This window comes from Mycobacterium barrassiae, from assembly GCF_025822765.1.
GTDB classification, from domain to species: domain Bacteria; phylum Actinomycetota; class Actinomycetes; order Mycobacteriales; family Mycobacteriaceae; genus Mycobacterium; species Mycobacterium barrassiae.
In genome coordinates this window covers 267,396-323,097 of sequence record NZ_JACKUK010000023.1, presented here as the reverse complement: position 1 = coordinate 323,097, position 55,702 = coordinate 267,396, and the positions used below count along the sequence as shown (strand labels likewise).

Sequence of the window (55,702 nt, the reverse complement as noted above, 5' to 3'; positions counted from 1 at the left end):
CGCGAATTGCGGTGGCCGCCTTGACTCCTCCGTTGGGACCGCTCAACAGCTTCTCCAGGCGGGCACGCATGATCGGCAGGATTCGCCCCAGCTGCCCGATCACGACCTCGGGTTCGATGTCGACGAGCCGCACGCCCGAGTACGAGTGCTGGTACTCGACGATGAACCGCAGCGCGGCATCGAGTTTCTCCGTGCCCCGCAGCCCGGCCGTGGCCTTGCTGATGCCGTTGTCGAACATCTCGCGCTCGTACACCCCGAACGCATCGAGCAGTTCCTGCTTGGAGGCGAACCAGCGGTACAGCGTGGGCCGCGAGACCCCGGCCTGCAGCGCGACCTCCGAGAGGCTGAGCTTGGTCTGTCCGCTGCGGGCGAGCACCTCGGCGGTCGCGACGAGGATCCGGTGTCGAGTCGAGGTGTCCTCGACGGCTCCGGTTGCATCGCGCAGCGGTTCGTTCACGTCAGTGGCCTCAATCGCTTGGGTTCCATGATGGTAGTGCGTCAGTCACAGGGCTTTCCTGAGGACGGCGACCGTGTCGAGGTCCTCCAGCGCCGCGACGGCGCGCCGCAAACCTTCTAACGCGATCCCTTCGTCCTGCATGCCCCCCATTCCGGCGGTGATCAGGGCGGCGACGTAGGCGTACAGCGCGCCCTGCCGGTAGCGCGTCCACAGGTCGTCGCGATCCAGGTCCGGCCCGCCCGCGGCCGCCAGCGCGCGGCGATACCCGTCGAGGATGTCGCGCTCATTGGCCTGTCGGTCCTCGGTCGTCATGCTCGTGACCAGGGTGTATGCCAGTTCGCGGCTCGGGTGGCCGCGCCGCACGGCCTGCCAGTCCAACAGGCCCGCCGCGCCGTCGCGGAAGTAGACGTTGCCCGGGTGGGCGTCGCCGTGCATGACCGTGTGCGGTGGCGTGTCGATCAGCCGCGCGACCGCGCGATAGTTCTTCTCGATGAACCGCCCCCGTTCGACGGGGATGTCGGTGCGTTCGGCGATGCGGCGCGACGAGGTCTTGAGCAGCGGACCCGTCAACAGCGAGGCACTGTCCGCGGAGGCGGAGTACAGCCAGTCGGGGATCCGGCCCCAGAACTTCCCGTGCAGCCGGGCCAGGAGTTCCACGATCAGGCCGGCCCGCTCGGTACTGAGCGGATGAAGCGTGTCGGGGAATTCGCAGTCGTATGCGGCGAGATCCTCCAGCACCAGGACGAAGCGCCCGGTCACTGGGTCGAATACAGATCCGTAGGAGGCGGGGAGCCCATCGAGTTGCGGGGACAACTCGCGGTAGAACCGGGTCTCGGTTGCGGCGAGCCGGCCCATCTCGCCCATCAGGCGGGTGGCGACGGTTTCGGCGGACATCTTGACGAACACCGATTCCGGGACGCCGTCGCCGGTGAGCGCGAGCCTGGCGCGCGACGACGTGCCCGCGTCGCCGCTGATGACCGACATCGACGTGACCGTTCGGCCCATCACCTGGGACAGGTATGTTGCGTCGAGTTCGTCGATGGTGCGGGGGAGGGATCGAACCCGGCCGATGGCGGCGTCGGTGACGATACGTTGTACCCCGCGTCCGATATGCGCGGCGAGGCCGACGGCGGGCGCGACTCGATTCACCTCGCCAGTTTACAAATTTGCTATGATTTGTAAAGCCACTCGAAAGGGTTCCCCGATGGCCGGACCGTTGGAAGGCATCAGAGTCGTCGAACTCGGTGTGTGGGTCGCGGGTCCGGCGGCCGGTGGAATTCTGGCGGACTGGGGCGCCGATGTCGTCAAGATCGAACCGCCGACGGGCGATCCGGCGCGGATGTTCGGCCGGATGCTGGGCGTTGAGGACGGCTCCAGCCCGCCCTTCGACATGGACAATCGCGGCAAGCGCAGCATCGTGCTCGACGTGACGACCGACGAGGGGAGGGCGACGGCGCGTGAATTGCTAAGCGACGCCGACGTTTTCCTCACGAACGTGCGACCTGGTGCGCTCGCGCGGTTGGGTCTGGACTTCGAGTCGGTCGCGACGGACAATCCGGCCCTGGTCTACGGCCTCATCACCGGGTACGGCGAAACGGGCCCCGACGCCGACCGCGCGGCATTCGACGTCGCCGCCTACTGGGCCAGATCGGGTCTGGCGCATCTGTTGACGCGGCCCGGCGACACCCCGCCGTTTCAGCGCGGCGGAATGGGTGACCACACCGCGGGCATGACCCTGGCCGGTGCGGTCTGCGCGGCACTGGTGTCACGCGGGCGCACCGGCCGGGGGCAGATGGTGAGCACGTCGCTGTACCGGCAGGGCGTCTACACCGTGAGCTTCGATCTCAACACATTCCTGATGACGGGCAACCCCATCGCGATCGGCCAACGCGAGACGATGGGCAATCCGTGTATGAACAACTACGCCGCCGGGGACGGCCGCCGGTTCTGGATCGTGGGACTGCAGGCCGGCCGGCACTGGCCACCACTGTGTCGCGCCGTCGGGCGGAACGGCTGGCTGACCGACCCCCGCTTCGACACACCGCTCAACCGGGCGATCAACGCGCGGGAGTTGATCGCCGAGCTCGACGAGATCTTCGCGACCAAGACGCTCGCCGAGTGGGCCGAAATCTTCGCGGGCGAACCGGAATTGTTCTGGTCACCCATCAACTCGCTCGAAGACGTGCTCGGCGACGAACAGTTCCACGCCGCGGGCGGCATCGTCAATGTGCCCGACGGCGAGGGAGGCATCCCGATGGTCGCCTCGCCCGCCGACTTCCACGGCACGCCGTGGCAACCGCGTTCGCCCGCACCGGAACTGGGGCAACACACCGCCGAGGTGCTCGCCGAACTGGCGGACCGTCAGCGCACGAAACGTTCGACGTAGGGCGCGAAGCGGCGACGCAGCTCGTCCCTGGCCCGCCAGATGTGAGATCAGTCCCCCGAGTCGCTACTTTACAGATTCCGCCAATAATGTCACGCTCTGTGAATCGCCGCCAACGGGGGCGCGTCGATCACGAGAGGGCAGGCATGGGCTATTCCGCCGCAGACGAGTCGTTCACTCACCAACTGCCTCGGCCATTCGACGAGGTGCATCACCCAGACTCGACCTGGTCGGACCGGTGCTACTTCTTCGCCGCCTCGCCCGATGGGGATCTGCTCCTGGCATCTGGATACGGCAACAATCCCAACACCAAGTCCGGCCTCGGCTACGTCAAGGTGACATTCGCGGACGGGCGCCACTACGACCTGCTGGCCGGCCGACCGGTCGACGGTGGCGGACGCGCCGAGGTCGGCGCAGGCCCGATGCGGTGGACATGCGTCGAACCGCTGAAGAAATGGAAGCTCGAGGTCGAGCCCAACAACTCGGGGATCGCCTGGGAGTTGCACTACGAACCGACCGCCCCGATGTGGGAGCTCCTGCCGCTCAAGGTAACTGGCAAGAACGGCCGTCTCATCGCGGATATGTACCACATGAAGGAGCCGGGGAAGTGGACCGGTTGGGTCGAGGTCGAGGGTGAACGGATCTCCGTCGACGGATTTCACGGCGGTCGGGACCGAACCTTCGGTGTGCGCGTGGCTGACGAGATCGACTTCTGGCTGTGGCTCGACGCGGGATTCGAGGATCGTGCCATCGAAGCCTGGATCTTCGAGACCGCCGACGGCACAGTGACCTATGTCGACGGCGGCATCACCCACAACGACGGCACCCTGTCGAAGCGTTTCGTGAAGATCGAGCACGACGTCGAATTCGATGGTGACCGTAAGCGGCCTGCCCGGGCAGTGCTGGTATTCACGGACGAGGACGGGGCGCAGTATCGCGTCACCGCTGAGTCGCCGCACCAACACGTCAACGCCTACTACGGGCTACCGATGTCGAAGTGCACCTATGAAGACCTCGGTGGGGGTGCGTACTTCATCCATTTCCGCTGGGACAGCAATGATCGCGACGAGCTGGTCGAGAACGAAGACAAGGCGATGGCCGTCGATCAGTTGATGCGGTTCGACTTCGACGGCCGCATGGGGTGGGGCATCTTCGAAATCCTGATGGGGGGAGATGCATACCCTCGCTACCCGAATTGGTCTCCGATGGACATGTCGAAGTTCAAACAGGGCAGGAAAACGGTCGACCGTGGGGCAGTACGGAGAGCAGACAAGCGATGAGCTACGCCGACGACGTGCGTGATCAGCTTGCCGGATGGCTGCGTACCCAGCTTGAAGATGTCGACGACCTACGGCTCGAGGGACTCGATCGTGTGGAGTTCGGTCATTCGGCCGAGATGATGGTGTTGACGATCGTCGCGGGCGGAGAGAGCCGCGACGTCGTGCTTCGGCTACGGCCGCCATCACCGGCACTCCTCGAACCCTATGACCTCGCAAAGCAATTCACCGTGCTGCGCGCGTTGGAAGGCTCGAATGTGCGGGTGCCGCGTGCGCTGTGGCTCGAGGATTCCGGTGATGTCTTGGGCCGGCCGTTCTTCGTCATGGAACGGTTGCCGGGCACCGTCTACGAGATGGACGCACCACAAGGACCGGAGGTCGGTGCCGCCGGAGTCGCGCGGATGTGCGAAAGCATGGCCGAGCAGCTCGCCGCGATCCACACCGTCGACATCGTCGCCGTGAACCTGGAATCCCTCGACGACGGCCCCAGCCACTTGGACCGCGAAATCGAGCACTGGACTTCGGAGATGCAACGGGTCAAGCGCGGTACGCTGCCGGCTCTCGAGCGACTGCAGCAAGAACTCAAGGCCACTCAACCCGCGTCATCGGCGGCTGTCACTCTGGTCCACGGCGATGCCAAACCGGGCAACTTCGCCTTCGTCCGCGATGAGGTGAGCGCGGTGTTCGACTGGGAGTTGACCACCGTCGGCGATCCACTGACCGACATCGGATACCTGGAGTTGTTGTGGCGCATGCCGGTCGGGATTCCCAGCCATGAGGCGGCGATGACGATTGACGGTCTCCTCGCGCACTACGCCGCAGCCGGTGGAGTCACCGTCGTCAATCGCGAGTGGTACCGGGCGCTGGCGGCCTTCAAGCTCGCGGTGATCAATCTGATCGGCTCACGGCTGTTCGACGACGGAGTCACCGACGACCAGCGTTTCATGCTGAATGCCTACGGCATTTCGATGTTCACGAAGATGGGCCTTGATGATCTCGGGGTCACCGAGCAACTCGACGACGGCCCGGTGCTGCCCAGCGAGGAACGGATGAAGGCCGTGCAGTCGGCGCACTAGGCGTTCAATCAGCTGAGCCGCTCCTCGAGCAGGCCGACAGAGTCGAGATCCTCGATGGCCTGTGTGGTGCTTGCCATGGCCGCAAGGGATACGTCGATCGGTTGCCACTGCGATCCCATCGCCGCGGTGGACGCGGCGGCAATCCATGAGTACACCGCGAACAGCCGGTACTGCTCATGCGCTGTGGCTGCGTCGAGTCCGACGCCGTTGCGCGCCAGCGCAGACCGATACCGCGTCAGTAGTGCCTCCTCCTCGGCGCGCCGCGTTTCGATCGGCAGCGAGTTGCACAGGAAATAGCCGACATCGCGCACTCCTGGACCCCGACCGGCGACCGCCCAGTCGTAGAAACCGGTACGACTTCCGTCGACGAACAGATTGCCGCTGTGGGTGTCGCCATGGATCAGGGTGCGCTCGCCCTCGGCGAACAGTGCCACGATATCGAGTGACCGCGAGGCGTAGAGGTCACCGAGGCGACGGAACACCGCCGGCATGTCATCTGCGAACTGCTCGAGCGCGGAGACGATGAACTGCGCACGGCGGGAAGCGGTTTCCGAATCTGCCGGTTTGCGTTTCATCCCCTTGGCCGTGCGCAGCCACGCCAGGTCGCGGCCCTGAAACGCGGCGTGCAGCAGCGCCATCTCATCCATCGCCGATGCCGCGACGTCGACGATGTCGTCATCGCTCGGGGTGGGGAAGCGACAACCCGCGGCGGTGAGATCCTCGAGCACCATCACGAACGACCCGTCGAATTCGTCGTAGTCGGAATGAAACACCGTCGGCGCCCGCACAGGAAGGTCCCTACCCACTTCGGCGTAGAGCCTCGCTTCGGCCACGCCAAGACCGATCTGACGCAGGAAAGTGCGCTGCTCTTCGGCGAACGGTTGCAGCTTGACGAACACGGTCTCCGGAACGTCCGGCGACGACCCGGTCAACCCGATCCGGGCACGACCCGTGGTGCCGGAATGTGCGTCCAGGATCTCCACCGCGTCCACGCCGACGTTCAACGCGTCGGTGAACCATTCGGGGGTGAGCTCGTCGACGGTAGACGGGATTGTCACTGCGTACCCCCGGGAGGGTGGTGCTTGACACGGGCGGCATGCCGAAGCTGATCGAGGAAGTCGCCGTCGTCGTCGCTGCGCACCACGTAGTGCGAAATCGCCACGCGTACAGCCGTCGACACCGCCAGGGCGGCATCGGGACCCTGTGCGAGGCGCTCGAGTCGCTGCCGCATGAGCGGAATGACCCGTGACAGCCGCCGCAGGACCTGCGCAGGCTCGATGTCGATCATGCGCAGCCCCGGATAGGACTGCTGATAGTCCACGATCACCCGAAGCGCGGCATCGAGCTTCTCTTCCGCCGGAAGATCGGCGGTCGCATCCGACACCGCGCGTTCGTAGAACTGCCGCTCCCACACCACGAACGCTTCGAGCAGATCCTTTTTCGAATCGAACCACCGATAGAGCGTGGGCCGAGATACGCCGGCCTGCGAGGCGACCTCCGACAGGCTGAGTTTCGTCATCCCGTTGCGGCCGAGAACTTCCGCGGTGGCGGCGAGAATTCGCTGTCGCGTCGAGCTGTCGGTCTCGACCCACGGTTCGTCCATCGCCATAGCTTTACAAATTTTTGAGGAAGTGTCACGCTGATTCTGTGACAGCCCCACCCGTGCAGGTACGCGAATACAGCCAGTTCGACATCACCTCGCACGACTTCTGGAGTCGGCCGTTCGACGAACGTGACGAGGTTTTCGCCCGGCTGCGGGCGGGTGACGGTCTTACCTGGCACCGCCCGTTCGACTCGCTGTTCCCGATGGAAGAACCCGGCTTCTGGGCGTTGACGCGCCGCGCCGACATCGCGTTCGTCAGCCAGCATCCCGATCTGTTCACCTCGGCACAAGGCATCGCGCTGAACCCGATGCCCGCTGAGATCCAGCGGTTCGCGTCGTTCTTCCTCAGCATGGATCCGCCCCAGCACACCGTGTACCGGAGGCTCATCAGTTCGGCGTTCACGCCGCGCAACGTCCGCCAGATCGAGGAGCAGATCCAGCGCAACGCCGTCGCGATCGTCAACGATCTCGTCGGCGCGGGCGACGTCGATTTCGTGGCCGCCTGCTCGGCGCGACTGCCGATGCTGACCATCATGGACATGCTCGGCGTGCCGACCGCAGACCAGCCGGCGGTGGCCTACGCCGCCGAGAAGCTGTTCGGCATGAGCGACGACGAGTACGCCACGCCCGAGGAGCGGGCCGAGGACCCGATCGCGCAGATCACGCTGCTCTCCAACACGGGGATCGAGTTGGCGCAGTTCCGGCGCAAGAACCCCGGCGACGACCTGATGACGGCCATCGTCAACGCCGAGGTCGACGGGCACCGGCTGACCGACGAGGAGATCGGTGCCTTCCTGATCTTGTTGGCGTCGGCCGGCAACGACACGACCAAACAGGCCACCACGCACGCGATGATGGCTCTGGTTGCCAATCCCGCCCAGCGCGACTGGCTGATGGACGATTTCGAGAACCGCATCGGGACCGCCGTCGAGGAATTCGTGCGGTGGTCCTCGCCGGTGCTGCAGTTCGCCCGCTTCGCGACCCAGCACACCGAGATCAACGGTCAGCCCGTGCAGGCAGGCGAGAAAGTGGGCCTGTTCTACTGCTCGGCCAACCGTGATGAGGCCGCCTTCGCCGATCCGGGTGTCTTCGACCTGTCGCGTTCACCCAATCCACATCTCGGCTTCGGCGGCGGGGGTCCACACTTCTGCCTGGGTAACCAACTGGCCAAGACAGAGCTGCGAAACTTGTTCCGCGAGTTGCTGACTCGCTTGACCACCATCGAGTTCGGCGAGCCTGACCTGCTGTACAGCAACTTCGTCCACGGTGTCAAACGCCTACCTGCCTGCGTTCGATAGGAGTGCTCATGAGGGTGGAAGTGGACCTCGACAGGTGCACCGGCCACGGCATCTGCGAATCGATCGCCGAAGACGTGTTCGAGGTGTCCGACGACGGCATCGTCGTGATCCACGACAGCGAACGGCCCGAAGCGGATCGCGATCGCATGCAGCAGGCCGTGACGCAGTGTCCCGTCTCGGCGTTGCGCCTCGCCGACTGAGCAACGCGCCGCCGGCGGGCCATTAGGTCTATCGTTTTGTCGGTGAGGTGGATTCAACTCGGATTCGCACTACTCGCGGTCACCCTGGGGCTGGGCGCCCTGGCCGGCCGCGGCACCTACCCGGAATCGGTTTACCGCGCGACCGAGTTGACCGAGCCGATCAGCCAGGTGGTCAGCGTGGAACCACCCGATGCCACGCTGGCCCGCGATGCTGTCGTCGACACTGCAGCGCACAGCGTGGTCAAGGTTGAAAGCACCTCATATGCGTGCCTGACGCTCATGTCGGGCAGCGGCTTCGTCGTCGCGCCGCAGCGTGTGATGACCAACGCGCACGTGGTGGCGGGTGCCGACGGCGTCACCGTCTCGGTCGACGGCCATAAATTCGAGGCGACAGTGGTGGCCTACGACCCGGCCGCCGACATCTCCGTGCTGGACGTCCCCGGCCTGCAGGCGCCGCCACTGAACTTCGCCGACGACATCGCATGGCGCGGCACCGACGCCGTCGTGCTCGGGTATCCCGGCGGCGGGCCGTTCGTCGCCTACCCGGCACGGGTGCGTGAAGTCGTCCAACTCAACGGACCGGACATCTACCGCACCACGACCGTCTTCCGCGAGGTCTACACCATCCGAGGCAAAGTGGGGCGCGGCGACTCCGGCGGACCGCTGATAGACCGCGACGGCCGGGTGCTCGGCATGAGTTTCGCCACGGCGATGCACGATCCGGAAATCGGCTTCGTCCTCACTTCGAAGCAGGTCTACCCCCACGTCATCGACTCGGTTCCGGCGGAGCCGGTCGCGACGGGCGCGTGCGTACGCTGACGGCTCAGCGGCCCGGCATCGGACGGACCAGCACCGACTCCTGAATCGCGCCGACCGGACCCGACTCGTCGAACAGGGTGCCGATCGTCGTACCGATCCCGTCGGGCCCGTAGTTCGTCTCGGCGCGTATTCCGATCCACTCGCCCTCCGGAAGACGGTGCACGTGCACGACGAGGTCGGTGTTCATGAACGTCCACCGCCTGATGTCGAGCTTGGTGCCGATGCCGTTGGCATCGTCGGCGACCGCGAACAGCCGCTCAAGGGCGGTCATGGTCTCGCCTTTGACGAGGTCGACCTCCGGGCGAATCCAGGATTCACCGGGCCCGTCGCTCATCGGCTCCGTCAACCACCGCCAGTCGAGGCTGTGCACATAGTTGCGGTCCCAGTCCTTCTTCATATCGCGGCTGCGCGCCTCGGCAAGAGGCCGCAGCGGCGGTGCCGACGTGTGGACGATCGCAGCGGTGTCCATGGTCTTCATCCGCCAGCCGCTGGCCCGCGCCACCGCGCGTGGCCCACCGTCACGCCCAGGTGCCAGCATCTCGGCGCTGACGAGCTCGATCTGCTTGCCGGAACGCTCGATTCGCGATCGTACCCACAGATCTCCCTCGGCGGGCACAGCCCCGAGAAGGTCGATCATCACGCGGCTCAGGCGGGTGTCGTCCCGGGCCTCACACCGCTCCAGCGCGCGCACCAGCAGCGCCGACGGTGGCGCACCGTGCTGGATCTCGGCCGACCAGGTACTGCGCACCAGATCGGTCGCGGCAAACTTCTCACCCAGTGGGTCGTCGCCGTCGATCAACTCGTAGTAGGAATCGCTCACGGCAGCCCGGCTCCCGGGACGGCGACGGTCATCGCGTCCAGGCGTGACCCCGTCGTTCCGATCAGCCGCTCCGGATACGCGTCCGTACTGGTCAGCAGGAACAGGGTGCGCCGTTCCGGCCCGCCCAGCGCGCAGGCGATCGCGATGCGGTCACCCATCTCGATCCGGTCGGTGACATCGGCTTTGCCACCGCCCTCGACGATCCGCTCGAACTGATTGGCCAGGGTCATCGCCACCCATACGCCGCCTTCGGCGTCGAGGCAGATGCCGTCGGGCGGCCCGTCGAGCCCGTCGGCGAAGCTCCGCCGGTCGCTGAGCGACCCGTCGGTGCCGATGGTGAACGCGGTCAATCGCCTGCCCGTCGACTCGGCGACGATCAGCGTGGCGTGGTCCGGCGTGATCACCATCCCGTTCGGGAAGTCGAGGTTCGCGGCGACGATCGTCACCGACCCGTCGGGATCGACACGGGCGATGACGCCACCCTCACGAGCCTGGACTCCGACGTATGCGCGGCCGGCGGCGTCGACGACCATGTCGCCGAGGTCCGCAGACACGTGGCCGGAAAGATCGGCGAACGGTTCGACGGTGTAGCCGTCGTAGCGCAGCAGCCGCCGGTGTGCGCCGGACACGATCAGCAACGTCCCGTCGGGTCGGAACCCGAGGCCGGACGGGCGGTGACCGGGAAGCGGCAGCGTGGTCAGGTCGCCGAGCAGGTTGACGGTGTGCACCGCCTCGCCCAGCATGTCCGAGAACCACAGCAATCCCTCGAACCACCGCGGGCCCTCGCCGAAGCAGAAACCCTCGGCCAGTGTCGTCAGCGTGTCGGCACCTTTACAAATCACGGCACAAGTGTCACGCTCGCAGGGTGCGACTGTCAACTGGGTGCCTGCCTTGAAGAAGTTCTACGGCCACACGCTTCTCTACCTTCACGAGACGATTGCCTTGGGTGAAGGGCGCAGCGATCGCTTCATAGAGGTCTTCGGCGAGGTCTATCAGCCGATGATGGAGGACCTCGGCGCGCGCCTGTTCGCGATATGGGAGACCACGCCGTACAACGGGCATTGGCCGCAGGTGACGATCATCTGGGAGATCGACGCGTTCGCCGACTATGCCCGCATCGGACGGGCGCAGGCGCGCGGCGGTAGCCACGCGGGCGCGGCGGCCAAATGGTCGACGTTCCTCGCCGAGATCCGCGCATCCGGTGAGGGCCGAATCATGTACGCCGGCAAGTACAACCGGACGCTGGCTCAGCTGAAGGAGACCGGATTCGGTGCAGGCCTGGTGATCCAGGAGATCATGCAGACCAAGCCGGGGCGCCAGGACGACTACATCAGGGAACTCGAGCGGCTGTACGTGCCGTGGTCGGAGCGCACCGGAAAGCGTTGGCTTGGTTCGTTCATCACGACCTTCCGATTCAACGAGGTGATCCACTACTGGGCGCTCGACGGCGACTGGGACTGCTTCGAAAACCACTACCCGTCGTGGAAGGAGAGCCCGCCCGCGGAGATCGTCACCTGGATGAGCGTCGCGCCCGCGCTGCGTGACGGCTGGGAGGACTCGATACTGCAGGCGCTACCCCCGTCCCCGCTCCAATGAACTCACAAGCGACGCAGACGATGCCGAAGTTCTCCTACGATCCGTTCGATCCCGCGGTGATGGCCGACCCGCCGTCGTACTACCGCGTGCTGCGTGACGAACATCCGGTGTACTACATCGACAAGTGGGACACCTTCGCGTTGTCGCGGTTCGAGGACATCTGGCAGGTGTTGGGGATCAACGACGGAACGTTCGTCGCCTCCGAGGGAACACTGCCCGCGGCAACGGTTTTGGCGAAGAGGAACGACGGTCCGGTGCCCGATCCGCCGCTGCACCCGTTGCCGTTTCACGCGAACTTCGACGCCCCGATCTATGACTCGGTGCGGCGGTGCACGTCGAGCCAGTTCCGGCCGAGATCCGTTTCCACGTGGGCGGATCGGATCCGCACCCTGGCCAATGAGCGACTCGACGAACTACTGCCGCGCGGGACGTTCGACCTGACGCAAGACTATGGCGGCATCGTCGCGGCGTCGGTGGTATGCGAATTGGTCGGGCTGCCGGTCGATTTGGCGTCCGAGGTGCTGGCGACCGTCAACGCCGGGAGCTTGGCGGAGCCGGGCAGCGGGGTGGAGGTGGCCAACGCCCGGCCCGGTTATCTGGAATATCTGGTTCCGATCATCGAACGCAGGCGTGCCGGCGAGGGCGCTGAACTGCCGATCGCCGACGCGCTCATCGACTATCGCCTTCCCGATGGTTCCGCGCTCTCCGACATGGAGGCGGCGGTGCAGATGCTCGGCGTCTTCATCGGCGGCACCGAAACCGTGCCCAAGATCGTCGCGCACGGACTCTGGGAGTTGGGCAGGCATTCCGACCAGTTGACAGCCGTACGTTCCGATCTCGACGCCAACGTCCCCGTCGCGCGTGAGGAGATGATCCGCTATTGCGCACCCGCGCAATGGTTTGCGCGCACGCTGCGCAAACCGTTCACCCTGCACGACACGACGATGAATCCCGGCCAGCGGGTCATCACGCTGCTCGCCTCGGCCAACCGCGACGAGCGCGAGTATCCCGAGCCCGAAGAATTCATCTGGGACCGCCGCATCGAACGTCTGCTGGCGTTCGGCCGCGGGCAGCATTTCTGCCTCGGCGTGCACATGGCCCGCCTCGAAATCGCGGTCATGGTCACCGAATGGCTCAAGCGGGTGCCGGACTGGCGGATAATCAGCGAGGGCGCCGCGCGCCCGCCGTCGAGCTTCCAGTGGAGCTGGAATAACCTGCCGGTGGAGGTGTGAGGTGTGGGCATATCGACTCGTTGCGCCCTATACCTTTGAGCGCCTGGTTGTTCCCGCCAAGACCGCTGACGATCTCGGTGACCGTCAGGTGCTGCTGCGCTTCATGGCGGCAGGCGTCTGCGGCAGCGACCTGCCGCCGTTTCGTGGGGTGCGCGGGAAGATCGCCGGCGACACCGGGCTGAACGCGGCCGAAATGGTCGGCTTTCCCGTCCACGAGGTGGTCGGGGAGGTGCTGGCGAGCCGTCACGACGACCACCGGGTCGGCGACCGCGTCGTTGGCTGGGCCTCGGGCTTCGACGGTCTGATGGGACTCGTGGTGGCCGACGGCGACGGGCTGGCGCCCTACGATCCCGCGCTGAGCCCGGCCCACGCCGTCGCCCTGCAGCCACTCGCGTGCGTGCTGTATGCGTTGGAGCAGCTCGATGCGCTGAAGGGTCAGCACGTCGCCGTCATCGGACAGGGTTCGATCGGGCTGTTGTTCTCCTATGCGGCAAAGGCTCTGGGGGCGCGCCACGTGACCGGTGTCGACCCCGTCGACCGTGACGGCGTCGGCAAGGAATTCGGGGTGGACTCCATCGTGCGTGCGACCAGCGACCGGTGGGTGAGCCACCTGGAGCCCAACGATCGGCCGGACGTCGTGATCGAGGCGGTCGGTCATCAGGTCGCGACCCTCGGCCACGCGATCGACGCTGCAGCGCCGGGTGGCACCGTGCTCTATTTCGGAGTGCCCGACGACGACAGCTATCCGATCAGCATGCGTGCCATGCTGCGCAAGAATCTGACGCTCAAGTCCGGCGTGACACTCGAGCGCCGGCGAGTTCTGGCCGCCGCCAACGAGTTTGCCAAGGACCATCCCGAGCTGTTGGCGGCCTACGTCACCCACACGTTTGGTGTCGACGACGTGCAGTCGGCGTTCGATCTGGCCTGCCGGCCGGTGCCCGAACGCGTGAAGATCGCGATCGCCGAATGACCAGCAGGTTGCAGGACGCCCTCGCCGCGAAGCGACAGATCTGGGGCGGATGGGTGGTGGGGCCGACCATCATCGGGCCCGAGGAGTTCGCCAGGGCGGGCTACGACTACGTCGGATTCGACGTCCAGCACGGCTATCTCGACGAGGCCGACGTCGCGCTGCTGCTGCGACGGCTCGAGCACGTCCCGATCGCCACCGCGGTGCGGCTGCCGTCTGCGGATCCCGCGCCCATCGGTCGGGTGCTCGACGCCGGCGCCGACGCGGTCATCATCGCCATGGTCGAATCGGCGGAAACGGCCGCCGCCGCTGTGGCCGCAACCCGGTACGCACCCGCGGGTGTGCGCAGCTACGGACCGCTGAGTGCGAGCCTCGGTCTCGATCCCGCCGCGCACGAGGAACGCGTCAGTGTGTTCGCGATGATCGAGACGGTGCGGGGAGTGTCGGCGCTCGACGAGATCTGCGCCGTCCCCGGGCTGTCCGGCGTGTACGTCGGCCCCGCCGATCTGGCGATCTCGCTGGGGCACACCCCGGCACAGGCATGGAGCGAACCGTCGGTGCGCGACGCGATGGAACGGATCCAGGCAGGCGCGTCCTCAGCCGGATTGGTAGCAGGTATTCACGCAGGCTCCGGAACCCACGGAAAAGCCATGGCCGAATTGGGCTTTCGCATGATCACGCTGACATCGGAATCACAGGCGCTGCGACGTGGCGCAGCCGCACACCTCGAGGAGGCGCAGTGACGTCGGCGACCCGCGTCGCCCTGGTCACCGGTGCGGCCCGCGGGCAGGGCGCGGCGATCGTCAAACGGCTGTTGTCGGACGGCTTCCGGGTAGCGGCGTGCGACCTGCTGGTCAGTGAACTGAAGGCGGGCGTCGACGAGCTCGGTAAGGATGTACTCGCCGTTGAACTCGACGTCACGTCCGAAGGGCAGTGGGGCAGCGCGGTGCAGCAGACCGCCGACCGGTTCGGCTCGCTGACCACGCTGGTCAACAATGCCGGTGTCCTGCACCGTGCTTCGCTCGCCGACGAGACCGCTGCGGGATTCGAGAGCAGCTGGCGGGTGAATTGCCTCGGGCCGTTCCTGGGGATCCAAGCCGCACTGGAGCACCTGCGGCGGGCCGACGGCGCGGCGATCGTCAACACCTGCAGCACCGGTGCGATCCGCGCATTCCCCAACCACGCGGCGTACGGTTCATCGAAGTGGGCTTTGCGGGGCCTCACCCAGATCGCGGCCGCAGAGCTTGCACCATCGGGTATCCGTGTCAACGCCGTGCTGCCCGGACCGGTCGAGACTCCGATGCTCGACGCGGCGACGCAGGCGCGACTCGCCGAGAAGGGCCGGCTCGGGACACCGATGGAGATCGCCGACGCGGTGGCCTTCCTGGTATCCGATCACGCCTCGTTCATCACCGGATCCGAACTCGTCGTCGACGGCGGGCAGTCCTTGCAGATCGGATGAACTGATGGCGAAATCGCTCTCGGTGGGAATCATCGGCGCCGGCCCGGGCGGTCTGGCGCTGGGAATCTTCCTGAGAAAGAACGGGTTCGACGACTTCACGATCTTCGACAGGGAAGACGGTGTCGGCGGCACGTGGCGAATCAACACGTACCCCGGGCTGGCCTGCGATGTGAAGTCGCACCTCTACTCGTACTCGTTCGACCTCAACGCGCACTGGTCGCGCCTCTGGTCCGCGCAACCGGAGATTCTGGAGTATTTTGAGCGCTGCGCCGAGCGCTATCAGCTCGACAGACATCTGAAACTCCAGACTGAGATCGCTTCGGCCAGTTGGGACGCCGAGACCAGAACGTGGCAGCTCATCACCACGGCAGGCGAGTCCTACACCTTCGACGTGGTGGTCTCGGCGGTCGGTCTGTTCACCCAGCCGGTGCTTCCCGATCTCGTCGAGGAGGAGCCGTTCACCGGGACGCTGATGCACACCGCGCGGTGGGACCACTCGGCCGATCTCGCGGATGCGCGGGTGGCCGTCCTCGGCACCGGGTCGACGGCGGCACAGTTGATCCCCGAGGTCGCGAAGGTGGCCAAGAAGGTGTACTCGGTGCAGCGCTCGCCGACGTGGATCCTGCCCAAACCCGACCGTCCCTATACCGATCGGGAGAAGTGGCTGTTCGCTCATGTTCCGTTCGCCAAGAAGGTCTATCGGACGCGGCTGTGGCTGCGTAGCGAGTCCAACATCGGCGTCATCGAGAACGGCAGCGACAAGACCCAGGAGTTCCGGGACATCGCCCTGCGCACCCTCGAAGCCGCGGTGCCGGACGAGGAGTTGCGGCGCAGGCTGACTCCCGAGCACCCGTTCGGCTGCAAGCGGTTGGTGTTCGCGACCGACTACCTACAGACCCTCACGCAGTCGCACGTCGAGGTGGTGTCGAGTCCGGCCAAGGCGCTGCGCTCCCGCTCGCTGGTGACCGCCGACGGCCGCGAACTCGACGTCGACGTCGTACTGTGCGCGACGGGTTACGCCGCAGCGGACTATCTGGGTCAGATCGACGTCGTCGGTGAAGAATTCACCTCTTTGCGTGAGACGTGGAGCGACGGAGCGTATGCGTATCTGGGCATGGCGGTCCCGGGCTTCCCGAACTTCTTCATGCTGTACGGCCCGAACACCAACGTCGGCTCCAACAGCGTGATCTTCATGCTGGAGGCGCAGGCTCACTACATCGTGCGTGCCCTGAAGTACATGCGGCGCAAGCGTAAGTCCTACGTTGCGGTGCGCACCACGACGATGACGGATTTCATCGCCAGGATCGACGAATGGATGCAGGGCACCGTGTGGTTGACCCGGTGCAGCAACTACTTCCGCGCGCCCAACGGTCGGGTCGTGACCCAGTGGCCGCGCAGCGCGCGGGCGTTCTGGGGGATGACGCGTCGCTTCCGGCCTGCCGAATACACCTTCGAACCTCCCGCGCGACTGCCCGCCGTCGAGGTGGGATCCCACAGCACGGCGAACCGGTAGTGCCATGGAGGCGGACTTCGTCGCGCGACTCGACCCCGCGCTGCGTCACCTGGCGGAGGCCAGAACCGACCTGTCGCCGACCGTGCTCGGCGTAGTTCGCGACTCCCTGAATCAGCGCCGCGCCGACGCCGCGCGAGACGTCAACACCGCCGGGGTGGAAATCGACGAGCACGACATGGGCGCCGTGCCAGTGCGCATCTATCGAGGCGCGGCAGCTCCATCACCCGTGGTGATCTACTGCCACTCAGGGGCTTTCGTGCTCGGCAACCTCGACACGGATCACCGGCAGTGCGTTCAATTAGCCCGGCAGGGCGGCTGCACAGTCATCTCCGTCGACTACCGGTTGGCCCCCGAACACCCGTACCCCGCGGCGCGCGACGACGCGATGACGGTGCTCACCGGGGTAGCCGAGAACGCGACCGAACTGGGTGTGGACACCGGCAGGATCGCGGTGGCCGGCAGCAGCGCCGGTGCGGCACTCGCCGCACGGCTGGCACAGTGCGCGGCCGAGGATGCCGCGCCACCGGTCGTGTTCCAACTGCTGCACCAGCCCGTGCTCGACGACCGCCCGACGCCGTCCAAGGACGAATTCGTCGCCACCCCCGGGTTCGACCGACCGGCGGTCGAACAGATGTGGCGGCACTACGTCGGCGACGGATCTGTGCCTGCGGACGCCGCGCCCGGCCGGGCACCCGAGTTGTCCGGTGTCGCAAGCGCGTTGATCACCTGCTCGGAACTCGATCCCTTGCGAGACGAAGCCGTCGACTATGCGCGCAGACTGATGGAGGCCGGCGTCGCGACCGAACTCCACGTCTTTCCCGGCACCTGCCACGGGTTCGACTCGCTGCTGCCGGAGTGGGAGACGAGCCGCCGGCTGTTCGAGATGCAGGGAGCGGCGCTGCGGAAGGTGTTCTCGGCTACGTCGCAGTGAGTTCCCGCGCCACCGCGGCGTGATAGGCGTCGATGTGGGCCGGATTGACCATCCGGAAGAAGCCGTCGGTGAGCGGTGCGTGCCGGTAGGCCTCGATGGTCATGGTCCGGCGGAAGAGCGTTACGCCGTCACCCGGCGCCGTGAAGTGGTACTCGATCGTCATGCGGCCCTCGAGCCCGCCCTCGCCCTGACTGTCGTGTCCCAGGCGCCCGACGGAGCTGAACACGAACAGGCTTGGCCGTACCGCCATCGCCAGCTGCCAGGTGAAGACGCGATCCTTGGCGGGATCGGGATGGGCCTCGTCCCAGGTGTCGCCGACCTGCAGCGGTAACCGGTCCGGCAGGTTGCGGATATCTGGACCGCCGGGGTACGTCTTGGTCCAGTTGGCGGGATTCGTCACGAAATCGTAGATCGCATCCGGCGGTTGGCTGAATGCCGTTTCCGAGCTTGTGGTGACGATGCCCAAGGTCTTACTCCTTCGGTTAGAGTCCGATGATTCCGGTGAACAGCAAGGCGATTCCGGCAGCCAACAGGATGACGGCGGTGACGTGTCCGTTGTGGTGGTGCAGCCACTTTTTGAAGCGGGAGAGCTGCTCGTGGGTGCGTGCGCCGACCGCTGCGTAGGCGAGTACCGGAACGGCGACCGTCGAACTCGCGACGGCGGAGTAGTACACGACCGCGCCACCTGCGCCGGCGATGCCGACGCCCGCAGTGCCGATCAGCAATCCGGCAGCAGCGGTGGCGGCCAGCATCTTCGGATTCGACACCACGAGCAGTATTCCGATCGCCGCTGCGCCGACGGGCGAGAGCCGGTCGAGCCTGGCCAGCCACGCTGGCTCCTCGGTCATCCGGTCCCGTCGCAACCAGACCCACACGCCGATCAGCACGAGTACGACGCCGAGAACGATGAACACACCCGGCGAGGCAGGCCGGTTGAGGCTGCCGATGAGGCGCGGCGCCTGCAGGACAGCCACCGTCACAGCGGCCAGGGCAAGCAGTCGGCCAGCCAAAAATGCCCAGCCGTTTGCCTGGGCGCGGTCGGTGTGGAGGACGAGAAAAATGGCGACGATTATCGAGAACGGTGATACCGCGACCACCATCGCCGGCGCCAAAAGCTGGCTCAACACTGACCACATCGGACGAGACTCTACAGACAGACTCGGCATGACTTTACAGATGGGCGAGAAAGTGTCACGCTCAACTGGTGGATTTCTCACACGTCGAACTGCCGGACGAGGACCGGGCGTTTCAGCACGACCTGCGCAGCTTTCTGAAGGAGATCGTCACCGACGAGGTCATCGAGCGGGACCGGCAGACAGGCGAGAACTTCGACGAAGGCGTGCACCTGGCGCTGGGCGAAGCCGGATATCTGGCAAGCGATTTCAAGGACGAAGCCGACGGCGGTTTCTCGCGCCTACGCCGTCGTATCTGGAACCTCGAGATCGGCCGCGCCCACACACCGTGGTTCCACTGGGGCACGACGGCGATGGTTGCCAGGGCCGTGCGGGACTTCGGATCAGAGGAATTAAAAGCTGAGGTGATGGAGCGGGCGTTGTCGGGGCAGGTCCGGCTCTGCCTGGGTTACACGGAGCCCGAGGGCGGATCCGACGTCGCCACCTGCAAGACGCGGGCGGTGCGCGACGGGAACGGATGGATCATCAACGGCTCCAAGATGTTCACGTCCAATGCGCAGAACGCCCAATACGTCTTCCTGATCACCAACACCGACCCCGACGCGCCCAAACATCAGAGCCTCACCATGTTCCTCGTGCCGCTGGACTCGCCGGGTGTCGAGATTCAGCCGCTGCGCACCGTGGACGGCGACCGCACCAACATCACGTACTACAGCGATGTGCGCGTCGACGACAGGTACCGGATCGGTGAGGTCAACGGCGGCTGGGCCGTGCTGCGGGAAGCGCTCAACGACGAGCACGGCACGATCGATCGGGGTGACGACGGCCTGGACAAGATCGCGGCGATGACCGAACACGTGCTGCTGCTCGCCGAGGCCATCGACGGGGTGGCCGCGAAAGCACCGCACGATGACGCGGCGCGATACCGGTTGGGGCGCAGCATCGCGCGGATGGAAGCGGCGATGAGCGCGCCGGGGATGTTCGGCAGGGTGGCGATCGCACAGACCATGCGTGACCTGACCCCGGACCTGATGGACCTCCTCGGGACCGAATCAGCGCTGCCCGTCGGGACTTCGGGCGCCGCCGACGACGGGGGAGCCGAGTACATCTTCCGGTTGGCCGGACCCACCGGCATCTACGGCGGCACCCTCGAGGTGTTCCGCAACATGATCGCGCAACACGTGCTGGGCCTCGGCCGCCCGGCCTATGCTGCGCCGGTGGCGAAGACCACTTAGAGTTTCGCGATCACCTCGGCCGCCAGCAGGTCGAGCGTCTCGTCGGAGCCGCGGTCGTGGGTGAACAACACGATCTGGCCGAACCCCAGTTCCTTCAATTGGTTCAGTCGGTCGACGATCTGCGGCGGTGTTCCGATCAGGCCGCCCTCCCGGAGTCCGAATGCCGGCATGCCGAAACGCTTCTCGGCGAGCTGTCGCACCGTGGGCAGTGACGCGTCGTCGGCCGCCAACGCCATCACCGCCTCGATCGACATGACGATGGTCGACGGGTCACGGCCGACCTCGTCGCATATCGACCGCAGCACGGAGATCTTGTGTTCGAGCTCGCCGAGCGCATAGGTGGGGACATTCCAGACGTCGGCATAGCGTGCCACCAGCGGTAGCGTGTACTTCTCGCCGACCCCGCCCACGACGACCGGTGGTCGGGGCTGCTGCACCGCCGATGGCTTGATCGGCATGTCGCGGACGGTGAAATGCTTTCCGGCAAAGTCGATCACCTCGTCGGCGAACGCCTGATGCAGGATCTGCAGCGTCTCGCCGAGACGCTCGGAACGCTCGGCGAACGTGCCCCACGGCAGCCCGAGGCGGGAGTGCTCGTCCTCGATGGAGCCGCTGCCGATGCCGAGCGCAAGCCTGCCTCCAGAGATCTGGTCCAGCGTCGTCGCCATCTTGGCCAGCACCGCGGGATGGCGGAACTGGTTGCACAGCACCATATGTCCGATCCGAATGCGTTCGGTGCGGCTCAGCAGCGCCGTGGCCAGGGTCCACGCCTCCATCGACGGATAGTCCGGCATGCCGGGCGCGTAGAGATGGTCGTAGAGCCAGACCGAGTCGATGCCCAGCTGCTCGCAGCGCTGTGTGCGGTGAAGGACCTCGTCGTAGGTGAAGCCCATCTGAGGCAGATAGACACCGATCTCCGGCCTTCTCATTGCCGCAGCTCCAATCTTCCATGGGTGATGGTCTTCGTCCCGTCAGTCTCGGCCTCGAACGCGAACGAATGCTGTGAGATGCCAAAGGCATTCACCGTCAGGTCACAGTTCAGCGGGGTGGGTGCGGCGAACCGCACGGCGACGCGTCGAACCCGGCCCGGGTCGTCGACACCCAGGAGGCCGAGCACGCGGTGGGTGCAGATCGCCATCGTGCACAGGCCGTGTGCGAACACGAAGCCGAAGCCGGCCTCGCGGGCCAACTCGATGTCGAAATGATGTGCGGCCCAGTCGCCGGACAATTCGGCGTAGCGGCGCGTGATGTCTGCTTCGATGTGATGACTGGCCGTGCCGAGTGGGCGGGCGCGCGCCGCATCCGGGAACCGGTGCCCGGCCGGCGTCGTACCGAGGTCCGCCATGCCGTGCAAGCCGAGCAGCATCATCGTCCACCATTGTTCGACGACGACAGCCCCGTGCTCGTCCACCTGGTCGAAGTGCATCACCACCTGGGTGCCTGCCCGCGTCGTCCGAATCGCTGAAATCTGCGACCAGGTCTCCAGCATCTCGCCAGGACGTAGCGGCCGGTGCAGCACGATGTCGTGCTCGCCGTGAACGCCGCCGCGGGCACCCTGGTACGCCGCATGGGGCAGGTCTGCCCGCGCGACCTCATTCGGGGCGAAGACCAGAAGCACCGGGAACACCGCGGGCACCGCGCCGCCGTCGAGCACGGCTGCCGTGCGGTCACCTGTCACAGCGGCATAGCGGGCGATGGTCTCGGGGTCCAGGCGCCCGGTGAACGGGCCGTGCCGGACGGCGGCCACGCCCAACTCGCTCATCCCGGGTGACCCTTCTGCCGTGAACTCTGTACTTTCGGTGGTTCGCATGGTAACGACATTCTCAGAAATCGAGAAGATTGTTCTGGTGTTGGATGTGCGGCTCGGCCGCGCGGAAGCGGAGCACTACATGCGGTTCACGTTCACCCACCCGATGCACAGCCATCCGTACAACCCGGAGCTGGTGACCGGCTCGGGCATCGCGACCGTCGCAGCGGCGGCCGAGGCGGCCGGCTTCCACGGCTTCGGGTTCACCGATCATCCGGCGCCGTCGCAGAGATGGTTGGAGTCCGGCGGGCACGACGCGGTCGACCCGTTCGTCGCGATGGGTTACGCCGCGGCGCGGACCACGACACTGCGGCTGATCCCGAACATCGTCGTGTTGCCGTACCGCAATCCGTTCGTGGTGGCCAAGGCGGGAGCGACGCTCGACCTGCTGTCGGACGGCCGGTTCACGCTCGGGGTCGGCGTGGGCTACCTGAAGCGGGAGTTCACCGCGCTCGGGGTGGACTTCGACGAACGTGCCGCGCTGTTCGAGGAGGCGCTCGAGGTGATCCGGGGGATCTGGACCACCGACGACTTCTCCTACGAAGGACGACATTTCAGCGCCAAGGGCATCACCGCACACCCGAGGCCCGTGAGCACACCGCATCCGCCCATCTGGATCGGCGGCAACACCTCCGCGGCGCGTAAGCGTGTCGTCGAACACGGCGACGGCTGGTGCCCGTTTCCCGCACCGGCGATGCTGGCGCAGACCGCGCGCACCGCCGTCATGGATGCCGAGACCCTGGTCGACGGGATCGAGGATCTGCGCCGCAGGTTCGACGCCGCCGGCCGGGACTTCGCGGGCATCGACATCACGTTCACCAACGCCGAGGGTGGCAGCCCGGGCGACGACGACTTCAACGCCGACGCCTATCTCACCGGTCTGGAAAAGCTTGCGGCCGCGGGTGTTACGTGGGTTCAGGTCGGGATGCCGGGCGACAGCCTGACGCATGTGCTGGAGACCATCGACCGCTTCGGCAGTTCGGTGATCAAGGCCGCGGGCTGAGCGCGGGCGCGATCCATCGGCGCAGATAGGCCCGTAATTGTGCGCCGGTGCGCGGGGGTTCGGCGGGCGCGATGACCATCGATTGGATGATGCGCAACAGGAACTCGACGAGTTCGTCGATGTCGGTTTCGGTGTATCCCAGCGCCGCCCAGTCGATTCGGGTGTGCTGCAGGATGACCCGGCATCGTGCGATCACGACGGGCTCCAACATGCGTCGGCTGAACTGGTTGGCCCGGTCGTTCTCGAGCAACAGGGTCAACAAGGGCTGTTCCGGCAGCTGCTCGATGATGTACGCGACGACGTCGACCATCTGGTGTGCGACGTCGTCGAACTCCGAGGTGATGTGTTCGATGTTGGCCACGAAGCCGTTCAAGGCGACGTCGGCCGCGGCGAGAAACAGTTCCTCAGTGTTGGCGAAGTAGCGGTAGACCGTTCGTCGGGTGATGCCAAGCGAGTCGGCGACATCCGACAGTGTGGTCTGTGCGGGGCCTTGGCGTTCAATGCAGGTCAGCGCCGCGTTGATGATGCGCTTACGGGCATCATCATCGTCCGCCGGCGGTGCGCCCGCCCAGCCCTTGCGGCCCATTGACTCCTCCACGCCGGCCGGTTAACAATTACACATGATACACGTGATGTCTCAATGTGTAATGAGTGGGTGAGTCGTGACCGAGCTGGAAATCCGGCGACCCAAGTTCGACTTCACGGCGGACGTGCCGTGGATGTGGAACCCCACCAGCCCCGCGTTCTCGTTTTCGATGAACGCGACGTCGATGATCGCGATCGGATTCGAGCAGATGATCGTCGCCGCCGTGCAGGAGGCCCGGCCACTCATCACCGATCCCGCGGTGGACGTCGAGGCGATGGCGTTTCTGCGTCAGGAGGCGCAGCACTCGAGCACGCACCGCAAGCACGTCAACGCACTCATCCGGCACTACCCGGGGCTGCAGGAGACCTTCGACGAGATGCTCGCGAGCTTTGACAATGTCACGGCGACAAGGCCGTTGGAGTTCCGGCTCGCCTACGTCGCCGACACCGAGGCGACATTCACGCCCAGTTTCAAGATGATGCTCGACAACGAGCGCACCCTGTTCCGGCCCGGCGACGAACGGGTGGCGTCACTGTTTCTCTGGCACTTCGTCGAGGAGGTCGAACACCGCAGCTCGGCGCTGATCATCTACGACGCCGTCGTGGGCAAGCCGTGGTACCGCATGCGGATGCTGCCGGGGATCTTCAAACACCTCCTCGAAGTGGCGGCGATCATCGCCAACGGCGTGAACAAGCACGTCCCGCTCGAGGATCGCAAGGTCGACGCGCGAACTTTCCTGCCCACGTTCCGAATTCGTAATGCGCTGCGCCAGAAGCTGACCTTCGGCGGACGCGACGGGGTGGCGCCGGCATTCAGCAGCGTTGCGCCCAAGGAAAAGGCCGTCGCGGCGGCACGTGTGCTGCTGAGCCAGACGCCGTTCCACAATCCGGCGCACGAACCGCTGCCGGAGTTCGCCGACCAATGGTTCGCCAGATGGGACCGCGGCGAGGACGTCACACGTTGGTATTCCGCGGAACGCGCGGGGTGAATCATGGCCGCACAGTGCTACGAGGTCTTCGACGATATCGCCAATGCGCTAGGTGATTTCACCTGTCAGAACGCCCCCGCCGTCATCCATCTGCGCAATCCGTTCGCCTTGTCGAACTCGACGCTGCCGGTGCTCGAGTTGATGATGGTGGCGGGTGCGGTGTTCGCACTGCTGTATTCGATCCACCGACTGCGGCGATACGGTGACCCGATCAACCTGGCGTTGTGGGTCGCCACCGTTCTCTATCTGTTCGTCATCGAGATTCCGTTGTACTTCCCGAACGTGTTCGGGATCGAGGAGTCCCTGGGAGTCGTCTTCGCGCACAACGTCTTCACTGTGCAGTTCCTGTTCGAGCGGTTACCGCTCTATATCGTGGCGCTCTACCCAGCGGTGGTCACCTTGGCCTACGAGATCGTTCGCTCGCTCGGGGTGTTCCGCGATCGCGGCATCGTGGTGGGCGCTGTCTGCGTCGGCTTCGTGCACCACTGCCTCTACGAGGTGTTCGATCAACTCGGACCTCAATTGCGATGGTGGGCTTGGAATACCGACAACGCGATCAACTGGCCGATGCTCGCTTCGGTCCCGATGACCAGTGTCTTCATCTTCGCCACGCTCGGCCCGGTGGTGGTGACGCTGCTCGTCCTGCTGTTGACGGGCCGAGGTCGACGACGTGGTTGGGGTCTCGCGTGGCGCGTCGGGGTCGCCGGGGTGCTGACGCCCATCGGTATCGCGGTTCTGAGCACCCCGTCCTCGCTGTTCAGCGGGAAGGCCACCGCGCAGGCGATCGTGTTCTCGGTCGAACTCGTCATCGTCGCCGCCATCGCCGTTCCGGTGCTGATCGGGCAGTGGTCGCGAGTGCGGGGCGACCGCGATGCGGCGCCCAGTCCCTTCGTGCGAATCTTCGGGCCTGTTTACCTCGGCGTGCTCGCCGTGCTGTGGATCAGCGCGCTGCCCGCGTATTTCGCTGCTGTCGACGGTGTGACAAGCGATGGCACGCCGACGGGAAGCCTGCTGTATGCCGTGGTGAGTTTCGTGGTGGCGGCGCTGTGCGTCGGTGCAGCCGTCTCGATCCGGCCGCGATCGACGTCAGTGGTGGCCGCCGGCGTCGGCGGCTGAGCGCGACACCCGCTCCTCTGAATCGAAACTGCTGAGAGAGCGTGGTTTTCCGCGAAACGGCGATCTCCCCGCAGCCTCGGCGATCAAGAGTTAGAACGACGCCTCCGGCAGCCGCATGATGTCGTCGTCGACCGTCTCCACCGTCGCGCGCACAGTGCTGATCCTAGGCAGCATGTTCGACGCGAAGAACATCGCGGTCGCGATCTTGCCCTGATAGAAGGCCTCGTCACTGCCCGACGCGCCGGCCGCCAGCGCCGCGTGCGCGACGTCCGCCTGCGCCAACAGCCGCCACCCGATGATCAGGTCGCCGACGGCCATCAGGTAACGCACCGACGACAGGCCGATCTTGTAGATCTCGGACGGCTGCTCTGAGGCCGCCATCAGGTAACCGGTCAGCGCGGCCGTCATCGCCTCCACGTCGCCGAGAGCGACCCGAAGCAGTTCCGCCTGCGGTTTCAGTGCGGCATCACACGTTTCGATGGTCTTGCTGATCTGCGCTGACACATGCGCCAGCGCCGCGCCGTTGTCGCGGAAGATCTTGCGGAAGATCAGGTCCAGCGCTTGGATGGCAGTCGTGCCCTCATATAGCGAGTCGATCTTCGCGTCACGGATGTACTGCTCGATCGGGTAGTCCTGCAAGAACCCGGACCCGCCGAGCGTCTGCAGCGACTCGGTCAGGATCTCGTAGGCCCGTTCGGAACCGACACCCTTGACAATCGGCAGCAGCAGATCGTCCACGCGGTGCGCCAGATCCGGGTCCGCGCCCGAGACATGTTGGGCGACATCGTTGTTCTGGTGCGCCGCGGCGTACATGTACAGCGCTCGCAATCCTTCGGCGTACGCCTTCTGGGTCATCAGACTTCGCCGCACGTCGGGATGGGCGATGATCGCCACCCGGGGCGCGGTCTTGTCGGTCATCTGGGTCATATCGGCGCCCTGGATGCGCTCCTTGGCGTATGCCAGCGCGTTGAGATATCCCGTCGACAGTGTGCCTGCCGACTTGACGCCGATCGTCATCCGCGCGTTTTCGATCACCGTGAACATCTGCGCGATGCCGTTGTGGACATCGCCGACCAGATAGCCGACGGCCGGAACGCCGTCAGCGCCGAACGTCAGCTCGCACGTCGGCGACGACTTGATGCCCATCTTGTGTTCCAGGCCGGTCACGAAAACGCCGTTGCGAGCGCCGAGTTCGAATGTCTCGGGGTCGAAGAGGAACTTGGGAACGTAGAACAGGCTCAGCCCCTTGGTGCCCGGCCCCGCACCCTCAGGGCGTGCGAGCACGAGATGGAAGATGTTCTCCGCGGTGTCGCCGACGTCGCCGCCGGAGATGAAGCGTTTGACGCCCTCGATATGCCAGGTGCCATCCGGTTGAGCGATGGCTTTAGTGCGGCCCGCCCCGACATCGGATCCGGCGTCGGGTTCGGTCAGGACCATGGTCGCCGCCCAGCCGCGCTCGACACCGACTGCGGCCCAGCGCTTCTGCTCGTCATTGCCTTCGATGTACAGCGCGTGCGCCATGGTCGGTCCCAGCGCCCACCAGAAGGCCGCCGACGAGTTGGCGACGAGCAGCATCTCGTTGACGGCCCACACCAGAGGCGCCGGCGCAGGCACTCCACCGATTTCCTCCGCGAGGCCGATGCGCCACCAGTCGGAGTCCTTGATCGCCTGAATGGACTTGGCCAATTCGCCGGGGACGCTGATGGAATGGGTCTTCGGGTCGAACACGGGCGGATGACGGTCGGCGCTGGCGAACGATTCCGCGACAGGTCCTTCGGCGAGCCTGACGACCTCGTCGAGCATGGTGCGCACGGTGTCGGTGTCGAGGTCGCCGTAACCGCCGGAATCCAGGACCTCTTCGAGTCCGAGCACCTCGAAGAGGTTGAACTCGATATCGCGCACGTTGCTGATGTAGTGCCCCACAGCTGTTTCCCTTCGCTCTAGCCGATGGAAGTGTGGCTGAGCAGGGGAAATGTACGCAACCGTAACTTACGGTGCCGTAGGCGCAGGGGACCGATACACGGTCACCTCACGCTCGCGGCAGCTGCGCCACCACCTCGACACGTTCGGGGTCGAAGCTGAAATAGCCCTTGATGGGCAAGGTTTCGGGTAGGGGTTCCTCGTAACTCCAGGCGACATCGGCGACGACGTCGTCACCGTTTACCGCCGACCAGTAGGTCGCGTAACCCTTGTAATTGCAGTAGCTGGTTGTCGGTGAGCGCTGTAGCAGGTCGGTGCGCACCAGCGACGGCGCGACGTAGAGGCGGGGTTCGAGCGCCGTCTCGAAGACGATCATTGTGTCCGACGTGTCCACCAGGACCTCGTCGCCGAGTGTGACGCGCAGTGCGCGATCGGTCGGCCTGCAGTCGACGCGGTGGTACGGATTCGGCGGGTAGTGAACGAGGCGGCGGCCTTCCTCCAGCCAGGTGTCGACCGCGTCCCACGGCACCTGGACGTATCCCGGCGCCTCGGCGACCGGCTCACTGAGCAGCTCCCCGATGTCCTCTGGAATGAATGCATAACTCAGCGGTCGGTCAGGTCGATGCACCAACAGCGCCCGCTCGGTGTCGATCACCGCGACACCGTCGCGCAAGGCCTGGACCCGTCGCGGATGAGGTTCGACGAAGACGCTGCCTACGGCCAGCGGCGGGGTAAACCATCCGGCAGGATGGGTACTCAGCGGACCACGCCCGGTGACGAGACTCATGAACCCAGCTTCACAAAGTCTTGAACAAGTGTCATTTCTTTGCCGAAGGAATGACGACATCACCGAGTGGGGAAGCTGCGGGGAAGCGGGGGACATGAAACGACTCAACGGCGTCGACGCCTTGATGCTGTACAGCGAAACGCCCGAAGTGCACATGCACACGCTGAAGATCGGGATCCTGGATGTCTCGGGCGTCGACGACTTCAGCTTCGAGATGTTCCGGCGTATCGCCTATCCGCGGCTGATGGCGTTGACGCCGCTGCGCTATCAGCTCGTCGACATCCCGTTCAAGCTTCACCATCCCATGTGGGTGGAGAACGACGACATCGATCTCGACTACCACCTGCGCCGTGCGCGTGTGCCCGCCCCCGGCGGCAGGCGTGAACTCGACGGCATGATCGGTCAGATCGCCAGTACGCCGCTGGACCGCAGCCGCCCGCTGTGGGAGATGTATCTCGTCGAGGGCCTGGCCGACGACCGGATCGCGATCGTGCACAAGGTGCATCACGTTCTCGCCGACGGGGTCGCGTCGGCCAATCAGATGGCGAAGGCGCTCGAGTCGGCCGACATCGCGCACGCGGTGCCGCCCCGGCTGGAGGGCATGCCCGGCACCAGGGCGCGGCTGCTGGCCGCCGCGGGCCGCGATCACGTCGGCCTGATCCGCAAGCTGCCCCGGCTGGTGAGCGAGACCGCTGCGGGCGCCTCCCGGGTCCGACGGCGAGCCAAGGAGCGCGGGGCCCACCCGGAACTGGCCCGCAACTTCGCGCCGCCGCCGTGCTTCCTCAACCACGTGGTGACACCGGGGCGGCGGTTCGCGACGGCGCCGCTGGCGTTGGCGGATGTGAAGGAGACCAGCAAGCACCTGGGCGTGACGTTGAACGATGTCGTGCTGGCGACGGTCGCGGGCGCGCTGCGCCGTCTGCAGTTGCGCTACGACGGGCATGCCGACTCGCCGCTGCTGGCAGGGGTGCCGGTGAGCACCAATCCCTCACGAGAACGGTTGGCGGGCAACGAGTTCACCTATATGACCCCGTCACTGCCCGTGCACATCGACGATCCGCTGGAGCGGGTGCGGCTGACCGCGTTGTCCACTGGCATCGCCAAGGAGAATCACCAGCTGCTAGGGCCTTCGGTGCTGCCCGCGTGGATGTCCTACCTGCCGCCGGCGATGGCGCCCGCGATCTTCCGCCGCCAGGCCCGGCGGGTGGAATCCGCGAGCGTGTTCAATCTGACGGTCTCGAATGTGGCAGGCCCCCGCGATCGGGGGTCCATCGAGGGCGGCATGGTCACGGAGATCTATTCGGTGGGGCCCGTGGTCGCGGGCAGCGGGATGAACGTCACCGTCTGGAGCTACGTTGACCAGCTCGCGATCTCGGTGCTGACCGATGACAGCACCCTCGCCGACCCGCACGAGGCGACCGACGCGATGATCGCCGCGTTCGTCGAGATGCGGGAGGCCTCCGGACTGCCCGGCGAGTTGACCGCGGTGGGGGCCGTCCTACCGATGGCCGTGGCGAGCTGACATCGCACTGACCTGCTGACGCTTTAACTGGGCCTTTACAAATTGTGGGAATTCGTCAGGTCGGCCCGAAAACTCATCCTTTACAGATCATCGGGAAAATGTCACGCTGCATAGGTGCCTCTGCCGCTCAACGAGTCGAACCCCATCGGGGGCCGCTGCTACCAGCTGACCGTGGTCGCCTGCAGTGTTGCCGACGTGGTCGGATCGGCAGGCGGGTGGATGTGTGACAGGGCGAGGGCCGGATGGGACGTCAAGGTGGTGCTCACCGACGACCACGAAACTCGGCCCCTCGCGATCCTGGGTGCATCGCCACTGGAGGTCGACGCAGAGTTGCTGGACGTGATCAAGACGGCATCACGCGACGGCGCGCTGGCGATCAGCACCGCTGCCCTGGCCGACGATCGAATCCGCGCGGGCGTGGTCGGCGCCGTGGAGAGCGGCATGACCCACGTGACCGTGTGGGGCGAGGATTGGCCGACCGACTTCGGTCGTCAGGCAGACCCGGTCGAGCACCAGCTGAGTTCGGCGGCCCGAGCGTTCAAGGCGCACGCCCTAGGGGCGGCGCGGGCGTCGAACGGCCCGGTCACGGGCACCGAGACGCTGTTCAGCCTCGGCCCGGACGCGCTGCGCCCGTTGTATTCCGTCTAGCGGATCCAGCCGCGGCGACGCAGCCACCAGTCGCGCCCGACCAGGACGAGGATCAGCGTGGCGAAGCCGATCAGAAAGGCATCTTCGACGTGTCCCACGTGGTTGCCACGCAGCATGGCCAGCAGGAACGCCGCAGCGATCAGCCCGCCGATGTGGATCAGCTTGTGGTTCTCCTTCGACCAGCCCCATTCGGCGGACGGCACATCTTCGACGTCAACGTTGTTGCTGACGGTGCGTCGTTCGACCTCGGTGGTGGCCACGCTTGCTCCTCATGGTGGGCGGACAACTGCCGACATTCTGGCATACGGGTGTTAGGGAGGTACTACACACGTGCGTAGGGTCTTGCGTCATGACTGATCAGTTCGAGGGCAAAGTCGCGTTCATCACCGGCGCTGCGCGGGGGCAGGGACGGGCACACGCCGTCCGGTTCGCCGAAGAGGGCGCCGACATCATCGCGGTGGACCTGTGCGACCAGCTGGACAGCGTCGCGTATCCGATGGCGACCCCGGAGGACCTCGAGGAGACGGTCAACCTGGTCGAGAAGACCGGGCGCCGCATTGTCGCCGAACGCGCCGACGTCCGTGATCTGGAGCGGCTCAAGGCAGTTGTGGCCAACGGGGTGGCCGAGTTCGGGCGGATCGACTTCGTCCTTGCGAACGCGGGGATCCTGCCGGCCGCTGGGGAACAGGGCACCCAGATCGGAGCGTTTGTCGACGCGGTGAACGTGATGCTCAACGGTGTCTACTACACGATCGTTGCCGCGCTGCCCGCGATGTTGGCGCACGGCGAGGGCGGGGCCATCGTGATCACCAGCTCCGCAGCCGGTTTCAAGCCGGTGACCGTCGACTTCGGCACGGCCAGCCACGGTGCGGCCGGATACACCGCCGCCAAGCACGGCGTGATCGGCATCATGCGCCATTTCGCAATAGCATTGGCCGAGAAGAATATTCGCGTGAACACAGTGCATCCGGGCGGCGTCGCCACACCCATGATCTACAACGAGGCGATGGCGGAGTGGTCCGTCGAGCATCCGAACTTCAGTCCGTCGCAGCAACCCCTGCTGGCCAACCCGCCGGTCGAGCCCGAGGTCATCAGCGACACGATGGTCTACCTGTGCGGCGCGGCGGGCCGGTATGTCACGGGGGTGGCGTTGCCGGTCGACGGCGGGCAGATCGTCAAGTGATCTGCCCGTAGCGGCGCAGGGCCTCGGCCCGCTCGGTCTTGTGGTCGACGATCGGCTCCGGGTAGTCCTCATCGTCGACGTCGGGGACCCACCGGCGCACGTAATCACCGTGGGGATCGAACTTCTCACCCTGTGTCGTCGGGTTGAACACCCGGAAGTACGGCGCGGCGTCGGTGCCGCAGCCCGCTGCCCACTGCCACCCGTGCTGATTGTTGGCCATATCGCCGTCGACCAGTTGGTCGAGGAACCAGCGCGCGCCCCACTGCCACGGCAGGTGCAGATCCTTGACCAGAAACGACGCCACGATCATGCGCACCCGGTTGTGCATGAAGCCGGTCTCCGCCAGCTGCCGCATGCCGGCGTCGACGATGGGGTAGCCCGTTCGGCCCGCCTTCCACGCATCGAACAATTCGTGAGCGTGCTCGTCGGTGTCGACCTGGATCTTGTCGAAGGACGGGTTCCAGTTCCACCACGCGCTGTTGGGCCATTCGTTGAGAACCGAGGCGTAGAAGTCCCGGAACGCCAGTTCACGCAGGTACGCCTGCGCGCCCGCGCTCTTTCCGAGGTCGGCCGCCATGGTGCGCGGGTGGATGGTGCCGAACTTGAGGTGCGCCGACATCCGACTGGTGGCGGGCAGGTCCGGACGGTTGCGATTCTCGTCGTAGCCGTCGAGTTGCTTCTGCACGAACGATTTCCAACCGCGCCTGGCCGCGCTCTCTCCGGCCGGCAGTTCCAACTCGATCCCGAGATCCGGGATCGCCACCGCGCCGCGCACGTCATCGGGGTCGATCCACTGCGCGGATTTCGGGCCCGTCGATGCCGGCGGCCGCCAACCGTGTCTGCGCCAGGCGGCGAAGTACGGGGTGAACACCTTGTAGGGCGTGCCGTCGTCCTTGGTCACTCTGCCCGGCGACACCAGATAGGGCGATCCGGTGGCCTCCAGCGGGATATCGCCCAGCGCTTCGCGAACCGCGTCGTCGCGCCGACGTCCGAACGGGGCGTAGTCGCCGGACACGTGCACCGATGTCGCACCGATCGCCTTGGCCAATGCCGGTATTCGTTTCTCCGGACGGCCGCGGCTTACGTGCAGCCGCCCGTCGAGGCTGTCACGCAGATTTCGAAGGGCGTCGTACAGGTATTGCAGCCGGCGCTGCCCCGACGATGCCGTCAACCGGGGGTCCAGGACATAGCAGGCGAGGACCTCGCCGTCGGGGGCGGCCGCGTCCAGCAGGGCGGGCAGGTCGCGCAGCCGCAGATCGCGCCGGAACCACAACACTGTGGGCATGTCATTGATGCTGCCCGAATTTCCCTGTAGAGAAACAGGATGCAGTTCTGGTCCGGCACCCCGTTCATGAAGACGTCAGAAATTCTGCCCGTGGCGAGGATGCTCGACGAGGCCGGCTATGACGGCATGGTGTGCGCCGACCACCTCATCTATCCCCGCAACCTGGCGTCGCCGTACCCGGATCACCCCAGCGGGAAGCCGCCGTGGCCCCCGGAGACGGCGTGGCCGGACTGCTGGGTGCAGATCGGCGCGATGGCCGCGGTCACCAGTCGGCTGCGCTTCTCCAACGCCGTATACATTGCGCCCGCGCGACCACTGCTGGAGGTGGCCAGGCAGGTCGCCACCGCCGCGGTGCTGTCGCAGAACCGGGTGTCACTCGCCGTCGGCGTCGGATGGATGCGGGAGGAGTACGAGCTGCTCGGCCAGGACTTCGCCACCCGCGGCAAGCGGCTCAACGAGATGATCCCGGCGCTGCGCGCGATGTGGGCCGGTGGCTGGGTGTCGTGGAGCGGCGAGCACTACCACGTGCCCGAGATGATGATCGAACCTCATCCTTCGGCGCCGGTGCCGATCCTCTGCGGAGGTGAATCGGATGCGGCGTTGCGACGCGCGGCCAAGCTCTGCGACGGCTGGGTCGGCTACGCGTACGGCTGGGACGATGCGGCGGACTATGCGCGAAAGCTCACCGACCTTCGACGCGAATACGGAAGGGACGGCGAACCGTTCGACATCATGCTGGCCTTGATGGAGCCACCGACACCGGATCTGTACAAGCGCGCCGAGGAGATCGGCATCACCGCGGTGATGTGCAGCCCGTGGGGTGGAGTCGACACGTCGGGAACCGACGTCGAACGTTACCGCGAGCCCATCGAGCGGTTCGCCGAGAACATCATCGAGAAGGTGCGCACATGAATCGCCCGAAACGAGTGACGGTATGAGCTTTGAGCGTGACGAGGTCTGCGATCTCGTACACAGCCTGTACGGCGCGATCGACCGACACGATTGGTCGAGGCTACGGGCGCTGGTGTCACCGCGGGTGGTCGTCGATATCGGTGGCGCCGGGCCTGTCGGGTGGGACCAGTGGATGGGCCGGCTCGAGGAGTTCGCCGCCGGCTTTCCCGACGCCCGTCATGAAATCGAGGAGGTTCTCGTCGACGGGTCCCACGGAGTCTCCCGCTGCCGGTTCGTGGGCACGCACACGGGTGACTTTCGGGGCATCGCGCCGACCGGTGTCCAGGTGTCGATATCCGGGATCCACATCGACCGCTTTCAGGGCGACATGCTCGTCACGCATCGTGGCCAGCTGGACATGCACGCGCTCTACCAGCAGCTGCAGGCCAACCCGGCTAGTTGACGGGGTCGATCCGGAACACCGCCAGCTCTCCTGCGAGCGCTTCGAATTCCTCCTGCGTGCCGTCGCGCACCAGACCCGAGCGCTTGGCGAAGCCGACCCCGACCGGAACCTTCACCGCGAAGCTGCGCAACACCGGCCCGGCGTCCTGCGGACTGAGCTCGACGATCTTCACCGTCCGCGACTTGCGGCCCCGGGTGAGGGTTCCCGCGCCTGCCGCGCGGGCATTGGCGGCCCAGTCCGCACCGGGATAGCCGGCGACGGTGTAGAGGCCGCCGTCGTGTTCGAACGGTGTCATCGGTGTGCTGCGCGGCTTTCCCGACTTCCGGCCCGGCACCGTCAAGATCTGGGACGGCCCCGCAGGGATGCCGGCCTTCTGAATCGCCTTGACGAAGCGGTTCATCGGCTTGAGATACCACGGTGGACGACGATCAGACATGTTCGTTCCCTTGATTTTTCGTGAACAGTTCCTGGTGTGCCGAAACCTCGTCGGCGAACGGCTGGGCTGGGCGGCCGAGGATCTTCTCGACGTCGTGGGTCACCAAGGCTGGTGTGTCGACGGTCGCCGCGAGCAGGGCGAGGTAGGCGTCGGCGAATTCGGGCGGGAAGTTGGCCGCGACGAAGTGGCGCCGTACCTCCTCGGCGGGTATCTCGCGGTAGGACAGCCGTCGCCCGAGAACGCCGCCGATGATCTCGACGAGTTCGGTATTGGTCAGGCTCTGGGGGCCGGTCAGCGGAATCTTCTGTCCGACAAGCTCGTCGGTGAGCAGAGCGCGCGCGGCGACCGCGGCGATATCGCTTTCGGCGATCGGGGCGGTCGACGCCGTCGCATACGGACCGCTGACAACGTCGCCGGCCGCGATCTGCGGTGCCCACATGCCGACGAAGTTGGTGACGAACACCGTGGGCCGCAGGCTCACCCACTCGAGGCCGGAGTCGACGGCGAGCTGTTCGACCTCCTTGTTGCGATCGCCGCGGAATCGCGACGGTTGTCGGGAGAAGTCGTCGTCGGCGTTGATCGCGGACAGGGCGACGAGTCGGGTGATGCCGGCCCGCCGGGCCGCTCGCACCAACGAGGTGAGGTCATCGCCGAGTGCGCGCGAGTTCAGGAACACCGCGGACGCCCCGGCGAGACCGTCGGCGGCCGAGGTCACCACCTGAACCTGGGCGGGAAGATCCGCAGAGTCGGGATCACGGGTGACCGCGCGGACGTCGGCCCCCGCATCGACGAGTTGCGAAACCAGAGGGCGGCCGACGTTGCCGGTGGCGCCCGTGACAAGAATTGCGTTCATGCCACCAAGGACGACGCGGCGTCGCGGAAAGTTACACGTCGCCGTCGTAACTTTTCGCCGCCCTGTTTCGTCTACAGATCATGAGTAATGCCGAGGGCGTTGACGTCGCATGGCGCAGCCACCGTCCGTACCTGGTGAATCTCGCTTACCAGATGCTGGGCGACGTCGGTGACGCCGAGGACGTCGCGCAGGAGGCGTTCCTGCGGTTGGCGCGCACGGATGCGGCGCAGATCGACGACGTCCGCGCGTGGTTGACCGTCGTCGCCGGTCGGCTCTGCCTGGACCAGTTGCGTTCCGCCCGCGTCCGGTACGAAAGGCCCGACGAGACCGGCGAACTCGATGTCGCCGCCGCCGCGGACCTGGAGCCCGCCGATCGGGTCACCCTCGACGACGAGGTCCGCACGGCGCTGTGGGAGATGTTGCGCCGACTGAGTCCCGCCGAGCGGGTGGCCTTCGTGCTGCACGACGTATTCCAGATGCCGTTCACCGAGATCGCCGAAACAGTCGGCCGGCCCGAAGGCACATGTCGGCAACTGGCCAGACGTGCGCGAGCGAAGTTCTCCGATGCCTCACCGCGCGTCGCCGACGTCAGCGACACCGAACATCAAGCAGTGGCCGAGAAGTTCATCACTGCGTGTGCGAACGGTGACCTGCAGGCGTTGACGGCGGTGCTGGATCCGACGGTGTGGGGTGCGGGCACCCTGCTCGGCGATGGGGCACCGCCGCCGCAGGTGAACCACGGGCCGCACGATGTCGCCGTCAATCTGTTGCGTTACCTCGGGCACGGCGCCACGTTGGTCACCGGTCCGGCGGGACAGCCGGCGCTGCTGGCATTCATGAATCGCCGGCTGTTCGCGGTGCTGGTGCTGACGGTGCGCGACGGCCTGGTCTGCAAGATCGAGGCGACTGTCGATCCGTCCGCCGCCAGGCGCTGACCGGACTACGGCAGGGAAGGCGACCCGCGCTGGGGGTAACGCGGGCCGCCATCCTGGTTCAGGTTGTGCCGCAGATCAATTCGACGGCGGCATCAGGACGGTGTCAATCATGTACACCGTCGCGTTGGCGGTCTGCACGCCGCCGCAGACCACGGATGCGTTGTTGACCTTCAGGTTGTTGCCCTGGCCGCTGACCGTCACGTCGGCGCCCTGCACCGTGGTGTGCGTGCCGGCGATCTGCGCGGGCGCGGCCTGCCCCGGCACCACGTGGTAGGTGAGGATGCTTGTCAGCAGTGGCGCATCGGTCTTCAGCTTCTCGATGGTCGCGGGATCGATCTTGGCGAATGCGGCATCGGTGGGTGCGAACACCGTGAACTCGCCGCCGTTGAGCGTGTCGACAAGGTTCACCTGCGGATTCAACTGCCCGGAAAGCGCTTTGGTCAGCGTGGTCAGCATCGGGTTGTTCGAGGCGGCCACCGCGACGGGATCCATCGCCATGCCCTGGACGGAACCCGGCCCGGTCGGTACCTGCTGCGCGTAGGCCGAACAGCCGGTGCCCACCAATTCGGCTTGCGCGGTCGTCGCGGTGCCGAGAGACAATCCGACCGCGGCAATCGCTGCGAACCCAACCCCCAGAGCCTTCTTTGCGTGCATGAGATCTCTTCCTTTCGTTGCGAGCGGCCGATGCCGCCTCGTTTTTCCTTCGTTGGCTATTCGGAGCCGATGGCGATGCGGATGGGTCATCAGCCATAGGTGAACGAAAAGACCTGTAGGCCAGCAGGTACCGCGACCTCGAGCTGCCCCTGCGCAACCTCCGGATCGCCGACTATCTGGTGCAGAGTCGGCGGGCCGCTGATGGGTACCTCGGTGGTCTTGCCGTTGCGGGACACCGTCAGGGTGCCCTCGCCGCCTGCGACGATGTAGACGTCCTTGGCGTGGTAGTTCAGCGCGATGGCCGACTCGCCGCGCGACGTCGCGCCCTGATAGTCGAGCGTCCAGTCACCGTTGAGCGCGAAGCTGTCCTGCCGAAGTTGTTGCGGAAAAGTGAAATTCGATGTTCCTTCGTCGTAACGACCGGTTCCGCCGTAGTTGACGACCTTGCCCACGCTGAGGTACGTCTCGGGTGTCGTCTCAACTTGAGGTGTGGTGTCCTCGGCGTCGACCGGGGGCGGCAATTGTGCGCCAGGGTTGGCATCGGCGAGCAACTGGCGGATGAGGCGCTCGGTGGTGTCGTAGTCGCCTTCCCCGAACTTGATGTGGCGCACCGTGCCGTTGGCGTCAACGAGGTACTTGGCCGGCCAGTACCGGTTGCGGTAGTTCGTCCACGTCGAATAGCCGTTGTCCAGCGCCACCGGATAGGTGATGCTGAGGTCCCGGGCGCCAGCTGCCACGTTGCCCTCGACGCGTTCGAAGGCGTACTCCGGGGTGTGCACGCCGATCACCTCGAACCCGAGATCGCGGTAGGTGTCATACCAGTCGACGATGTGGGGCGCGGCGCGCTGGCAGTTGATGCACGAGTACGCCCAGAAGTCGATGAGAACGACCTTGCCGCGCAACGACTTCAGATCGACCGCGGCGCCGTTCGGCGTATTCAGCCACGCGGTGATGTTCTTGATGTCGGGCGCGGTGCCGCAGCTCTCCAGCTCGGGTGCGCCGTTGGTGCAGTTCTCGAGTTCCCGGTTCTGGTCGTTGACCAGCCCCGCCAGGTTGAGCTTCTCGCGGATCTGCTCGTCGCCACCCACTCGCTCTTGCAGTGTGCTGGTGTAGTCGGGGATCGCGCGCTGCAGCGCGGCGGGGACGTTGAACGCCAACGCGACGGCCAAGAGGATCGTCACGACGCCCGCGGTGATGCGGATCTGGCGCTGACGGCTGCGGAATGCCGCCACTCGCTCAGCGACGCGACGGCCGGCCAGGGCGAAGAACAGCAGCGGCAGCGCCGCACCGACGGCGAACGACAGGGTCAACACGATCGTTGGTATGCCGATGGTGCCGGTGGCTCCCGCGATGACGATCGCCGCCAACACCGGTCCCGCGCAGGGCACATAGAGCACGCCCAGCGCCAGCCCGAGCCCGAAACCGCTGCTGCCGGAGCCGAACTGCTTCTGCGGCAGCTTGGAGAACGGCTTCTCGAGGAGGGCTTCGAACTTGGGGAAGATCAACCCGACGCCGATCAACACCAACGCGATCAGCGCGACCCACCGGATCGCGTCCTGCGGCAGGTGCAGCAGCGACAGCAGCGCCGAACCCGCCAACGTCACGACGCTGAAACTCAGCACCAGGCCGGCGATCACGCGGTACGGCCGCAGCCTGTCCGACAGTGTCGGCTTGGTCTCGAGCGCGACGCCGCCGGGGGAGGCGTCGGCACGAGCGCTCTGCGTGCCGGAGAAGAAGATCACCGGCAGGACGGGGAGGATGCACGGCGAGATGCCGGTGATCAGTCCGCCGAGAAAGCCGATCAATGCAAGCGTGAACATGGGCGTCCCTTATGTGGGCGAGCAGACGCAAAAGTCCGGAAAAACACGGCGTGTCGGGGACTTTTGCGTTCCCCTACTTCGTGTGGGCCCAGCTCGCGAGGAGAAGTGAGAAGTGAGAGGTGGCCTAGTTGGCCGGCGGCATCAGAACTGTGTCGATCATGTAGACGGTCGCGTTGCCGGTCTGGACGCCGCCGCACACCAGTCCGGCGTCGTTGACCTTCAGGTCGGGCCCGGCTCCGGTCACCGTCACCGCGTCGCCCTCGAGCGTCGGGTGCTCACCGGCGACCGCCGACGGGCTGGCCTGACCCTCGACCACGTGATAGGTCAGGATGCTGGTCAGCAGGTCCGAATCGGTCTTGAGGGTTTCGATGGTGGCCGGATCGATCTTGGCGAAGGCGTCGTCCGTCGGCGCGAACACCGTCAGCCCCGGACTGCTGTTCAACGTGTCGACGAGGTTCACGTTCGGATTCAGCTGACCCGACAGCGCCTGCGTCAGCGTCTTGAGCATCGGGTTGTTCGACGCCGCGATCGCCACCGGGTCGGCGGCCATGCCGGTCACCGAGCCAGGCCCGGTCGGCACCTGCTCGGCGTACGCCGCGCAGCCGGTACCCACGAGGTTCGCTCAGGGGTCGGCCATCGGAGTGGCATTTGGCGCTGCGGCGACGGGCGATGCGGGCTCCGTCGCGGCCGACGTGGTCGAACCGGCCTCCGTTGAACTGTCACTGGAACACGACACTGCGCCGAACATCGCGAGTGCACCCAGACCGGCGGCGGCGATTGCCTTGCGGTGAACTGTTCTCATTGCTGTCCCCATCCCTTGTCTGTCGATGGCGCGGGCCGCCATCCTGCGGTTGACGACGGGGATTCGACGTGACCTCGGACACGGATGGGCGACGGACGACTCGGTCACATTTGCGTCACATTTGCGGCTGCGGCTCAGGACGACCCGAGCGGATGGGGCCGCTTCGGTCGGGGAGCGTCACAATAGATCGGTGAGTAGGTCCGGCGGGCTGGAACGAAGTGGCGCGGGGAATGACCGAGTGCGGGTGCTGATTCTCGGCAGCACGGGCTCCATCGGCACCCAGGCGCTGGAGGTCATCGCCGCCAACCAGGACCGGTTCGAGGTGGTCGGGCTGGCCGCCGGCGGTGGCAACCCTGAGCTGCTCGCCAAGCAGCGCGCCGAAACCGGTGTGACGAATGTCGCCGTCGCCGACACCGCAGCCGCCGCACAGGTCGGTGACGTCACCTTCGCGGGCCCTGACGCGGTCACCCGCCTGGTCGAGAACGCCTACGAGACGACCGGCGTCGACGTCGTGCTGAACGCGCTGGTCGGCGCCCTCGGCCTCGAACCCACGCTGGCGGCCTTGGCCGGCGGTGCCCGGCTCGCGCTGGCCAACAAGGAATCGCTGGTCGCGGGCGGTCCGCTGGTACTCAAAGCCGCCGAACCCGGCCAGATCGTCCCCGTCGACTCCGAACACTCGGCCATGGCGCAGTGCCTGCGCGGCGGTACGCCCGACGAGGTCGCGAAGATCGTGCTCACCGCGTCGGGCGGTCCGTTCCTCGGCTGGTCGGCCGACGATCTCGACTCCGTCACCCCCGAACAGGCGGGTAAGCATCCGACCTGGTCGATGGGGCCGATGAACACGCTGAACTCAGCGACGCTGGTCAACAAGGGACTCGAGCTCATCGAGACCCACCTGCTGTTCGGCGTCGACTACGACCGCATCGAGGTGGTGGTCCACCCCCAGTCGATCGTGCACTCGATGGTGACGTTCACCGACGGCTCGACCCTGGCTCAGGCCAGCCCGCCCGATATGAAGCTGCCGATCGCCTTGGCGCTGGGCTGGCCCGCCCGCGTGACCGGCGCGGCCCTGGCCTGCGACTTCTCACAGGCCTCGACCTGGGAGTTCCTGCCGCTGGACGCCGAGGTGTTCCCAGCCGTCGACCTCGCCCGGCACGCCGGTGCGCGCGGCGGGTGCCTCACCGCGGTGTACAACGCAGCGAACGAAGAGGCCGCGGCGGCCTTCCTCGATGGGACCATCCGATTTCCGGCCATTGTGCGAACAATCGCCGAGGTGCTGCGCGCTGCTGACCAGTGGGCCGCCGAACCCGCTACCGTGGAAGACGTACTCGACGCCCAGCGCTGGGCCCGCGAGCGGGCAAAGCGCGAAGTCGAGCGGGAGATTTCAAGAAAAGGACTGCTCACCTCATGATGTTCGTGCTCGGCATCATCGCGTTCGCGTTGTGCATCCTCGTGTCGGTTGCACTGCACGAATGCGGCCACATGTGGGTGGCGCGCGCCACCGGGATGAAGGTGCGCCGCTACTTCGTGGGCTTCGGCCCCACCCTGTGGTCGACCCGCCGACCCAACAAGCTGGGGGAGACCGAGTACGGAGTCAAAGCCGTCCCGCTCGGCGGCTTCTGCGATATCGCCGGCATGACCTCGATCGACGAGATCGCACCCGAAGACCGCCGCTACGCGATGTACCTGCAGAAGACATGGAAACGCGTCGCCGTGCTGGCTGCGGGCCCCGCGATGAACTTCATCGTCGGACTGGTCCTGATCTACGCCATCGCCGTGATCTGGGGGCTGCCCAACCTGCACCCACCCACGCAGGCGATCGTCGGTGAAACTGGTTGTGTCGCATCGCAGATCGCGAAGGACAAGGTGGCCGACTGCACCGGTCCCGGCCCTGCGGCCGAGGCCGGTATCCGCGCGGGCGACGTGATCGTCAAGGTTGGCGACAAGCCCGTCGCCACCTTCGACGAAGCGCGCACCGCCCTGCAGGCCGCATCGGGTCCGACCACCATCGGCTACGAGCGTGACGGCCAGCCGAACAGCACGGTCGTCGACGTCACCCAGACGCAGCGGTTCGTCGGCGACGGCGACCAGCCGACAACCGTCGGGGCCATCGGTATCGCCGCGGCAGACTTCGGGCCGACGCAGTACAACCCGTTGTCGGCGGTCCCCGCCACGTTCGCGTTCACCGGTGATCTATCCGTTGAGCTGGCGAAATCGCTGGCCAAGATCCCGACCAAGGTCGGCGCGCTGGTGCACTCCATCGGCGGCGGGGAACGCGATCCCGAGACGCCGATCAGCGTGGTCGGCGCCAGCATCATCGGTGGTGACACCGTCGATGCCGGGCTGTGGGTGGCGTTCTGGTTCTTCCTGGCCCAGCTGAACTTCGTGCTCGGGGCGATCAACCTGCTGCCGCTGCTGCCGTTCGACGGCGGGCACATCGCGATCGCCGTGTTCGAGAAGATCCGCAATACGATTCGGTCGGCGCGCGGCAGGGTGGCTGCGGCCCCCGTCAACTACCTCAAGCTGATGCCCGCCACGTACGTAATCTTGTTCGTGGTGGTCGGCTACATGCTGCTGACCGTCACCGCTGACCTGGTCAACCCGATCAGGTTGTTCCAGTAGGAGAAGACTCTTGACCTCTATTGGTCTGGGGATTCCGGCGCCGCCGGCGCCGACCCTGGCTCCACGCCGCAAGACGCGCCAGCTGATGGTGCGCGACGTCGGCGTGGGCAGCGACTACCCGATCGCGGTGCAGTCGATGTGCACCACCAAGACGCACGACATCAACGCGACACTGCAGCAGATCGCCGAGCTGACCGCGTCGGGCTGCGACATCGTCCGCGTCGCGTGCCCGCGTCAGGAGGACGCCGACGCGCTGCCCGCGATCGCGAAGAAGTCGAAGATCCCCGTCATCGCAGACATCCACTTCCAGCCCAAGTACATCTTCGCGGCGATCGACGCCGGCTGCGCCGCCGTCCGCGTCAACCCCGGCAACATCAAGGAGTTCGACGGCCGGGTCAAGGAGGTCGCGAAAGCGGCTGGGGCAGCGGGCATTCCGATCAGGATCGGGGTCAACGCCGGCTCGCTGGACAAGCGCTTCATGGAGAAGTACGGCAAGGCGACGCCGGAGGCGCTGGTCGAGTCCGCGCTGTGGGAGGCCTCGCTGTTCGAGGAACACGGCTTCGGCGACATCAAGATCAGCGTCAAGCACAACGACCCCGTCGTCATGGTCGCCGCCTACGAGCTGTTGGCCTCCAAGACCGATTACCCGCTGCACCTCGGCGTCACCGAAGCCGGGCCGGCGTTTCAGGGCACCATCAAGTCGGCTGTCGCCTTCGGTGCGCTGCTGTCCAAGGGCATCGGCGACACCATCCGCGTCTCGCTGTCCGCGCCGCCCGCCGAAGAGGTCAAAGTCGGCAACCAGATCCTCGAGTCGTTGAACCTGCGGCCGCGGGGCCTGGAGATCGTGTCGTGCCCGTCGTGCGGCCGGGCGCAGGTCGACGTCTACACCCTGGCCAACGAAGTGACCGCAGGCCTGGAAGGCATGGAAGTTCCGCTGCGCGTTGCGGTCATGGGCTGTGTCGTGAACGGACCGGGTGAGGCGCGGGAGGCCGACCTCGGTGTCGCGTCGGGGAACGGCAAGGGCCAGATCTTCGTGAAGGGCGAGGTCATCAAGACGGTGCCCGAGGCACAGATCGTCGAGACACTGATCGAGGAGGCGTTGAGGCTTGCCGAAGAAATGGGTACTTCGCCCGGATCAGACGCCAGCGGTTCGCCTGTCGTGACCGTAAGCTGATGGTGACTCTGTGAGCATGGAGCTGCCTCGGCGGCGACATCGAACAGGGGTCACCGCACCTGCCGGGATCGGTTAGAAAGAGTCTCCATGTCGGCTCCTCCGCTGTTTCGCCGCATCGATGAGCGACGGGTCTCTGTGGTCCGCGAAGCGCGGGAGGTATATCGCGTCCTCGACGAGGATCCGGTGGGCAGCTGCATGGTCGCGTCGCGAGTACTCGAGCATGGAATCGAGCCTGCGGCGATCGGCGGCGAGCTCTGGACCCGTCAGCGACCGACCGAATCCCTCTGTTACGCAGGGCCGAATCTGATTCCGCTGCGCGGCGGAGCCGACGCCATGTATGCGTTCGCCGACAAGGCGATGAGCACGCCGCGGCGGTGCTCGTCGTTGGTCGGCCGCGCCGAGATGGTGCTGCCGATGTGGCAGCGGCTCGAGCCCGCCTGGGGCGCGGCGCGCGACGTCCGCGAACACCAACCGTTGATGGCGTTGAGCACGCCGCCCGTCTGTCCGACTGATCCGGCGGTGCGCCAGGTGCGCGCCGACGAGCTCGACGCCTACCTGGTCGCGGCCATCGACATGTTCATCGGCGAGGTCGGCATCGACCCGCGGATCGGCGACGGCGGCCGCGGGTACCGGCGCCGCGTCGCGGGGTTGATCGCCGCGGGTCGGGCGTGGGCGCGCTTCGAACGCGGCGAGGTGATCTTCAAGGCCGAGGTGGGATCGCAGTCCCCGTCGGTCGGTCAGATCCAGGGCGTGTGGGTGCATCCCGACTGGCGGGGTCGCGGAATCGGTACCGCGGGCACAGCGACGCTGGCGGCGGCGGTGGTACGTGGCGGACGCACCGCGAGCCTGTACGTCAACAGTTTCAACACCGTCGCCCGTGCCACCTACGACCGCATCGGCTTCACTCAAGTCGGCACGTTCGCGACCGTTCTGCTCGACTGATTTGCAAGTGCCTTTAAGGTCGTGGTCATGACCTTCGAGGATCCAAGAGTTGCGCGTCGGGAGATCGCCGACGCTCTGGTGCGTGCGCTCGAGCGGCGCCACGAACTCCTCGACGTCGTCGTCGAGTCCGAGGACTACGACGCCGCAATCGAGGCCATCGCAAGTCATCTCGGCACGTCGGCGACCGCCGCCGAAGCCGCGTTGCGCCTGTCGTTCGACCGGCTCACCAAGGTGGGTCGGCGCAGGATCGCAGCCGAACTCGAGGATCTGAACAACCAGCTGAGCTTCACCATGGGTGAGCCCGCGAGCTCGGTGGACAGCATGGTGCTGCGCCCGTTCTCGCCGGACACCGACCGCGACATCTTCGCTGCGCGCACCGCGGACATGCGGGAAGCCGGCGACGGGTCGCGCGCACCGGCCGGGGATCTCGAAGACGAGATCCGCGCCGGCCTCGCGAAGGTCCACGCCGAAGAGGCAGCGTGGCTGGTCGCGGTCCACGGTTCACAAAAGGTCGGCATGGCGTTCGGCGATCTGATCTCCGGCGAGGTCAACGTGCGGATCTGGATCCACCCCGACCATCGCAAGCAGGGCTACGGCACTGCGGTGCTTCGCAAGTCGCGTACGGAGATGGCCGCGTACTTCCCGGCCGTGCCGCTGGTGGTGCGCGCACCCGCCGCTGGGGCATAGGGCCCCGGGTCTGCCTGTCTTGCCCGCATCGCTAACCACGATTTGCAGGGCTGCTCTCGAACTTTGTCTGCAATTCGTGGATACCGTTGCGCGCCTCCGCGATATTGGGGTCTCGAATTCGTAACATCTGCCTCAATGGCAACTTCAGTATCACGTGTATCGGCGCTGTTGATGGTCGCGGCGGTCGGAGTGACCCTCGGGGCGCTCACCGCCTGTACCCCCAAGCCCAACGGACCTGAACCGACGGCAAAGCAGTTCCTCGCCGCCCTGGTCAAAGGTGATACCGCGGCCGCCGCAGAGCTCAGCGACCGGCCGACGGACACACGCCAGGCGCTGAACAACGCATGGGCGGGGCTGCAGGCAACCCACCTCGACGCCCAGATCCTCAGCTCGAAATACGCCGAGGACACCGGCAGCGTCACCTACCGCTACACCTGGCACCTGCCCAAGGACCGCACCTGGACCTACGACGGGCAGCTCAACATGGTCCGCAACGAGGGCCGCTGGGAAGTGCGCTGGAGCGCGACGGGCGTACACCCCAAGCTCGGTGAGAACCAGACGCTGGCGCTGCGCGCGGATCCGCCCCGGCGAGCCTCGGTGAACGAACGCAGCGGCACCGATGTGCTGGTGCCCGGCTATCTGTACAGCTTCTCGCTCGACGCCAAGGCCGCGGGCGAGTCGCTGATGACAACGTCGCGCGCCGTCGTCGACGCGCTGCGACCGTTCGACAACACCCTGGACCCGCAGCGACTCGCCGAGCAGGCCAGCTCGTCGAAGGAGCCGATGTACCTGATCACGCTCCGCCAATCCGATCACGACCGGGTCGCAGGCGCCATCGGGAAAATGCCGGGCGTGGTGATCACGCCGCAGGCCGAATTGCTGCCCACCGACGAGACTTTCGCACCGGCCATCATCAACGAGGTCAAGAAGGCGGTCGTCGACGATCTCGACGGCGAGCCCGGCTGGCGCGTCGTCAGCGTCAACCAGAACGGCGTCGACGTCGACGTGCTCAACGAGGTGCCCGCCCAACCCGCGCCGTCGATCACGATCAGCCTGGACCGGGCTGTGCAGAACGCCGCCCAGAACGCCGTCAACATCACCGGCAAGCAGGCGATGATCGTCGCGATCAAGCCGTCCACCGGCGAGATCCTCGCTGTCGCACAGAACGCCGCAGCCGACGCGCAGGGTCCGCTGGCCACGACGGGCCTCTACCCGCCAGGGTCGACGTTCAAGATGGTCACAGCCGGTGCCGCGATCGAACGTGACATGGCCACCCCCAACACGCTGCTGCCCTGCCCAGGCACCATGGACATCGGCCACCGCACGGTGCCCAACTACGGCGGCTTCGACCTCGGCACCGTGCCGTTGTCGCGGGCCTTCGCCAGTTCGTGCAACACCACGTTCGCCGAGCTGGCCAGCCGAATGCCACCGCGCGGGCTGACGCAGGCGGCCGCCAAGTACGGCATCGGCACGGACTACAAGATCGAGGGCCTGACCACGGTGACGGGTTCGGTGCCGCCGACGGTGGACCTCGCCGAACGCACCGAAGACGGATTCGGGCAGGGCAAGGTGGTGGTCAGCCCGTTCGGGATGGCGCTGGCTTCGGCGACCGTCGCAGCGGGGAAAACGCCTGTGCCACAACTGATCGAAGGCCGGCCGACGGAAATCGCGGGCGACCAGACGCCGATCAGCCCCAAGATCCTCGATGGCCTGCGACCGATGATGCGCTTGGTGGTCACCAACGGCACCGCCAAGGATCTCCAAGGCGTCGGCGACGTACGCGGTAAGACCGGTGAGGCCGAGTTCGCCGGCGGCTCGCATTCGTGGTTCGCCGGTTACCGCGGTGACATGGCGTTCGCCGCGTTGATCGTCGGCGGCGGATCCTCCGAATACGCGGTGCGGATGCTCAAGACCATGTTCGACTCGTTGCCCGACAACTACCTGGCCTGACCCGGTGCGGCAGTGCGCCGTTCGATCGGACGGTACCGTTGAACCGTTATGACCGGGCTTGATGACCAGGCAGGGATGCGCGTTTCCGATGCCGATCGCAACGGAACGCTACGCAGGCTGCACAACGCCGTTGCCCTCGGTCTGATCGACATCGACGAGTTCGAGGAGCGGTCGGCGCTGGTGTCGCGTGCGCGGCTGCATTCCGACCTCGACACCCTCGTGGGCGACCTGCCCGGACCCGGGGCGATCGTCACCACGGCCACCGACCGGGTGGAACTGCGCGGCGTGCTGGGCTCGCTCAAGCGGCAGGGGGAGTGGATCGTGCCGACGCGGCTGGCGCTGCACCGGCGGATGGGATCGGTCGACCTGGATCTGACCAAGGCGCGCTTCGCGGGCTCGATCGTCGTTGTCGAACTCGACCTGAAGTTCGGCGGGCTGGACATGCGTCTGCCCGACGGCGCCAGCGCATCGATCGACGACGTGGAGGTCGTCGTCGGCAGCGCCCACGATCACCGCAAAGATGCCCCCGCGGAGGGTTCCCCGCACGTGATCCTGACCGGCAAGGTGGTCTGCGGCTCCGTCGACATCCGCGGCCCGCGCAAGGGTTTGCGCTTCGGCCGGATCACTTGAGCGGTTCGTCGGGCACGGCGAATCGCTGCTGATACTCGCGCACCCGCTCACGCACCTCGCCCGCGTCCAGACCGGTGTCGGCCCACGTATACCGGCTGCCGCCACCGTCGCCGGGATGCGCCGCCAGGAACTCGCGCATGTTGGTCTCGGCGACGGGCGTCAGCTCACGTCCGAGTTCGGCGTACAGCGCGCGGATGGTGGCGAACGGATCGCGGATGAAATCGGCGAACTGCACGTCGATGATCTGCTGACCGGCCAGCGCCTCCGAATCACGCAGCCGCATACCGCGCTCGAGCCCCACCACGATCTCCTCGCACGACTGGCCGGCGCAGTCGGTGATCGAGCTGTCGTTGGACGCCAGTCGGCGAAGATGATGCGTCAGGGCACTGATCGACGAGATGACGTTCAGCGGGTCGCGGTGGGTCTGCACGATGACCGCATCGGGATACTCGGCGACCAGTGCGTCGAGCTGCCACAGATGCGCCGGCGACTTCAACAGCCAGGAACACGCCCCGCCCGGCACTCCGGACTGCAAGTGCTGCAGGAACTTTCGGTGATAGCTGTAAGCCGGGTGATGGTCCGCCTTGTACAACAGCCACTTGTAATAGGTCGGCAGCCGATACTGAACGGAGAAGATCATGCTGCAGAACTCTCCTGCGGTGATCCGCACGCACTCCTGGCCCACCAGCGCTCCCATCGGATGAAACGCGAGCAGGCCGGGAACGATCTGCTCGGACATCTCGATGCTCGCCTGGGTTTCGGCGATGCGCGGGTCGGTGACGTAGGTCTCCGGCCGCGGCAGCGGATGAGGATGGTCCACCTCCCAGGTCAGCGGAGGCCGAAAGCCCGGGTCCTGGGCGAGGAGGTCGAACAGGATCGTGGTGCCGGTGCGGGGCTGCCCGACGATGAAGACCGGCCTGCTGATCGGCTGCGCGGCGACATCGGGATTCTCCTTGCGCCACTTCATGATCTGCAGCCGGCTGACCATCGGGTTGACCAGGTCCATCACGGCGATCTCGACGCCCAGCTCGTTCAGGCGGGCCTCGGAAACCAGCCCGTCACAGAGCAGCCCCAACCCTTCGCGCCAGCTGTCGTCGCCGCCGAAGTCGTCACTGCCCGCCTGTTCGCACGCCTGTTCGATGAGCCGGTCGGGCTGGAAACGATCGGCGCTCATGATGCGCTCCCACCGCGCCGCACGCTGGTCTTCACCTCGGGTGGTTCGGGGTTGTCGAGCCATCGCAGGACGATGAAGCCCCGCCGCCGGCCCCCGGTGTCCAGCCAGTGCCCGTGTCCGAAGTCGTTTGCGCCGATGGCGATCCGTGCGACACCGTCGTCGTCGGGAACCAACCCCTTGTTGGTGACGGAGCTGTGGCGATGTCTCGGCTCGAGGCACTCGTGCCAGATGCTTTCCAGCGTGACGTTCCAGTACCGGGTGTCGGGCGGACGGAATTCGAGCACCAGCGACTCATCGGGTTCGAGCGCGAAACTGCCGATCATGTACAGGTTGTCGGGCGTGGTGTCGGCGCTGCCGAGGTCGGCGGCCTCCGCGGTCAACAGGACGTTGGGCTGGGTCAGCATCTCCGGCTTGATGGTGCGGTGCATGGTCGCGAGCTTGACGATGGACCATCCCATCGCGGAGAACTGTTCTGCTGCATCGGCATCGGTGATCGCGCGCAGCGGTTCCGGGTCAACGGGCTCGATGTGCAGGGTCGCCGGGTGTTCGGTGGCCGGATCGCCGATGTACTCACGCACGACGATCGACGAGGCGTCCTCGGGGATCGGGATCCACTGCGCCGCGCCGAGGACGGCGGGCGGCGGTTCTGCGGCGGAGAACACCAACGCGAATGACTCGGAATCCAGCAGCAGGTCGGTGTCGCTGACGTAGCCGGCCATGCGGCGCGGTGTCAGACCGGTGCCCGCGAGAACCTGCAGTCCGAGGTATGCGGTGCTGCCCCGCGTTCCGGTCACCCGATAGGCGCGATCGCCACGGATCATCGCCAGCAGGTATCGGCCGTCGGGATTGGGGCCGCCGATCATCCGGGTGTCTGAGCACATATCGAAGAACAGTGGACGTTCGGTGTCGGCCTGAACGGACAGCTCAGCGCAAAGTCCGGTCACCTTGGCCACTACCTGAAGGCCCTCGATCAGCTCTCGCTCGTCGATGGCGTCCTCGATGACCGTCTTGGTGAGGTCGGCCAGTACTTGCTGGACGAAATGCCAGGATTCCAGAGTTTTCGGCGCGGCTTCATTGCCATCGGTATCCATAGTGAGACATAGTCTCATCATGGACGTCGTCTCACCAGAGAATTCGCGGGAAAGTTTGACCGTCCGCCGGCAGCGGGCCACCCGCGTGCGGATCGCGACGGCGGCGGCGGAACTGGTCGCCGAGGTCGGCCTGGCGGCGACGACGGTCGAACAGATCGCGCAGACGGCCGAGGTCGGTCGCGCGACGTTCTTCCGGTACTTCAGCTCCAAGGAAGATGCCGTCGCCGAAGGGATGACGAACCGGTGGCTGGCCACGATCACCGCGGCCGTCGCACGCCAGCCTGCTGAGCTGTCGGCCCACGGGGCGGTGGTGGCGGCATTCGGCGATCTCGGCGAGGGGTTCGACGCGGTCAGTGAGCAGGTTCGTGAGCTGGCGATCCTGACCCGGTCCTCGCCCGCGTTGAGTGCGTGGACGCTGCAGAGCTACCTCCGCTACGAGGCGGCGATCGCCGAACTGGTGGCGCCGAGGCTCGGCGATCTGACGGCCGACGATCCGCGTCCGCGCCTGATCGGAGCGATGGCCATGGCGTCGGTGCGGATCGCTCTCGACGACTGGCTGGTGCACGGCGGGTCGCTGCCCGCCCGCGTGCGGTCGGCGGTGTCGTCGCTACACGTCGAGTAGCCACTGGCCGCGGCCGTCTATCCTGGCGTCATGCCTGTTCGTACCGCCCTTCGCCCGGGCGTGGTGTCCCCGACGCTGCCGGTGCCCAACTCGATTCCCCGGCCCGAGTACGCCTGGAAGCCGACGGCCAAAGAGGGCAGCGAGCCGTGGGTGCAGACCCCCGAGGTGATCGAGAAGATGCGCGTGGCGGGCCGGATCGCGGCGGGTGCGCTGGCCGAGGCGGGTAAGGCCGTCGCGCCGGGCGTCACCACGGACGAGCTGGACCGTATCGCCCACGACTACATGATCGACCACGGTGCGTACCCGTCGACGCTGGGCTACAAGGGCTATCCGAAGTCGTGCTGCACGTCGCTGAACGAGATCATCTGCCACGGCATCCCCGACTCGACGGTGATCGAGGACGGCGACATCGTCAACGTCGACGTGACCGCTTACATCGACGGCGTGCACGGTGACACCAACGCCACCTTCCTGGCTGGCAACGTGTCCGAGGAGCACCGGCTGCTCGTCGAGCGCACCCATGAGGCCACCATGCGTGCGATCAAGGCCGTCAAACCCGGCCGCGCGCTCTCGGTGGTCGGCCGTGTCATCGAGTCCTATGCAAACCGGTTCGGCTACAACGTCGTTCGTGATTTCACCGGTCACGGCATCGGGACCACCTTCCACAACGGGTTGGTGGTGCTGCACTACGACCAGCCCGCCGTGCAGACGGTGCTCGAGCCCGGCATGACGTTCACGATCGAGCCGATGATCAACCTCGGCTCGCTGGATTACGAGATCTGGGACGACGACTGGACGGTCGCCACGAAGGACAAGAAGTGGACCGCGCAGTTCGAGCACACGCTGGTGGTCACCGACGACGGCGCCGAAATCCTGACCCAGCTGTGAGACTTCCCTCGCGAGCAGACGCAAAGAGCCCCGACACGCCGGGCCGTACGGACAGTTTGCGTCTGCTCGCGGGAGAAACGTGACCGGGGGAGCGCTGCTGGTCGCCGGCACCACGTCTGACGCCGGCAAGTCCATGGTCGTCGCGGGACTGTGTCGGCTGCTGGCGCGCAAGGGGATTCGCGTCGCGCCGTTCAAGGCGCAGAACATGTCGAACAACTCGGCGGTCACGGTCGAAGGCGGTGAGATCGGCCGTGCGCAGGCGATGCAGGCCAGGGCAGCGGGGCTGGCGCCGAGCGTTCGCTTCAATCCCGTGCTCCTCAAGCCGGGCAGCGACCGCACCTCACAACTCGTCGTGCGCGGACGCGTGACCGACACCGTCGGCGCCCGCGACTACTTCACCCATCGCGAGCGTCTCGCCGCCGTCGTCGCCGACGAATTGCGCGCGCTGCGAGAAGAATTCGACGCGGTGATCGTCGAGGGCGCGGGTTCGCCCGCCGAGATCAATCTGCGGGCAACCGATATCGCCAACATGGGGCTGGCCCGCGCCGCGAATCTTCCCGTCATCGTCGTCGGCGACATCGACCGCGGCGGGTTGCTGGCGCATCTGTACGGGACGGTCGCGGTGCTCGAACCGGAGGACCAGCGGCTCGTCTGCGGCTTCGTGGTCAACAAGTTCCGCGGCGACCCCGCACTGCTGGAACCGGGCTTGACGCAGCTGTTCGAGCTGACCGGCAGGCCCACCTACGGCGTGATCCCGTACTGCGACGGGCTGTGGCTCGACACCGAGGATTCGCTGTCGGTGCTCGCGCACCGCGTCGTCGGCGACCCGCAGACCCCGCGCGGTCATCAGTGGCTGCGGGTGGCGGTGGTCCGGTTACCGCGCATCTCCAATTCGACGGACGTCGAGGCCTTGGCCTGTGAGCCCGGCGTACTGGTGCGCTGGGTCAGTGATCCCGCCGATCTGGCCGACGCCGATGTCATCGTGTTGCCGGGCAGCAAGTCGACCGTGACGGACCTGGCCTGGCTGCGGGAGCACGGGTTGGCCGACGCGATCGTGGCCCACGCGCACGCCGGCAAGGCGGTGCTGGGGGTCTGCGGGGGATTCCAGATGCTCTGCCGGCGCATCGATGACACGGTGGAATCGCGCGCCGGCCGCGTCGACGGACTCGCGGTGCTCGACGCCGACATCGAGTTCGACGCCGACAAGGTGTTGCATCATCACGGAAGTCATCGGGATGCCCCGCTGCACGGCTACGAAATTCATCACGGCCGGGTAAGCCGATCGACCGAAGACGACTGGTTCGAATCCGGCATGCCGGTGGGAATTCGTCGCGGAGCCGTCTACGGCACCCACTGGCACGGTCTGCTCGACAATGACGACGTGCGGCGGCGATGGCTCACCGCCGCTGCGGCCGCGGCCGGGCGCACCGGATTCGTCGTCGCCGACGACATCGACGTCCGCGCGCGCCGCGACGCCCAACTGGACGTGATGGCCGACCTCATCACGAGCCACGTCGACGTCGACGCCGTGATGGCCCTCCTGGAGCGCGGCGCCCCGGACCTGCCAACGATCGCCACTAAGCTGACCCCATGACCTGGCGCAAGGTGTTCGTCCTCGTCGCCACGGCACTCATGACGGCAAGTTGTGCCCAGCCGATCGCAGGCACCGCCACCTGGCCCGGCGCGCGGCTGGAAAAGATGTTGCTGACCCCCGGGGACTTCCCCGAGGGCGTGCAGTACGAACGCATCGAACGCGCACCCGGCCAGGCCGACGGCGCCGGCGCACCACCCGCGATGCTGTCTCGGCCCGAAGGCTGCTCGGACGGGCTGACCCGGGCGATCGCCGACTCGGCCGAACGCGGTCCCGGTAGCGCAGGGGAGTATCTCGTCGCATTCGACGGCGCGCGGATGGTCATCACGGTGTTGACCTGGCGGCTGGACCTCCAAAAGTTAGCCGCCGTCGCCGACCGGTGCGCGCGGTATGAGACGTTCTTCGATCCGTCGGCACCCGGCATTCCGATGACCACCACCAGAGTGCAGACACCGAGGCCCGACGCGCTGGTGTACGAGCAGACGATGCGACTGAACAATGCAACGGAATCTGTCTACTTCTCGTTCGAGAACGTCGGCGACGCGGCGGTTTTCGGGATCGCGTTTCCGACGCCCAATCCGTCGATTCCCGTCAAAGGTTCGCTGCCGCAGACGTTTCTGGATGTGATGGCCAAGCAGGCCGAGCGCGCCCAGTCGAGCTGAGCCGTCCGCTGGGGGCGAAAAACCGCCCGCTGCATGATGGCCGGCGGTAGCGTGGCCCGAATGCCGCCCACCACGGTCACCGTCGACGGCATTGGTATCCCCGTCGATGTCGCAGGCCCCGACAAGGGATCCTTTGTCGTGGTGCTCGGCGCCGCAAACAGTCCGCCCGCCGCATACGACGCGGTGTGTCAGCGGCTGCACACCGCGTCATTGCGGACCATCGTCATCGCACCGGATCCACGGCTGACGGCGAAATCCGTGATCGGCATCCTCGATGCGCTCGATGTGAAGTGGGCGCTGCTGGTGGGTGACCGCCTCGGCGGCGAACTGGCGTGGGAGCTTGCTGCCACCCGGCTGGATCGGTTCATCGGTCTGGTGGTCATCGACCGCGGCCACCCGCGCGTCGCGGACCAGGCCGGGGTGGTACGCGACAACGACTGCCCGCCGGTGGAAATGAACACCACCGCGCTCGTCAGCACCGCAGCGGCGCGCGCCGTCGCCAAAGCCAGCCAGCGCTACGTATACGGCGACTACCGGATGGTCGAGTTGCTGGGGCGGCGAAACGCCCAGGAGTCGACGGCGCAGCTGGCCGCCGAGATCGTGATGCGCACCAGCACCTGGTAGCGCTGATATAGATCGAGTTGGTCCTTCTCAAATGCCTCCGGAGGTGTCAGGAAGGGATCTGTAACTGATTCCTGTTTGGGGTCCGTGTGTTGTGGCACGTGGACCTCTCCTGACACGCTCCGCGCGCTGATATAGATCGAGTTGGTCCTTCTCAAATGCCTCCGGAGGTGTCAGGAAGGGATCTGTAACTGATTCCTGTTTGGGGTCCGTGTGTTGTGGCACGTGGACCTCTCCTGACACGCTCCGGAGGTGTTGTTGTGTCTGTGCAGATTGCTCCAGTCACGTCTTCCACGATCGTCGTTGCCGTTGATGTCGGCAAGAGCTCGGCATTGTTGTCGGTGACCGATGCGCGTCACCATCGGTTGTTTGGTCCGTCGGAGTTTGCGATGAACCGATCTGGTCTGACCGCGGTCGCGACTGCGGCGATGGCCTCGATGCCGCCGTTGGGGCGGGTAAAGGTCGGTGTGGAGGCGGCCGGTCATTATCACCGTCCTGTGCTCGACCATCAGTGGCCGTCAGGGTGGGAAGTGTTGGAGCTCAATCCTGCTCATGTCGCCGAGCAGCGCCGAGTGCAGGGTCGACGACGGATCAAGACCGACGTGATCGACCTTGAGGCAATCACCGAACTCGTGCTAGCCGGACACGGCAGTCCGGTGACCGATCGCGACGTCGTGATCGGCGAATTGAGTGCCTGGGCCGCCCATCGAAGTCGGCGGGTAGCCACGCGTACCGCGACGAAGAACCAGCTGCTCGGCCAGCTCGACCGAGCGTTTCCTGGACTGACCCTGGCGCTGCCTGACGTGCTGGGTACCAAGATCGGCCGGCTGGTGGCCGCCGAGTTCGCCGACCCGTCCCGGTTGGTCGCACTCGGCGTCAACCGATTGATCCGCTTCGCCGCAACCCGCAATCTGGCGCTGCGCCGTCCGGTCGCCGAGCGTCTGGTGGCCGCGGCACGCGACGCGCTACCCACCCGAGACGCGGTGATCGCCCGCCGGATACTAGCTGCTGACCTGGCGCTGTTGACCGATCTGAGCGCCCAGATCGAGGCAGCCGAGGCCGCATTGGCGGCGCTGCTGCCACGAAGTCCGTACGCCACGTTGATTTCGGTGCCGGGCTGGGGTGTGGTGAGAGTCTCCAATTACGCCGCTGCCCTTGGCGATCCGAATCGGTTTCCAGGTCCGCGGCAGATCTACCGCGCTTCGGGGNTGTCCCCGATGCAGTACGAATCGGCGCACAAACGCCGCGATGGGGCCATCAGCCGAGAAGGCAGCGTGGCGCTGCGCCGCGCATTGATCGACCTCGGCATGGGCCTGTGGCTGAATGAAACTGCGGCCAAGACCTAGG

General features: G+C 66.2%; 56 protein-coding genes and 2 pseudogenes (1 of these 58 running past the window's edge). 36 read left to right on the top strand and 22 right to left on the bottom strand.

From position 1 onward, the window contains the following. Together H7J93_RS11915 and H7J93_RS11910 are read right to left on the bottom strand one after the other, a co-directional pair. Positions 1–457, bottom strand: partial view of a TetR/AcrR family transcriptional regulator gene (locus H7J93_RS11915; protein WP_267306488.1) — the 5' portion only. It extends 92 nt beyond the left edge of the window; the window shows 457 of its 549 coding nt (coding positions 1–457); the start codon lies at positions 455–457; its stop codon lies beyond the left edge, outside the window. A 45-nt stretch (positions 458–502) separates the two neighbouring features. After that, entirely contained in the window at positions 503–1,606 is a 1,104-nt protein-coding gene (locus tag H7J93_RS11910; protein WP_267306487.1) for a phosphotransferase, read from the bottom strand. 55 nt (positions 1,607–1,661) lie between these two features. Between H7J93_RS11910 and H7J93_RS11905 the strand changes: the two genes are divergently transcribed. The 3 genes from H7J93_RS11905 (at position 1,662) to H7J93_RS11895 (ending at position 5,193) form a co-directional block, all read left to right on the top strand. Beyond that, positions 1,662–2,843: a CaiB/BaiF CoA transferase family protein gene (locus H7J93_RS11905; protein WP_267306486.1), complete on the top strand. Its 1,182-nt coding sequence runs from the start codon at positions 1,662–1,664 to the stop codon at positions 2,841–2,843. Between the two features lie 143 nt (positions 2,844–2,986). After that, positions 2,987–4,120: an Rv3169 family protein gene (locus H7J93_RS11900; protein WP_267306485.1), complete on the top strand. Its 1,134-nt coding sequence runs from the start codon at positions 2,987–2,989 to the stop codon at positions 4,118–4,120. Further along, positions 4,117–5,193, top strand: coding sequence for a phosphotransferase family protein (locus tag H7J93_RS11895; RefSeq protein ID WP_267306484.1), 1,077 nt, complete (start codon positions 4,117–4,119; stop codon positions 5,191–5,193). Before H7J93_RS11900 ends, H7J93_RS11895 begins: the two co-directional genes overlap by 4 nt. Before the next feature lie 8 nt (positions 5,194–5,201). Here the strand turns inward: H7J93_RS11895 and H7J93_RS11890 are convergent, their stop codons facing one another. Together H7J93_RS11890 and H7J93_RS11885 are read right to left on the bottom strand one after the other, a co-directional pair. Further along, complete coding sequence (locus tag H7J93_RS11890; protein ID WP_267306483.1) at positions 5,202–6,251, bottom strand: phosphotransferase; 1,050 nt, start codon at positions 6,249–6,251, stop codon at positions 5,202–5,204. Then, positions 6,248–6,796 carry a TetR/AcrR family transcriptional regulator gene (locus H7J93_RS11885; RefSeq protein WP_267306482.1) on the bottom strand — a complete coding sequence of 183 codons (549 nt, stop codon included), beginning with the start codon at positions 6,794–6,796 and terminating at the stop codon, positions 6,248–6,250. The genes H7J93_RS11890 and H7J93_RS11885 overlap by 4 nt, the downstream gene beginning before the upstream one ends. Positions 6,797–6,840: 44 nt before the next feature. Between H7J93_RS11885 and H7J93_RS11880 the strand changes: the two genes are divergently transcribed. Genes H7J93_RS11880 through H7J93_RS11870 form a run of 3 tightly spaced genes read left to right on the top strand, consistent with a single transcriptional unit; the run spans position 6,841 to position 9,113 of the window. Next, entirely contained in the window at positions 6,841–8,094 is a 1,254-nt protein-coding gene (locus H7J93_RS11880) for a cytochrome P450 (RefSeq protein ID WP_267306481.1), read from the top strand. An 8-nt stretch (positions 8,095–8,102) separates the two neighbouring features. Then, on the top strand, positions 8,103–8,294 hold the full coding sequence (locus tag H7J93_RS11875) for a ferredoxin (RefSeq protein WP_267306480.1): 192 nt from the start codon (positions 8,103–8,105) through the stop codon (positions 8,292–8,294). A gap of 42 nt (positions 8,295–8,336) precedes the next feature. Next, a complete protein-coding gene (locus H7J93_RS11870) occupies positions 8,337–9,113 on the top strand; it encodes a MarP family serine protease (protein ID WP_308204913.1) in 777 nt (258 codons plus the stop codon). A gap of 4 nt (positions 9,114–9,117) precedes the next feature. Here the strand turns inward: H7J93_RS11870 and H7J93_RS11865 are convergent, their stop codons facing one another. Continuing rightward, complete coding sequence (locus H7J93_RS11865) at positions 9,118–9,933, bottom strand: thioesterase family protein (protein ID WP_267306479.1); 816 nt, start codon at positions 9,931–9,933, stop codon at positions 9,118–9,120. Next, on the bottom strand, positions 9,930–10,775 hold the full coding sequence (locus H7J93_RS11860; protein WP_267306478.1) for an SMP-30/gluconolactonase/LRE family protein: 846 nt from the start codon (positions 10,773–10,775) through the stop codon (positions 9,930–9,932). Before H7J93_RS11860 ends, H7J93_RS11865 begins: the two co-directional genes overlap by 4 nt. 49 nt (positions 10,776–10,824) lie before the next feature. Between H7J93_RS11860 and H7J93_RS11855 the strand changes: the two genes are divergently transcribed. The 7 genes from H7J93_RS11855 to H7J93_RS11825 are packed head-to-tail and all read left to right on the top strand — an operon-like array spanning position 10,825 to position 17,634. Then, entirely contained in the window at positions 10,825–11,529 is a 705-nt protein-coding gene (locus H7J93_RS11855; protein WP_267306978.1) for an NIPSNAP family protein, read from the top strand. After that, complete coding sequence (locus tag H7J93_RS11850) at positions 11,526–12,761, top strand: cytochrome P450 (protein WP_267306477.1); 1,236 nt, start codon at positions 11,526–11,528, stop codon at positions 12,759–12,761. Before H7J93_RS11855 ends, H7J93_RS11850 begins: the two co-directional genes overlap by 4 nt. A gap of 1 nt (position 12,762) precedes the next feature. Continuing rightward, positions 12,763–13,731, top strand: coding sequence for a zinc-binding dehydrogenase (locus H7J93_RS11845; RefSeq protein ID WP_267306476.1), 969 nt, complete (start codon positions 12,763–12,765; stop codon positions 13,729–13,731). After that, entirely contained in the window at positions 13,728–14,471 is a 744-nt protein-coding gene (locus H7J93_RS11840) for an HpcH/HpaI aldolase family protein (protein ID WP_267306475.1), read from the top strand. Before H7J93_RS11845 ends, H7J93_RS11840 begins: the two co-directional genes overlap by 4 nt. Further along, positions 14,468–15,190: an SDR family NAD(P)-dependent oxidoreductase gene (locus H7J93_RS11835; RefSeq protein ID WP_267306474.1), complete on the top strand. Its 723-nt coding sequence runs from the start codon at positions 14,468–14,470 to the stop codon at positions 15,188–15,190. Before H7J93_RS11840 ends, H7J93_RS11835 begins: the two co-directional genes overlap by 4 nt. A gap of 4 nt (positions 15,191–15,194) precedes the next feature. Next, positions 15,195–16,703, top strand: a complete 1,509-nt coding sequence (locus tag H7J93_RS11830) for a flavin-containing monooxygenase (RefSeq protein ID WP_267306473.1) — start codon at positions 15,195–15,197, stop codon at positions 16,701–16,703. Positions 16,704–16,707: 4 nt separating this feature from the next. Next, the gene (locus H7J93_RS11825; RefSeq protein ID WP_267306472.1) at positions 16,708–17,634 is read left to right on the top strand and encodes an alpha/beta hydrolase; all 927 of its coding nucleotides are present in this window, start codon (positions 16,708–16,710) and stop codon (positions 17,632–17,634) included. Here the strand turns inward: H7J93_RS11825 and H7J93_RS11820 are convergent. After that, a complete protein-coding gene (locus H7J93_RS11820) occupies positions 17,621–18,100 on the bottom strand; it encodes an SRPBCC family protein (protein WP_267306471.1) in 480 nt (159 codons plus the stop codon). The genes H7J93_RS11825 and H7J93_RS11820 overlap by 14 nt on opposite strands. A gap of 16 nt (positions 18,101–18,116) precedes the next feature. Next, on the bottom strand, positions 18,117–18,770 hold the full coding sequence (locus H7J93_RS11815; protein ID WP_267306470.1) for a GAP family protein: 654 nt from the start codon (positions 18,768–18,770) through the stop codon (positions 18,117–18,119). Positions 18,771–18,838: 68 nt separating this feature from the next. On the opposite strand from H7J93_RS11815, the gene H7J93_RS11810 reads away from it, so the two are divergent. Continuing rightward, on the top strand, positions 18,839–20,002 hold the full coding sequence (locus H7J93_RS11810) for an acyl-CoA dehydrogenase family protein (protein ID WP_267306469.1): 1,164 nt from the start codon (positions 18,839–18,841) through the stop codon (positions 20,000–20,002). On the opposite strand, the gene H7J93_RS11805 is transcribed toward H7J93_RS11810, so the two are convergent. Beyond that, the gene (locus H7J93_RS11805) at positions 19,999–20,931 is read right to left on the bottom strand and encodes an LLM class flavin-dependent oxidoreductase (RefSeq protein WP_267306468.1); all 933 of its coding nucleotides are present in this window, start codon (positions 20,929–20,931) and stop codon (positions 19,999–20,001) included. The genes H7J93_RS11810 and H7J93_RS11805 overlap by 4 nt on opposite strands. Further along, complete coding sequence (locus tag H7J93_RS11800; RefSeq protein ID WP_267306467.1) at positions 20,928–21,764, bottom strand: MaoC/PaaZ C-terminal domain-containing protein; 837 nt, start codon at positions 21,762–21,764, stop codon at positions 20,928–20,930. The genes H7J93_RS11805 and H7J93_RS11800 overlap by 4 nt, the downstream gene beginning before the upstream one ends. A gap of 127 nt (positions 21,765–21,891) precedes the next feature. On the opposite strand from H7J93_RS11800, the gene H7J93_RS11795 reads away from it, so the two are divergent. Then, positions 21,892–22,812 carry an LLM class F420-dependent oxidoreductase gene (locus H7J93_RS11795; RefSeq protein ID WP_267306977.1) on the top strand — a complete coding sequence of 307 codons (921 nt, stop codon included), beginning with the start codon at positions 21,892–21,894 and terminating at the stop codon, positions 22,810–22,812. Here H7J93_RS11795 and H7J93_RS11790 read toward each other — a convergent pair. Further along, entirely contained in the window at positions 22,796–23,410 is a 615-nt protein-coding gene (locus H7J93_RS11790; protein ID WP_267306466.1) for a TetR/AcrR family transcriptional regulator, read from the bottom strand. The genes H7J93_RS11795 and H7J93_RS11790 overlap by 17 nt on opposite strands. Before the next feature lie 64 nt (positions 23,411–23,474). On the opposite strand from H7J93_RS11790, the gene H7J93_RS11785 reads away from it, so the two are divergent. Together H7J93_RS11785 and H7J93_RS11780 are read left to right on the top strand one after the other, a co-directional pair. Next, positions 23,475–24,386, top strand: a complete 912-nt coding sequence (locus H7J93_RS11785; RefSeq protein WP_267306465.1) for a metal-dependent hydrolase — start codon at positions 23,475–23,477, stop codon at positions 24,384–24,386. 3 nt (positions 24,387–24,389) lie between these two features. Next, on the top strand, positions 24,390–25,502 hold the full coding sequence (locus tag H7J93_RS11780) for a hypothetical protein (RefSeq protein WP_267306464.1): 1,113 nt from the start codon (positions 24,390–24,392) through the stop codon (positions 25,500–25,502). Positions 25,503–25,592: 90 nt separating this feature from the next. On the opposite strand, the gene H7J93_RS11775 is transcribed toward H7J93_RS11780, so the two are convergent. Together H7J93_RS11775 and H7J93_RS11770 are read right to left on the bottom strand one after the other, a co-directional pair. Continuing rightward, complete coding sequence (locus H7J93_RS11775; RefSeq protein WP_267306463.1) at positions 25,593–27,425, bottom strand: acyl-CoA dehydrogenase; 1,833 nt, start codon at positions 27,423–27,425, stop codon at positions 25,593–25,595. A gap of 106 nt (positions 27,426–27,531) precedes the next feature. Next, complete coding sequence (locus tag H7J93_RS11770; RefSeq protein ID WP_267306462.1) at positions 27,532–28,209, bottom strand: DUF427 domain-containing protein; 678 nt, start codon at positions 28,207–28,209, stop codon at positions 27,532–27,534. A gap of 94 nt (positions 28,210–28,303) precedes the next feature. Here H7J93_RS11770 and H7J93_RS11765 point away from each other — a divergent pair, with 94 nt between their 5' ends. Both H7J93_RS11765 and H7J93_RS11760 read left to right on the top strand, forming a co-directional pair. Next, positions 28,304–29,731: a WS/DGAT/MGAT family O-acyltransferase gene (locus tag H7J93_RS11765; RefSeq protein ID WP_267306461.1), complete on the top strand. Its 1,428-nt coding sequence runs from the start codon at positions 28,304–28,306 to the stop codon at positions 29,729–29,731. Between the two features lie 114 nt (positions 29,732–29,845). Then, on the top strand, positions 29,846–30,379 hold the full coding sequence (locus H7J93_RS11760) for a hypothetical protein (protein WP_267306460.1): 534 nt from the start codon (positions 29,846–29,848) through the stop codon (positions 30,377–30,379). Here the strand turns inward: H7J93_RS11760 and H7J93_RS11755 are convergent. After that, a complete protein-coding gene (locus tag H7J93_RS11755; protein WP_267306459.1) occupies positions 30,376–30,639 on the bottom strand; it encodes a DUF2631 domain-containing protein in 264 nt (87 codons plus the stop codon). The two genes, H7J93_RS11760 and H7J93_RS11755, sit on opposite strands and share 4 nt — an antisense overlap. Before the next feature lie 89 nt (positions 30,640–30,728). Here H7J93_RS11755 and H7J93_RS11750 point away from each other — a divergent pair, with 89 nt between their 5' ends. Then, positions 30,729–31,562, top strand: a complete 834-nt coding sequence (locus tag H7J93_RS11750) for a mycofactocin-coupled SDR family oxidoreductase (protein ID WP_267306458.1) — start codon at positions 30,729–30,731, stop codon at positions 31,560–31,562. Here the strand turns inward: H7J93_RS11750 and H7J93_RS11745 are convergent. Continuing rightward, positions 31,555–32,847, bottom strand: coding sequence for a cryptochrome/photolyase family protein (locus tag H7J93_RS11745; protein WP_267306457.1), 1,293 nt, complete (start codon positions 32,845–32,847; stop codon positions 31,555–31,557). The two genes, H7J93_RS11750 and H7J93_RS11745, sit on opposite strands and share 8 nt — an antisense overlap. Before the next feature lie 39 nt (positions 32,848–32,886). On the opposite strand from H7J93_RS11745, the gene H7J93_RS11740 reads away from it, so the two are divergent. Beyond that, a complete protein-coding gene (locus H7J93_RS11740) occupies positions 32,887–33,759 on the top strand; it encodes a TIGR03619 family F420-dependent LLM class oxidoreductase (RefSeq protein WP_267306456.1) in 873 nt (290 codons plus the stop codon). Positions 33,760–33,781: 22 nt separating this feature from the next. Beyond that, on the top strand, positions 33,782–34,201 hold the full coding sequence (locus H7J93_RS11735) for an ester cyclase (protein ID WP_267306455.1): 420 nt from the start codon (positions 33,782–33,784) through the stop codon (positions 34,199–34,201). Here H7J93_RS11735 and H7J93_RS11730 read toward each other — a convergent pair. Together H7J93_RS11730 and H7J93_RS11725 are read right to left on the bottom strand one after the other, a co-directional pair. Continuing rightward, positions 34,194–34,637: a nitroreductase family deazaflavin-dependent oxidoreductase gene (locus tag H7J93_RS11730; RefSeq protein WP_267306454.1), complete on the bottom strand. Its 444-nt coding sequence runs from the start codon at positions 34,635–34,637 to the stop codon at positions 34,194–34,196. The genes H7J93_RS11735 and H7J93_RS11730 overlap by 8 nt on opposite strands. Then, positions 34,630–35,490, bottom strand: a complete 861-nt coding sequence (locus H7J93_RS11725; protein WP_267306453.1) for an NmrA family NAD(P)-binding protein — start codon at positions 35,488–35,490, stop codon at positions 34,630–34,632. The genes H7J93_RS11730 and H7J93_RS11725 overlap by 8 nt, the downstream gene beginning before the upstream one ends. Before the next feature lie 80 nt (positions 35,491–35,570). Between H7J93_RS11725 and sigI the strand changes: the two genes are divergently transcribed. Beyond that, a complete protein-coding gene (gene sigI, locus H7J93_RS11720; RefSeq protein WP_267306452.1) occupies positions 35,571–36,425 on the top strand; it encodes an RNA polymerase sigma factor SigI in 855 nt (284 codons plus the stop codon). A 75-nt stretch (positions 36,426–36,500) separates the two neighbouring features. On the opposite strand, the gene H7J93_RS11715 is transcribed toward sigI, so the two are convergent. The 3 genes and pseudogenes from H7J93_RS11715 to H7J93_RS11705 all read right to left on the bottom strand — a co-directional run bounded on the left by H7J93_RS11715 (position 36,501) and on the right by H7J93_RS11705 (position 39,701). Further along, positions 36,501–37,079, bottom strand: a complete 579-nt coding sequence (locus H7J93_RS11715) for a fasciclin domain-containing protein (RefSeq protein ID WP_267306451.1) — start codon at positions 37,077–37,079, stop codon at positions 36,501–36,503. Between the two features lie 89 nt (positions 37,080–37,168). Next, positions 37,169–38,899, bottom strand: coding sequence for a cytochrome c biogenesis protein CcdA (locus H7J93_RS11710; RefSeq protein ID WP_267306450.1), 1,731 nt, complete (start codon positions 38,897–38,899; stop codon positions 37,169–37,171). Positions 38,900–39,023: 124 nt separating this feature from the next. Further along, positions 39,024–39,701 (bottom strand): annotated as a pseudogene (locus tag H7J93_RS11705) (fasciclin domain-containing protein). Positions 39,702–39,909: 208 nt separating this feature from the next. Here H7J93_RS11705 and dxr point away from each other — a divergent pair. From dxr to H7J93_RS11670, 7 genes are all read left to right on the top strand, one after another. Then, complete coding sequence (gene dxr / locus H7J93_RS11700) at positions 39,910–41,112, top strand: 1-deoxy-D-xylulose-5-phosphate reductoisomerase (protein WP_267306976.1); 1,203 nt, start codon at positions 39,910–39,912, stop codon at positions 41,110–41,112. Continuing rightward, a complete protein-coding gene (locus H7J93_RS11695) occupies positions 41,109–42,323 on the top strand; it encodes a M50 family metallopeptidase (RefSeq protein ID WP_267306449.1) in 1,215 nt (404 codons plus the stop codon). The genes dxr and H7J93_RS11695 overlap by 4 nt, the downstream gene beginning before the upstream one ends. Before the next feature lie 10 nt (positions 42,324–42,333). Then, positions 42,334–43,497 carry a flavodoxin-dependent (E)-4-hydroxy-3-methylbut-2-enyl-diphosphate synthase gene (gene ispG / locus H7J93_RS11690; protein ID WP_267306448.1) on the top strand — a complete coding sequence of 388 codons (1,164 nt, stop codon included), beginning with the start codon at positions 42,334–42,336 and terminating at the stop codon, positions 43,495–43,497. A gap of 87 nt (positions 43,498–43,584) precedes the next feature. Continuing rightward, complete coding sequence (locus tag H7J93_RS11685) at positions 43,585–44,439, top strand: GNAT family N-acetyltransferase (RefSeq protein ID WP_267306447.1); 855 nt, start codon at positions 43,585–43,587, stop codon at positions 44,437–44,439. 27 nt (positions 44,440–44,466) lie between these two features. Next, entirely contained in the window at positions 44,467–45,126 is a 660-nt protein-coding gene (locus tag H7J93_RS11680) for a GNAT family N-acetyltransferase (RefSeq protein ID WP_267306446.1), read from the top strand. Between the two features lie 135 nt (positions 45,127–45,261). After that, complete coding sequence (locus tag H7J93_RS11675) at positions 45,262–47,076, top strand: penicillin-binding transpeptidase domain-containing protein (protein ID WP_267306445.1); 1,815 nt, start codon at positions 45,262–45,264, stop codon at positions 47,074–47,076. Between the two features lie 48 nt (positions 47,077–47,124). Beyond that, positions 47,125–47,706 (top strand): DUF1707 SHOCT-like domain-containing protein, encoded by a 582-nt coding sequence (locus H7J93_RS11670; protein ID WP_267306444.1) that lies wholly within the window; start codon positions 47,125–47,127, stop codon positions 47,704–47,706. Here H7J93_RS11670 and H7J93_RS11665 read toward each other — a convergent pair. After that, a complete protein-coding gene (locus H7J93_RS11665; protein ID WP_267306975.1) occupies positions 47,699–48,883 on the bottom strand; it encodes a sulfotransferase family protein in 1,185 nt (394 codons plus the stop codon). The genes H7J93_RS11670 and H7J93_RS11665 overlap by 8 nt on opposite strands. Next, positions 48,877–49,971 carry a DUF1214 domain-containing protein gene (locus H7J93_RS11660; RefSeq protein ID WP_267306443.1) on the bottom strand — a complete coding sequence of 365 codons (1,095 nt, stop codon included), beginning with the start codon at positions 49,969–49,971 and terminating at the stop codon, positions 48,877–48,879. The genes H7J93_RS11665 and H7J93_RS11660 overlap by 7 nt, the downstream gene beginning before the upstream one ends. Before the next feature lie 19 nt (positions 49,972–49,990). Between H7J93_RS11660 and H7J93_RS11655 the strand changes: the two genes are divergently transcribed. From H7J93_RS11655 to H7J93_RS11630, 6 genes and pseudogenes are all read left to right on the top strand, one after another. Next, positions 49,991–50,593 (top strand): TetR family transcriptional regulator, encoded by a 603-nt coding sequence (locus H7J93_RS11655; protein WP_267306442.1) that lies wholly within the window; start codon positions 49,991–49,993, stop codon positions 50,591–50,593. Between the two features lie 30 nt (positions 50,594–50,623). Further along, the gene (gene map / locus H7J93_RS11650; RefSeq protein WP_267306441.1) at positions 50,624–51,481 is read left to right on the top strand and encodes a type I methionyl aminopeptidase; all 858 of its coding nucleotides are present in this window, start codon (positions 50,624–50,626) and stop codon (positions 51,479–51,481) included. A gap of 79 nt (positions 51,482–51,560) precedes the next feature. Next, positions 51,561–53,075, top strand: coding sequence for a cobyric acid synthase (locus H7J93_RS11645; RefSeq protein WP_267306440.1), 1,515 nt, complete (start codon positions 51,561–51,563; stop codon positions 53,073–53,075). Next, entirely contained in the window at positions 53,072–53,734 is a 663-nt protein-coding gene (locus H7J93_RS11640; RefSeq protein WP_267306439.1) for a hypothetical protein, read from the top strand. The genes H7J93_RS11645 and H7J93_RS11640 overlap by 4 nt, the downstream gene beginning before the upstream one ends. Positions 53,735–53,794: 60 nt before the next feature. Continuing rightward, positions 53,795–54,358, top strand: a complete 564-nt coding sequence (locus tag H7J93_RS11635) for an alpha/beta fold hydrolase (RefSeq protein WP_267306438.1) — start codon at positions 53,795–53,797, stop codon at positions 54,356–54,358. Between the two features lie 257 nt (positions 54,359–54,615). Further along, positions 54,616–55,695, top strand: a pseudogene (locus H7J93_RS11630) (IS110 family transposase); the annotation flags it as partial. Positions 55,696–55,702: the final 7 nt, after the last annotated feature.

Excerpts from the sequence above, each read along its gene's own strand:
- H7J93_RS11905 (WP_267306486.1), top strand. The coding sequence starts at position 1,662 with ATGGCCGGACCGTTGGAAGGCATCAGAGTCGTCGAACTCGGTGTGTGG.
- H7J93_RS11900 (WP_267306485.1), top strand. The coding sequence starts at position 2,987 with ATGGGCTATTCCGCCGCAGACGAGTCGTTCACTCACCAACTGCCTCGG.
- H7J93_RS11895 (WP_267306484.1), top strand. The coding sequence starts at position 4,117 with ATGAGCTACGCCGACGACGTGCGTGATCAGCTTGCCGGATGGCTGCGT.
- H7J93_RS11885 (WP_267306482.1), bottom strand. The coding sequence starts at position 6,796 with ATGGACGAACCGTGGGTCGAGACCGACAGCTCGACGCGACAGCGAATT.
- H7J93_RS11875 (WP_267306480.1), top strand. The coding sequence starts at position 8,103 with ATGAGGGTGGAAGTGGACCTCGACAGGTGCACCGGCCACGGCATCTGC.
- H7J93_RS11850 (WP_267306477.1), top strand. The coding sequence starts at position 11,526 with ATGAACTCACAAGCGACGCAGACGATGCCGAAGTTCTCCTACGATCCG.
- H7J93_RS11840 (WP_267306475.1), top strand. The coding sequence starts at position 13,728 with ATGACCAGCAGGTTGCAGGACGCCCTCGCCGCGAAGCGACAGATCTGG.
- H7J93_RS11830 (WP_267306473.1), top strand. The coding sequence starts at position 15,195 with ATGGCGAAATCGCTCTCGGTGGGAATCATCGGCGCCGGCCCGGGCGGT.
- H7J93_RS11825 (WP_267306472.1), top strand. The coding sequence starts at position 16,708 with ATGGAGGCGGACTTCGTCGCGCGACTCGACCCCGCGCTGCGTCACCTG.
- H7J93_RS11815 (WP_267306470.1), bottom strand. The coding sequence starts at position 18,770 with ATGTGGTCAGTGTTGAGCCAGCTTTTGGCGCCGGCGATGGTGGTCGCG.
- H7J93_RS11805 (WP_267306468.1), bottom strand. The coding sequence starts at position 20,931 with ATGAGAAGGCCGGAGATCGGTGTCTATCTGCCTCAGATGGGCTTCACC.
- H7J93_RS11800 (WP_267306467.1), bottom strand. The coding sequence starts at position 21,764 with ATGAGCGAGTTGGGCGTGGCCGCCGTCCGGCACGGCCCGTTCACCGGG.
- H7J93_RS11795 (WP_267306977.1), top strand. The coding sequence starts at position 21,892 with ATGCGGTTCACGTTCACCCACCCGATGCACAGCCATCCGTACAACCCG.
- H7J93_RS11780 (WP_267306464.1), top strand. The coding sequence starts at position 24,390 with ATGGCCGCACAGTGCTACGAGGTCTTCGACGATATCGCCAATGCGCTA.
- H7J93_RS11770 (WP_267306462.1), bottom strand. The coding sequence starts at position 28,209 with ATGAGTCTCGTCACCGGGCGTGGTCCGCTGAGTACCCATCCTGCCGGA.
- H7J93_RS11765 (WP_267306461.1), top strand. The coding sequence starts at position 28,304 with ATGAAACGACTCAACGGCGTCGACGCCTTGATGCTGTACAGCGAAACG.
- H7J93_RS11750 (WP_267306458.1), top strand. The coding sequence starts at position 30,729 with ATGACTGATCAGTTCGAGGGCAAAGTCGCGTTCATCACCGGCGCTGCG.
- H7J93_RS11745 (WP_267306457.1), bottom strand. The coding sequence starts at position 32,847 with ATGCCCACAGTGTTGTGGTTCCGGCGCGATCTGCGGCTGCGCGACCTG.
- H7J93_RS11740 (WP_267306456.1), top strand. The coding sequence starts at position 32,887 with ATGCAGTTCTGGTCCGGCACCCCGTTCATGAAGACGTCAGAAATTCTG.
- H7J93_RS11735 (WP_267306455.1), top strand. The coding sequence starts at position 33,782 with ATGAGCTTTGAGCGTGACGAGGTCTGCGATCTCGTACACAGCCTGTAC.
- H7J93_RS11730 (WP_267306454.1), bottom strand. The coding sequence starts at position 34,637 with ATGTCTGATCGTCGTCCACCGTGGTATCTCAAGCCGATGAACCGCTTC.
- H7J93_RS11725 (WP_267306453.1), bottom strand. The coding sequence starts at position 35,490 with ATGAACGCAATTCTTGTCACGGGCGCCACCGGCAACGTCGGCCGCCCT.
- sigI (WP_267306452.1), top strand. The coding sequence starts at position 35,571 with ATGAGTAATGCCGAGGGCGTTGACGTCGCATGGCGCAGCCACCGTCCG.
- H7J93_RS11715 (WP_267306451.1), bottom strand. The coding sequence starts at position 37,079 with ATGCACGCAAAGAAGGCTCTGGGGGTTGGGTTCGCAGCGATTGCCGCG.
- H7J93_RS11710 (WP_267306450.1), bottom strand. The coding sequence starts at position 38,899 with ATGTTCACGCTTGCATTGATCGGCTTTCTCGGCGGACTGATCACCGGC.
- H7J93_RS11695 (WP_267306449.1), top strand. The coding sequence starts at position 41,109 with ATGATGTTCGTGCTCGGCATCATCGCGTTCGCGTTGTGCATCCTCGTG.
- H7J93_RS11685 (WP_267306447.1), top strand. The coding sequence starts at position 43,585 with ATGTCGGCTCCTCCGCTGTTTCGCCGCATCGATGAGCGACGGGTCTCT.
- H7J93_RS11680 (WP_267306446.1), top strand. The coding sequence starts at position 44,467 with ATGACCTTCGAGGATCCAAGAGTTGCGCGTCGGGAGATCGCCGACGCT.
- H7J93_RS11675 (WP_267306445.1), top strand. The coding sequence starts at position 45,262 with ATGGCAACTTCAGTATCACGTGTATCGGCGCTGTTGATGGTCGCGGCG.
- H7J93_RS11670 (WP_267306444.1), top strand. The coding sequence starts at position 47,125 with ATGACCGGGCTTGATGACCAGGCAGGGATGCGCGTTTCCGATGCCGAT.
- H7J93_RS11660 (WP_267306443.1), bottom strand. The coding sequence starts at position 49,971 with ATGGATACCGATGGCAATGAAGCCGCGCCGAAAACTCTGGAATCCTGG.
- H7J93_RS11655 (WP_267306442.1), top strand. The coding sequence starts at position 49,991 with ATGGACGTCGTCTCACCAGAGAATTCGCGGGAAAGTTTGACCGTCCGC.
- map (WP_267306441.1), top strand. The coding sequence starts at position 50,624 with ATGCCTGTTCGTACCGCCCTTCGCCCGGGCGTGGTGTCCCCGACGCTG.
- H7J93_RS11640 (WP_267306439.1), top strand. The coding sequence starts at position 53,072 with ATGACCTGGCGCAAGGTGTTCGTCCTCGTCGCCACGGCACTCATGACG.
- H7J93_RS11635 (WP_267306438.1), top strand. The coding sequence starts at position 53,795 with ATGCCGCCCACCACGGTCACCGTCGACGGCATTGGTATCCCCGTCGAT.